63 protein-coding genes and 4 riboswitches (2 of these 67 running past the window's edge) are annotated in these 57,521 nt (G+C 41.7%); of the genes, 40 read left to right on the top strand and 23 right to left on the bottom strand.

Features of this window, described 5'->3' with window-relative positions:
* The 16 genes from AC2YHV_RS06905 to AC2YHV_RS06830 form a co-directional block, all read left to right on the top strand.
* Positions 1-212, top strand: the final stretch of a protein-coding gene (locus AC2YHV_RS06905) for an amidohydrolase (RefSeq protein ID WP_487372873.1). 1,414 nt of this gene lie to the left of the window's left edge; the window shows 212 of its 1,626 coding nt (coding positions 1,415-1,626); its start codon lies beyond the left edge, outside the window; it ends in the stop codon at positions 210-212.
* A gap of 297 nt (positions 213-509) precedes the next feature.
* The gene (locus AC2YHV_RS06900; protein WP_230135812.1) at positions 510-1,685 is read left to right on the top strand and encodes a M20 family metallopeptidase; all 1,176 of its coding nucleotides are present in this window, start codon (positions 510-512) and stop codon (positions 1,683-1,685) included.
* A 91-nt stretch (positions 1,686-1,776) separates the two neighbouring features.
* The gene (locus AC2YHV_RS06895) at positions 1,777-3,231 is read left to right on the top strand and encodes a YfcC family protein (protein WP_487372872.1); all 1,455 of its coding nucleotides are present in this window, start codon (positions 1,777-1,779) and stop codon (positions 3,229-3,231) included.
* A gap of 659 nt (positions 3,232-3,890) precedes the next feature.
* Positions 3,891-4,571: a DUF975 family protein gene (locus AC2YHV_RS06890; RefSeq protein ID WP_487372871.1), complete on the top strand. Its 681-nt coding sequence runs from the start codon at positions 3,891-3,893 to the stop codon at positions 4,569-4,571.
* Positions 4,572-4,963: 392 nt separating this feature from the next.
* Positions 4,964-5,155: a hypothetical protein gene (locus AC2YHV_RS06885; RefSeq protein WP_487372870.1), complete on the top strand. Its 192-nt coding sequence runs from the start codon at positions 4,964-4,966 to the stop codon at positions 5,153-5,155.
* Positions 5,156-5,891: 736 nt separating this feature from the next.
* Entirely contained in the window at positions 5,892-7,127 is a 1,236-nt protein-coding gene (locus AC2YHV_RS06880; RefSeq protein WP_487372982.1) for a cytochrome P450, read from the top strand.
* Positions 7,128-7,431: 304 nt separating this feature from the next.
* Positions 7,432-8,082, top strand: coding sequence for a phosphatase PAP2 family protein (locus AC2YHV_RS06875; RefSeq protein WP_487372869.1), 651 nt, complete (start codon positions 7,432-7,434; stop codon positions 8,080-8,082).
* Positions 8,083-8,164: 82 nt separating this feature from the next.
* Positions 8,165-8,776 (top strand): DedA family protein, encoded by a 612-nt coding sequence (locus AC2YHV_RS06870; protein ID WP_098937256.1) that lies wholly within the window; start codon positions 8,165-8,167, stop codon positions 8,774-8,776.
* A gap of 178 nt (positions 8,777-8,954) precedes the next feature.
* The gene (locus AC2YHV_RS06865) at positions 8,955-10,592 is read left to right on the top strand and encodes a spore germination protein (protein WP_487372868.1); all 1,638 of its coding nucleotides are present in this window, start codon (positions 8,955-8,957) and stop codon (positions 10,590-10,592) included.
* On the top strand, positions 10,582-11,808 hold the full coding sequence (locus AC2YHV_RS06860; RefSeq protein WP_487372867.1) for a Ger(x)C family spore germination protein: 1,227 nt from the start codon (positions 10,582-10,584) through the stop codon (positions 11,806-11,808). The genes AC2YHV_RS06865 and AC2YHV_RS06860 overlap by 11 nt, the downstream gene beginning before the upstream one ends.
* 21 nt (positions 11,809-11,829) lie before the next feature.
* Positions 11,830-12,948 carry a GerAB/ArcD/ProY family transporter gene (locus tag AC2YHV_RS06855; protein ID WP_487372866.1) on the top strand — a complete coding sequence of 373 codons (1,119 nt, stop codon included), beginning with the start codon at positions 11,830-11,832 and terminating at the stop codon, positions 12,946-12,948.
* A gap of 19 nt (positions 12,949-12,967) precedes the next feature.
* Positions 12,968-13,201: a YczF family membrane protein gene (locus AC2YHV_RS06850; RefSeq protein WP_057276811.1), complete on the top strand. Its 234-nt coding sequence runs from the start codon at positions 12,968-12,970 to the stop codon at positions 13,199-13,201.
* Between the two features lie 169 nt (positions 13,202-13,370).
* Positions 13,371-16,580: a DEAD/DEAH box helicase gene (locus AC2YHV_RS06845; protein ID WP_487372865.1), complete on the top strand. Its 3,210-nt coding sequence runs from the start codon at positions 13,371-13,373 to the stop codon at positions 16,578-16,580.
* Positions 16,581-17,002: 422 nt separating this feature from the next.
* Entirely contained in the window at positions 17,003-17,485 is a 483-nt protein-coding gene (locus AC2YHV_RS06840) for a DUF2975 domain-containing protein (RefSeq protein WP_106026076.1), read from the top strand.
* 10 nt (positions 17,486-17,495) lie between these two features.
* A complete protein-coding gene (locus AC2YHV_RS06835; protein WP_034309451.1) occupies positions 17,496-17,717 on the top strand; it encodes a helix-turn-helix domain-containing protein in 222 nt (73 codons plus the stop codon).
* Between the two features lie 55 nt (positions 17,718-17,772).
* Complete coding sequence (locus AC2YHV_RS06830) at positions 17,773-18,564, top strand: DUF817 domain-containing protein (protein ID WP_054400641.1); 792 nt, start codon at positions 17,773-17,775, stop codon at positions 18,562-18,564.
* A gap of 83 nt (positions 18,565-18,647) precedes the next feature.
* On the opposite strand, the gene AC2YHV_RS06825 is transcribed toward AC2YHV_RS06830, so the two are convergent.
* Both AC2YHV_RS06825 and AC2YHV_RS06820 read right to left on the bottom strand, forming a co-directional pair.
* Positions 18,648-18,962 carry a DMT family transporter gene (locus AC2YHV_RS06825; protein WP_063575406.1) on the bottom strand — a complete coding sequence of 105 codons (315 nt, stop codon included), beginning with the start codon at positions 18,960-18,962 and terminating at the stop codon, positions 18,648-18,650.
* Entirely contained in the window at positions 18,962-19,303 is a 342-nt protein-coding gene (locus AC2YHV_RS06820; protein WP_063594494.1) for a DMT family transporter, read from the bottom strand. The genes AC2YHV_RS06825 and AC2YHV_RS06820 overlap by 1 nt, the downstream gene beginning before the upstream one ends.
* A gap of 73 nt (positions 19,304-19,376) precedes the next feature.
* Positions 19,377-19,477, bottom strand: a riboswitch (guanidine-I (ykkC/yxkD leader).
* A 520-nt stretch (positions 19,478-19,997) separates the two neighbouring features.
* Here AC2YHV_RS06820 and AC2YHV_RS06815 point away from each other — a divergent pair.
* Complete coding sequence (locus AC2YHV_RS06815) at positions 19,998-20,123, top strand: sensor histidine kinase (protein WP_487372864.1); 126 nt, start codon at positions 19,998-20,000, stop codon at positions 20,121-20,123.
* A gap of 128 nt (positions 20,124-20,251) precedes the next feature.
* Here AC2YHV_RS06815 and AC2YHV_RS06810 read toward each other — a convergent pair whose 3' ends face one another.
* Positions 20,252-21,223 carry a DMT family transporter gene (locus AC2YHV_RS06810; protein ID WP_057276807.1) on the bottom strand — a complete coding sequence of 324 codons (972 nt, stop codon included), beginning with the start codon at positions 21,221-21,223 and terminating at the stop codon, positions 20,252-20,254.
* A 501-nt stretch (positions 21,224-21,724) separates the two neighbouring features.
* Here AC2YHV_RS06810 and abrB point away from each other — a divergent pair.
* The gene (abrB, locus tag AC2YHV_RS06805; RefSeq protein WP_053536026.1) at positions 21,725-22,009 is read left to right on the top strand and encodes a transition state genes transcriptional regulator AbrB; all 285 of its coding nucleotides are present in this window, start codon (positions 21,725-21,727) and stop codon (positions 22,007-22,009) included.
* Between the two features lie 59 nt (positions 22,010-22,068).
* On the opposite strand, the gene AC2YHV_RS06800 is transcribed toward abrB, so the two are convergent.
* The 4 genes from AC2YHV_RS06800 to AC2YHV_RS06785 all read right to left on the bottom strand — a co-directional run bounded on the left by AC2YHV_RS06800 (position 22,069) and on the right by AC2YHV_RS06785 (position 26,545).
* The gene (locus tag AC2YHV_RS06800; RefSeq protein WP_057276806.1) at positions 22,069-22,506 is read right to left on the bottom strand and encodes a GNAT family N-acetyltransferase; all 438 of its coding nucleotides are present in this window, start codon (positions 22,504-22,506) and stop codon (positions 22,069-22,071) included.
* Between the two features lie 329 nt (positions 22,507-22,835).
* Positions 22,836-23,981, bottom strand: a complete 1,146-nt coding sequence (locus AC2YHV_RS06795; RefSeq protein WP_487372863.1) for a Ger(x)C family spore germination protein — start codon at positions 23,979-23,981, stop codon at positions 22,836-22,838.
* Between the two features lie 4 nt (positions 23,982-23,985).
* Positions 23,986-25,470 carry a spore germination protein gene (locus AC2YHV_RS06790; RefSeq protein ID WP_487372862.1) on the bottom strand — a complete coding sequence of 495 codons (1,485 nt, stop codon included), beginning with the start codon at positions 25,468-25,470 and terminating at the stop codon, positions 23,986-23,988.
* Positions 25,445-26,545: an endospore germination permease gene (locus tag AC2YHV_RS06785; protein WP_487372861.1), complete on the bottom strand. Its 1,101-nt coding sequence runs from the start codon at positions 26,543-26,545 to the stop codon at positions 25,445-25,447. The genes AC2YHV_RS06790 and AC2YHV_RS06785 overlap by 26 nt, the downstream gene beginning before the upstream one ends.
* A gap of 233 nt (positions 26,546-26,778) precedes the next feature.
* Here AC2YHV_RS06785 and AC2YHV_RS06780 point away from each other — a divergent pair, with 233 nt between their 5' ends.
* From AC2YHV_RS06780 to AC2YHV_RS06745, 8 genes are all read left to right on the top strand, one after another.
* Positions 26,779-27,297 carry a YfiT family bacillithiol transferase gene (locus AC2YHV_RS06780; RefSeq protein ID WP_487372860.1) on the top strand — a complete coding sequence of 173 codons (519 nt, stop codon included), beginning with the start codon at positions 26,779-26,781 and terminating at the stop codon, positions 27,295-27,297.
* 33 nt (positions 27,298-27,330) lie between these two features.
* On the top strand, positions 27,331-27,843 hold the full coding sequence (locus AC2YHV_RS06775) for a GNAT family N-acetyltransferase (protein ID WP_487372981.1): 513 nt from the start codon (positions 27,331-27,333) through the stop codon (positions 27,841-27,843).
* A 22-nt stretch (positions 27,844-27,865) separates the two neighbouring features.
* On the top strand, positions 27,866-28,351 hold the full coding sequence (locus AC2YHV_RS06770; RefSeq protein ID WP_487372859.1) for an SRPBCC family protein: 486 nt from the start codon (positions 27,866-27,868) through the stop codon (positions 28,349-28,351).
* A gap of 627 nt (positions 28,352-28,978) precedes the next feature.
* On the top strand, positions 28,979-30,229 hold the full coding sequence (locus AC2YHV_RS06765; RefSeq protein WP_427549351.1) for an MFS transporter: 1,251 nt from the start codon (positions 28,979-28,981) through the stop codon (positions 30,227-30,229).
* A 99-nt stretch (positions 30,230-30,328) separates the two neighbouring features.
* On the top strand, positions 30,329-30,526 hold the full coding sequence (locus tag AC2YHV_RS06760) for a hypothetical protein (protein WP_487372858.1): 198 nt from the start codon (positions 30,329-30,331) through the stop codon (positions 30,524-30,526).
* Between the two features lie 448 nt (positions 30,527-30,974).
* Positions 30,975-31,424, top strand: a complete 450-nt coding sequence (locus AC2YHV_RS06755) for a methyl-accepting chemotaxis protein (RefSeq protein ID WP_487372857.1) — start codon at positions 30,975-30,977, stop codon at positions 31,422-31,424.
* A gap of 34 nt (positions 31,425-31,458) precedes the next feature.
* On the top strand, positions 31,459-31,632 hold the full coding sequence (locus tag AC2YHV_RS06750) for a hypothetical protein (RefSeq protein ID WP_156500257.1): 174 nt from the start codon (positions 31,459-31,461) through the stop codon (positions 31,630-31,632).
* A gap of 816 nt (positions 31,633-32,448) precedes the next feature.
* Positions 32,449-33,651 (top strand): C40 family peptidase, encoded by a 1,203-nt coding sequence (locus tag AC2YHV_RS06745; protein WP_487372856.1) that lies wholly within the window; start codon positions 32,449-32,451, stop codon positions 33,649-33,651.
* A 5-nt stretch (positions 33,652-33,656) separates the two neighbouring features.
* On the opposite strand, the gene AC2YHV_RS06740 is transcribed toward AC2YHV_RS06745, so the two are convergent.
* From AC2YHV_RS06740 to pgsB, 6 genes are all read right to left on the bottom strand, one after another.
* Positions 33,657-34,286, bottom strand: a complete 630-nt coding sequence (locus AC2YHV_RS06740) for a poly-gamma-glutamate hydrolase family protein (RefSeq protein WP_487372855.1) — start codon at positions 34,284-34,286, stop codon at positions 33,657-33,659.
* A gap of 311 nt (positions 34,287-34,597) precedes the next feature.
* Positions 34,598-34,747, bottom strand: coding sequence for a CapE family protein (locus tag AC2YHV_RS06735; protein ID WP_156319646.1), 150 nt, complete (start codon positions 34,745-34,747; stop codon positions 34,598-34,600).
* Positions 34,748-34,816: 69 nt separating this feature from the next.
* Positions 34,817-36,400 carry a gamma-glutamyltransferase family protein gene (locus AC2YHV_RS06730; protein ID WP_487372854.1) on the bottom strand — a complete coding sequence of 528 codons (1,584 nt, stop codon included), beginning with the start codon at positions 36,398-36,400 and terminating at the stop codon, positions 34,817-34,819.
* A gap of 74 nt (positions 36,401-36,474) precedes the next feature.
* Positions 36,475-37,758 carry a CapA family protein gene (locus AC2YHV_RS06725; protein ID WP_487372853.1) on the bottom strand — a complete coding sequence of 428 codons (1,284 nt, stop codon included), beginning with the start codon at positions 37,756-37,758 and terminating at the stop codon, positions 36,475-36,477.
* 10 nt (positions 37,759-37,768) lie between these two features.
* On the bottom strand, positions 37,769-38,218 hold the full coding sequence (gene pgsC, locus AC2YHV_RS06720) for a poly-gamma-glutamate biosynthesis protein PgsC (protein ID WP_034309410.1): 450 nt from the start codon (positions 38,216-38,218) through the stop codon (positions 37,769-37,771).
* A 15-nt stretch (positions 38,219-38,233) separates the two neighbouring features.
* Positions 38,234-39,415: a poly-gamma-glutamate synthase PgsB gene (pgsB, locus tag AC2YHV_RS06715; RefSeq protein WP_034309408.1), complete on the bottom strand. Its 1,182-nt coding sequence runs from the start codon at positions 39,413-39,415 to the stop codon at positions 38,234-38,236.
* 168 nt (positions 39,416-39,583) lie between these two features.
* On the opposite strand from pgsB, the gene AC2YHV_RS06710 reads away from it, so the two are divergent.
* Positions 39,584-39,727, top strand: a complete 144-nt coding sequence (locus AC2YHV_RS06710) for a hypothetical protein (protein WP_430755847.1) — start codon at positions 39,584-39,586, stop codon at positions 39,725-39,727.
* Positions 39,728-40,198: 471 nt separating this feature from the next.
* Here the strand turns inward: AC2YHV_RS06710 and AC2YHV_RS06705 are convergent, their stop codons facing one another.
* Entirely contained in the window at positions 40,199-40,414 is a 216-nt protein-coding gene (locus AC2YHV_RS06705; protein ID WP_057276792.1) for a hypothetical protein, read from the bottom strand.
* A 631-nt stretch (positions 40,415-41,045) separates the two neighbouring features.
* A riboswitch (PreQ1 riboswitch) is annotated at positions 41,046-41,088 on the top strand.
* A gap of 55 nt (positions 41,089-41,143) precedes the next feature.
* Here AC2YHV_RS06705 and queC point away from each other — a divergent pair.
* Genes queC through queE form a run of 3 tightly spaced genes read left to right on the top strand, consistent with a single transcriptional unit; the run spans position 41,144 to position 43,000 of the window.
* Complete coding sequence (gene queC, locus AC2YHV_RS06700; protein ID WP_034309401.1) at positions 41,144-41,809, top strand: 7-cyano-7-deazaguanine synthase QueC; 666 nt, start codon at positions 41,144-41,146, stop codon at positions 41,807-41,809.
* Positions 41,809-42,279, top strand: coding sequence for a 6-carboxytetrahydropterin synthase QueD (gene queD, locus AC2YHV_RS06695; protein ID WP_034309398.1), 471 nt, complete (start codon positions 41,809-41,811; stop codon positions 42,277-42,279). Before queC ends, queD begins: the two co-directional genes overlap by 1 nt.
* A complete protein-coding gene (gene queE, locus AC2YHV_RS06690) occupies positions 42,272-43,000 on the top strand; it encodes a 7-carboxy-7-deazaguanine synthase QueE (RefSeq protein ID WP_063575422.1) in 729 nt (242 codons plus the stop codon). The genes queD and queE overlap by 8 nt, the downstream gene beginning before the upstream one ends.
* Positions 43,001-43,044: 44 nt before the next feature.
* Here the strand turns inward: queE and AC2YHV_RS06685 are convergent, their stop codons facing one another.
* The 4 genes from AC2YHV_RS06685 to AC2YHV_RS06670 form a co-directional block, all read right to left on the bottom strand.
* Positions 43,045-43,392, bottom strand: coding sequence for a DUF4260 domain-containing protein (locus AC2YHV_RS06685; RefSeq protein WP_487372852.1), 348 nt, complete (start codon positions 43,390-43,392; stop codon positions 43,045-43,047).
* Positions 43,393-43,443: 51 nt separating this feature from the next.
* Positions 43,444-44,013 carry a TetR/AcrR family transcriptional regulator gene (locus AC2YHV_RS06680; protein ID WP_487372851.1) on the bottom strand — a complete coding sequence of 190 codons (570 nt, stop codon included), beginning with the start codon at positions 44,011-44,013 and terminating at the stop codon, positions 43,444-43,446.
* A 175-nt stretch (positions 44,014-44,188) separates the two neighbouring features.
* Positions 44,189-44,629, bottom strand: a complete 441-nt coding sequence (locus tag AC2YHV_RS06675) for an SRPBCC family protein (RefSeq protein WP_403187517.1) — start codon at positions 44,627-44,629, stop codon at positions 44,189-44,191.
* Between the two features lie 43 nt (positions 44,630-44,672).
* Positions 44,673-45,167 (bottom strand): SRPBCC family protein, encoded by a 495-nt coding sequence (locus AC2YHV_RS06670; protein WP_487372850.1) that lies wholly within the window; start codon positions 45,165-45,167, stop codon positions 44,673-44,675.
* A 221-nt stretch (positions 45,168-45,388) separates the two neighbouring features.
* Positions 45,389-45,431, top strand: a riboswitch (PreQ1 riboswitch).
* Positions 45,432-45,481: 50 nt separating this feature from the next.
* Here AC2YHV_RS06670 and AC2YHV_RS06665 point away from each other — a divergent pair.
* From AC2YHV_RS06665 to AC2YHV_RS06655, 3 genes are all read left to right on the top strand, one after another.
* Positions 45,482-46,024, top strand: coding sequence for a VUT family protein (locus tag AC2YHV_RS06665; protein ID WP_262870535.1), 543 nt, complete (start codon positions 45,482-45,484; stop codon positions 46,022-46,024).
* 21 nt (positions 46,025-46,045) lie between these two features.
* Positions 46,046-46,192, top strand: coding sequence for a hypothetical protein (locus AC2YHV_RS06660; RefSeq protein ID WP_153246159.1), 147 nt, complete (start codon positions 46,046-46,048; stop codon positions 46,190-46,192).
* Between the two features lie 200 nt (positions 46,193-46,392).
* Positions 46,393-46,674 (top strand): hypothetical protein, encoded by a 282-nt coding sequence (locus tag AC2YHV_RS06655; protein WP_487372849.1) that lies wholly within the window; start codon positions 46,393-46,395, stop codon positions 46,672-46,674.
* Here AC2YHV_RS06655 and AC2YHV_RS06650 read toward each other — a convergent pair.
* Complete coding sequence (locus tag AC2YHV_RS06650) at positions 46,660-46,980, bottom strand: PadR family transcriptional regulator (RefSeq protein ID WP_034309385.1); 321 nt, start codon at positions 46,978-46,980, stop codon at positions 46,660-46,662. The two genes, AC2YHV_RS06655 and AC2YHV_RS06650, sit on opposite strands and share 15 nt — an antisense overlap.
* Positions 46,981-47,290: 310 nt before the next feature.
* On the opposite strand from AC2YHV_RS06650, the gene AC2YHV_RS06645 reads away from it, so the two are divergent.
* The gene (locus AC2YHV_RS06645; RefSeq protein WP_034309382.1) at positions 47,291-48,037 is read left to right on the top strand and encodes an alpha/beta hydrolase; all 747 of its coding nucleotides are present in this window, start codon (positions 47,291-47,293) and stop codon (positions 48,035-48,037) included.
* Positions 48,038-48,139: 102 nt separating this feature from the next.
* Here the strand turns inward: AC2YHV_RS06645 and AC2YHV_RS06640 are convergent, their stop codons facing one another.
* Positions 48,140-48,844 (bottom strand): DUF421 domain-containing protein, encoded by a 705-nt coding sequence (locus AC2YHV_RS06640; protein ID WP_487372848.1) that lies wholly within the window; start codon positions 48,842-48,844, stop codon positions 48,140-48,142.
* Between the two features lie 213 nt (positions 48,845-49,057).
* Positions 49,058-49,158, top strand: a riboswitch (purine riboswitch).
* Positions 49,159-49,334: 176 nt separating this feature from the next.
* On the opposite strand from AC2YHV_RS06640, the gene AC2YHV_RS06635 reads away from it, so the two are divergent.
* The gene (locus tag AC2YHV_RS06635) at positions 49,335-50,528 is read left to right on the top strand and encodes a nucleoside transporter C-terminal domain-containing protein (protein WP_063575427.1); all 1,194 of its coding nucleotides are present in this window, start codon (positions 49,335-49,337) and stop codon (positions 50,526-50,528) included.
* A 55-nt stretch (positions 50,529-50,583) separates the two neighbouring features.
* Here AC2YHV_RS06635 and AC2YHV_RS06630 read toward each other — a convergent pair whose 3' ends face one another.
* The 3 genes from AC2YHV_RS06630 to AC2YHV_RS06620 all read right to left on the bottom strand — a co-directional run bounded on the left by AC2YHV_RS06630 (position 50,584) and on the right by AC2YHV_RS06620 (position 52,867).
* Positions 50,584-51,735 (bottom strand): CAP domain-containing protein, encoded by a 1,152-nt coding sequence (locus tag AC2YHV_RS06630; RefSeq protein WP_487372847.1) that lies wholly within the window; start codon positions 51,733-51,735, stop codon positions 50,584-50,586.
* Positions 51,736-51,765: 30 nt separating this feature from the next.
* Positions 51,766-52,071, bottom strand: coding sequence for a hypothetical protein (locus AC2YHV_RS06625; RefSeq protein WP_057276783.1), 306 nt, complete (start codon positions 52,069-52,071; stop codon positions 51,766-51,768).
* A 424-nt stretch (positions 52,072-52,495) separates the two neighbouring features.
* On the bottom strand, positions 52,496-52,867 hold the full coding sequence (locus AC2YHV_RS06620; protein WP_063575430.1) for a winged helix-turn-helix transcriptional regulator: 372 nt from the start codon (positions 52,865-52,867) through the stop codon (positions 52,496-52,498).
* A 188-nt stretch (positions 52,868-53,055) separates the two neighbouring features.
* Here AC2YHV_RS06620 and AC2YHV_RS06615 point away from each other — a divergent pair, with 188 nt between their 5' ends.
* From AC2YHV_RS06615 to AC2YHV_RS06595, 5 genes are all read left to right on the top strand, one after another.
* Positions 53,056-54,261, top strand: a complete 1,206-nt coding sequence (locus AC2YHV_RS06615) for an MFS transporter (RefSeq protein ID WP_400448558.1) — start codon at positions 53,056-53,058, stop codon at positions 54,259-54,261.
* A gap of 179 nt (positions 54,262-54,440) precedes the next feature.
* On the top strand, positions 54,441-55,283 hold the full coding sequence (locus AC2YHV_RS06610) for an aldo/keto reductase (protein WP_048681988.1): 843 nt from the start codon (positions 54,441-54,443) through the stop codon (positions 55,281-55,283).
* 411 nt (positions 55,284-55,694) lie between these two features.
* Entirely contained in the window at positions 55,695-56,723 is a 1,029-nt protein-coding gene (locus AC2YHV_RS06605; protein WP_048682014.1) for an NADH:flavin oxidoreductase/NADH oxidase, read from the top strand.
* A 157-nt stretch (positions 56,724-56,880) separates the two neighbouring features.
* Entirely contained in the window at positions 56,881-57,192 is a 312-nt protein-coding gene (locus tag AC2YHV_RS06600; RefSeq protein WP_034309364.1) for a rhodanese-like domain-containing protein, read from the top strand.
* Positions 57,193-57,459: 267 nt separating this feature from the next.
* Positions 57,460-57,521, top strand: partial view of a tartrate dehydrogenase gene (locus AC2YHV_RS06595; RefSeq protein WP_487372846.1) — the 5' end (the start) only. It continues 1,021 nt past the right edge of the window; 62 of the gene's 1,083 nt are visible here — the first part of the coding sequence; its start codon is at positions 57,460-57,462; the stop codon falls past the right edge of the window.

Raw genomic sequence — 57,521 nt, 5'->3', positions numbered from 1 at the left:
CCACCGCGATTACACTTTACACACGGGCCGCTCAGGAGATAACGAGAATCCCGGATGTCGGGCAGCTCACTCCGGGCTATCATGCAGACTTCATTGTGCTTGACCAAGATATTTTGGCGATCAGGCCGGAGGTAATCGATAGGATTACAGTGGAAGAAACCTATATGGGTGGTACTTTGGTTTATCAAAAAGAAACGGCGATAAATAAATAGAAGATATAGGGACGAAAAGGGGAAGATTTCCTTTTCGTCCCTTTCAATTTCTTGGTGCGGATGTTCCATGATAGTAAAAAAAATTTTACGCTAGAGGGTAAAAAAATTTACACTTCCATGCGAGGAAGCCTTGGAAGCAATGTTGCCGTTTGCGAGTATAAGGAGCAAACGGCTAGCAGAAATCCTATTTTTCAAGGAGCGGGAAACTTAATTTACAGAAAATTAATAATTGGCACACAACTTGCTGGTTTAATAGATAGTTAGATTTTATAGTTCATATTTGAGGAGGAAATGGTCATGCAAAGTTTGAAGTTATATCCGGAAATAAAAGGTGTAAGAGAAGATGTGATTGCTTGGCGGCGTCATCTTCACCAGCATCCGGAATTATCTTATCAAGAAGAGAAGACATCGCAATTCGTATACGAAACCCTTTTGACATTTGGAAACTTGGAAGTTACACGTCCGACAAAATACAGTGTGATGGCCCGCTTGATTGGCTCCCAACCGGGGAAAACATTGGGCATCCGTGCAGATATGGATGCGCTGCCGATTGAGGAAGAGAATTCTTTCGATTTTAAATCCCGCACACCAGGAGTCATGCATGCTTGCGGTCATGATGGTCATACGGCGATGCTTCTTGGTACGGCGAAAATCCTTTCCGGAATGAAAGATAGCCTGAAAGGTGAAGTCCGCTTCTTTTTTCAGCATGCCGAAGAGTATTTTCCTGGGGGAGCGCAGGAAATGGTCGATGCAGGCGTTATGGAAGGTGTGGATATCGTGATTGGTGCACACCTCATGTCCACCTTTGAAGTCGGGAAAGTTGGCATCGTGTATGGACCGATGATGGCCGCGCCGGATGGTTTCTTTCTGACCATTAAAGGAAAGGGCGGCCATGGTTCTGCTCCCCATGAAACGATTGACAGCATCGCGATTGGTGCCCAGGTCGTTACGAATCTACAATATATCGTGTCCCGCAATACAGATCCGCTGGACAACTTGGTTCTTTCCATCGGAAAGTTCGTTGGAGGGGAAGCGGCCAATGTCATTGCAAACTCCGTAGAGATTAGCGGGACGGTCCGAAGTTTTGATTTGAAACTCCGTGAATCCACGCCAGTTCTTATGGAAAGGGTCATCAAAGGAATTACGGAAGCACATGGCGCCTCGTATGAGTTTAAATATCTAACCGGTTATCGACCAGTCATAAACGACGATGAAGTAACCAAGGTTATAGAAGAAACAGTGCGTGAGATCTATGGGGAAGAAGCTGTTGATCTTCAAGGGCCGAAGATGGGTGCTGAGGATTTTTCGGCTTTCCAACAGAAAGCACCGAGCAATTACTTCTTAATTGGAGCTGGTAATAAGGAAAAGGGGATTATTTATCCTCACCATCATCCTCGTTTTACTTTTGATGAAGACGCCATGGAATATGGTGTAAACATTTTCATAAATGCTGTATGTAAGATTTTAGTATAGAATACCTTGGGTAAAATTAGCTGCTTGTAACGTACAAAATTGAATGCATATCGATGAAATAAAAAACTGGAATGGGGAAAAGGGGCAAGAGATGGGGATACGTAACGAAAATGTCACATTAAATGAAATCAACGGAGGAGACAAGCCTAAAGCAGGAAAGAAGTGGCTGAAGCTCCCACATGTCTATGTTATTTTAGTTACCATGCTTTTGGTTTGCTATGCTGCAACATTGTTTGTGCCGAAAGGTCAATTTGAAAGAGTGGAAGGACCGACTGGAGCGCCAATTTTGGTGCCGGGGACGTTTAAATTTGTCGATGCTCCCAATTTGACTCCTTTCGATTTAATGTTTTCGATACCTACTGGGATGGTTCAGGCAGGTGAAATCATCTTTGGTGGTTTAATGATCGGGGCACTGTTCAGTGTTATTGAACGCACAGGACTTCTAACCTTGGGCATTCAAAGAATTAATCGGACATTTCAAAACAGAAGTATATGGGTCATCCCCGCATTGATGATTCCTATGGCTACTTTTACGGCATTTACAGGGGCCATGGAGATGGGGCTTATGTATGCACCAATCATGATCCCGTTAATGTTGAACCTAGGCTATGATCGGTTCTCAGCCACTGCGATGGTGCTTGTTAGTACGGCTGCTGGGTTCAGTGTTGCACTTACTTCCCCTGCCACAGTCGGGCTTTCCCAGACATTAATGGAGTTGCCACTATACTCCGGAATTGGTTTTCGGGCAATATTTATGGTGATTACCGTATTAATCGGGATTTGGTATGTTTGGCGTTATGCGCGAAAGATTGAGCAAAATGCCTCGCTCGGATACTTATATGGAGATGGTTTGGATGCTCTATATATTAATAGTGATGAGCAAACTGAAGAAAAAGCTTCAAAAAGGCAGATCTTTGCCATTCTCTTTTTGCTCGCTGGCATAGGTGTTATGATATATGGTTTGCTGAACTGGGGCTGGTATTTCACTCAAATTGGCGGTTGGTATGCATTTATGGGGATTGTTCTCGGCTTAATTTATGGGCTCAATCCAAGTACTATTGCTGAAGTATTTAATGAAGGATTTAAAAAAGTGCTCCCAGGTGTATTGATTATCGGACTATCAAGGGCCATTTCAGTCATTCTTGAGAATGGGAATATTTTGGATACGATTGTAAATGGAATTAGCGTAGTGGTGAGTTCCATGCCAAGTCAGATAGCTGCTCTAGTGATGATGGTCTTTCAAGCTCTATTTAACTTCTTCGTTGGATCTGGAAGTGGACAAGCTATGATTACCATGCCTATTATGAGCGGGCTGTCCGATTTACTCGGAGTCACTAGGCAGACAGCGATTCTGGCATTTCAGTATGGTGACGGCTTTACAAACATCCTTTACCCTAGCGGTTTGTTTATGGCCATATTGGCCATTGCTCAAGTGCCTTATACAAAATGGGTTCGCTTCATTGCTCCACTACTGCTAATTTGGTATGGAGTAGCAGCAATTTCCCTAATTATTGCCCAATCTATAGGGTGGGGGGCTAATTTATAATTAAAGGTTTTAGATGGGCAAAATACTGTTTGATAGATAGGGAATGGAATTTTTGCTGAATTCTTAAAATTAAATAGTATGGAAGTTCAAAAGGGGGAATTCCCCTTTTTTGTTTTTTGATATGTCTATCGGTAAGAAAAGTTGCGATTGACGAGTAGACTATTGAGGGTTTTTCCAAGCATTGGAAAACATTTCAGAAGTCCTCGAACAACTTCCAAAAGTAAAGTACCGTGATCGATTAATCCATTTGTCCGTCCCATGATGGATGCCATTAAGTTGTTTAAACGCATGTTTATCTGATGAGTTCGCATGTAGTGAGCAATGCTTCCTTTGAACACCTTAAGGCCTGCCGGAGCAGAGGATTTCATAAGGCTTAAGTAATAGAGGGAATATTGTTATATTTCCTTTCATAAACTCTTATGGAACAAACAAGCCAATACGAAGGCAAGAAAGGAGTGGATCATGGTTGCTCGAAACCGGTTGACTCTATCCGTGTGCGCTTTCTAGGAATTTAAGCCCGCGACTAGAAGCTAGTATGTTAAATACAAATTGAGATTTTGACATCAAATAAGTGGCGTTTTTTCTGAATTGATCCAAATTCACAATAAAAAGGAAACATTCAGAATTCCGCCGTTTAAAAGAGGGGAGTTAATCAGAGTATGAGAATCTCAGAATTAAAGAGGAAAGCCCTTCAGTCGTTGGGAGGTAAATGGGGAGTAACTGTTTCGCTTATGTTGCTGTTGTTCTTGATCAACCTCATTTTTCCTTTAATTGTCGAAGTGATCGGAAGCGGTGGTTTTTCAGAATGGCTTATGCAGGAAGACACACCGTTATGGTCCAATATCTTCAGCATGGTCTTTTCCATTGCCTTAATCCCGCTTACCATTTCAACCACTTGGTTCTACCTGAATTTAGTTAGGGAAGGGAATCCTGGCATTCCAGAAGTGTTCGCTATCTATAAAGATGGTAAAACCTCTTTCAAGCTTATTGGGGCATCCATCCTACAAGCAATTTTCATTTTTTTATGGTCATTATTATTAATCATTCCGGGTATCATCAAGGCCATCGCTTATTCGCAGCAGTTTTTCCTATTGAAGGATCATCCTGAATACACGGTGCTTGAAGCCATTACAGAGAGCAGAAAAAGAATGAAGGGCTTGAAATGGAAGTATTTCCTTATGCACCTAAGCTTCATCGGGTGGGGCATCCTTTGCATGTTCACGCTGGGAATTGGTTTACTATGGTTGATTCCTTATGCAGGAACAACAACGGCTGCATTCTATGAAGAATTGATTGTACCTCAAGAAGATATTGACGATGATCAACAAATAGAGGGATAAAAGATAAACCGATAGCATTTGGCTATCGGTTTAAATTTATAGACAAAAGTGGTTTTACCTAAAATTTCAAAACATAGTTGATTGGAATGGAAGGTGCGAGACTCCTGCGGGAAAAGCGCGTCGAGGGGAGACCCCGCAGGCGCAAGGCGCCGAGGAGGCTCCCGGACCGCCCGCGGAAAGCGAGTGCCTGGAGTGGAAATCGACGTTCGAGGTTTTATAAACCCTCATAAAAACTGAAACAAACTTGATTTTCATCGATTTTGTCTAAAGTCTGCAATCGGTAGCAAAAGGCTCTCGGTTTTTTATTCCCGATTCTCCTTAAAAAGGTTAAATTGTTCATTTTGCCTGGTGTATAATAGAATATTGAGAATGCCATTTAGGGGGATTACATAGTGAGTGGGTATAATAATGGGTATAATATTGCGGATCTGGTATACCAATTGCTTTGCCTTTTATTTCTAATCCTGATCATCGTTGGGACCGTATCCCTTTTCCGTTCCATCAAGCACCGTAAAACCAGACTGGATATCATGGAAAAGAAAATGGATGATTTGCATGAACTGATTAAAAGGGGAAAAAATTGACGGCGGCATCGTGCAGGCGTTCAAGCTGCAGGTAAACTCGAAGAAAAGCGAGTTTGCCTGCAGTTTTTTTATTTAAACAGCTTGATTTCAGAAATAATATTTAATCCTATATAAAAGTGTGAAAAAGTCTAGCCTTATTTTAAATCATGGTTATCACCTGTGATAGCTTGATGGGCATTCGGCAGGAAACCATTCCGAACCCTATGTTGTCGCAGTTTTTATTAATTGAAAAACGTTCCAGTTGATTTGAACGGAAGGTAAGAGTCTCCTGCGGGAAAAGCGTGTCCAAGGGAGACCCCACAGGCGCCAAGAGCGCCGAGGAGGCTCCCGGACCGCCCGCGGAAAGCAACGTGATCAACCAACTCCGGCAATTATAAAATAATTTATACTGAAATAACTTAGTGGAAAGCACTGTCTCCAAATTTGAAAAAAGGGTAGTAGATTTTAGCATCAATTGAGAGACATAAAAAAATAGAAAAAGAAAGGGAATTGTAAAAAATAAGCAGTTTTACATAGGGGTGTCGGGATTGTGGGGCAAATTTCATGTAAGGCCGCTGGTATGGAAGATGCATGGTTTGTTGCGGCTTTTTACCTCATAATGGAATAGATGTGTATTTAAGGATTTGCTGAAAAAGTCTATCAGGAATGCTCGGCCCTATAACAAATCGACGGAGTTGGAGAATGCTTCACATTCGGTCCTTTTGTTAGGTACTTTTGAGAAGTGGGAGGAGTCGGTATCATGAAAGAAGTTATTGCAGTAAAAGAAATTACTAGGTTTAAAACAAGGACGGAGGAATTTAGCCCGTACGCTTGGTGTAAAAGGATGTTAGAAAATGACCCTGTGAGTTATCACGAAGGAACGGATACGTGGAATGTTTTTAAATATGAAGACGTGAAGCGGGTTCTCAGTGATTATAAACATTTTTCAAGTGTTCGGAAACGGACCACGATATCGGTTGGAACGGATAGTGAGGAAGGTTCTGTGCCTGATAAAATCCAAATCACTGAAGCGGATCCACCTGATCATAGAAAACGCCGTTCACTGCTGGCAGCAGCATTCACACCTAGAAGTCTTCAAAACTGGGAACCTCGCATTCAGGAAATTGCATATGAATTGATTGGACAAATGGATGAGGAAACGGAAATCGATATTGTGGCATCATTGGCGAGTCCGCTTCCGATCATTGTCATGGCCGATTTGATGGGCGTTCCCTCGAAAGATCGTTTATTGTTTAAGAAATGGGTGGATACCTTATTTCTTCCTTTTGATAGAGAAAAACAAGAAGAAGTAGATAAATTGAAGCAAGTGGCAGCAAAAGAATACTATCAGTATTTGTATCCGATTGTTGTGCAAAAACGATTGAACCCGGCGGATGATATCATCTCAGATTTATTGAAGTCAGAAGTGGATGGGGAAATGTTTACGGATGATGAGGTTGTCCGGACGACCATGCTGATTTTAGGTGCAGGAGTCGAGACAACCAGTCATTTATTGGCCAATAGCTTTTATTCGCTGCTATATGATGACAAAGAAGTTTATCAAGAGTTACATGAACACCTGGATTTAGTTCCGCAGGCGGTCGAAGAAATGCTCCGTTTCCGATTCAATCTTATTAAATTGGATCGCACTGTAAAGGAAGATAACGATCTATTGGGAGTGGAATTGAAAGAAGGGGATAATGTGGTTGTTTGGATGAGTGCAGCTAATATGGACGAAGAGATGTTTGAAGACCCCTTCACACTTAATATCCACCGCCCTAATAATAAGAAACATCTCACATTCGGTAATGGTCCTCATTTCTGCCTCGGAGCACCGCTTGCCAGGCTGGAAGCGAAGATTGCGCTTACTGCATTCCTGAAGAAATTCAAGCATATTGAAGCGGTGCCATCGTTCCAGTTAGAAGAGAATCTTACCGATTCAGCGACAGGGCAAACTTTGACCTCACTACCGCTTAAGGCAAGCCGCATGTAAAAAACGAAAAACCTTGTGCCCTAACCTGCATAAGGTTTTTTTCTTTTTGCATGTTGAATGGTATGCGTTAAATATGTTCCTGCCGCTCCTTGAAACGTTCGGCAGGAAATCTTATAGTAACCTGAAGTTGAGGTGACAATGACGAATAGAGTAGTATGATAAAGTAGAAAATTTTGTGCCCAGGCATGTTCCCCGAATTAGGTTGGCGGGCGATGAAGCAATTACCCCCACCATGCAATGAAGAAGATATGATAAAATAGAAATTTCCAGATGAAACAGTTTTAATAAGTGAAAGGATGTTATCATGAAATTAAAGCAGCAATTAACCATTGCCTTTATAATAAGTGTACTTTCTTTAATCGGGTTCAGTTTCATGGCATTTACAATAAGTGCAAATGAATACCTGAAATTTGATGAAGATGTGATTTCCTTGGTGCAGGGAATTGAGTCCCCTCTGCTGACGGACATCATGAAGTTCTTTACTTACATAGGTTCAACCGCTTCACTGATCATCCTTTCCTTGGTCATTTTGTTTTTCTTATATAGGGTTTTGAAGCATCGTTTGGAACTAGTCTTATTCACTGCAGTCATCGTGGGTTCACCTCTTCTCAATTTGATGGTTAAGCTATTCTTTCAACGCCCCCGACCCGATTTACATCGACTCATCGATATAGGGGGATACAGTTTCCCGAGTGGACATGCCATGAATGCATTTTCTTTATACGGTATTCTTACATTTCTGCTATGGCGTCACATTACGGCTAGGTGGGCAAGGATTCTCTTGATTCTTTTCAGCATGATGATGATCCTCTCGATCGGTATTAGCCGAATATACTTGGGGGTCCATTATCCTAGTGATATCATTGCCGGGTATTTGGCGGGCGGTTGTTGGATTGCGATTTCCATCTGGTTTTTCCAAAGGTATCAAGACCGGCGGAAGAACAAAGATCGTTAATAAAGGAGCAAGGTTATTGCAAGATAAGCAGCCGGCAGGTAACAAGCCAGCTGTTGATTCAAGAAAGTTAGGAGCGTATTAAATGGAAAACTGGATTACGGAATTCATGAATGATTTTGGGTATATGGGAATCTTTCTATTAATAGCATTGGAGAATATTTTCCCGCCGATCCCGTCTGAGGTCATTCTTACTTTTGGCGGTTACATGACGACTAAAGCGGATATGACGATTATCGGTGTCGTTATCGCTTCGACTCTAGGGTCTGTGGCAGGGGCAGTCGTCCTTTATGGAATTGGTTTACTTCTTGATGTGAAGGTCATTGAAAGGTTCGTGGAAAGATGGGGCCATATTCTTCGGTTAACGGTATCGGACGTCCATAAGGCGAATTCATGGTTTGACAAATACGGGTCATGGACCGTGTTTTTCTGCAGGCTGGTTCCGCTGATCAGAAGTTTGATCTCGATTCCAGCAGGGATGTCCCATATGAGCTTTTGGCTCTTCCTGCTTTACACAACATCCGGAACATTAATTTGGAACATCATCTTGGTGAATATCGGGGCAGCTGTTGGCTCTTCGTGGGAAGATATTGTAGGATACATGGACATTTATTCAAACATCGTATATGCGATACTGGCCTTGCTATTCATCGCTTTCGTTATTTTGATTTTTAGAAGGAATAAAGGCAAAGTATAATCTCAGTTTAGTTGATTGGGCCGTTATCATCGGCGTTCATTCCCTAACCGAATATGACCATTAAAGGCTGTCATTGCGACAGCCTTTTTCTTATTAAAGGAAGAAAACTGAACCCAGAATAAAGGGGGAGTGCTTTGGACAAAATGAATGAAACGAAAAAGGAATGAGGTTCGGTGCTATGGCTTCTTTTTTCAAACAAAAGAGACAAGTGAAGCAACGTGAAAAGAAAAAGGAAGATGAAAGTCAATCCAAAAGCAAAACGCCTGATTATATTGAAAGTTCCCTTTCTGCCAATCTGGAAATCGTGAAGAAAAAGACGGGAAAAAGTCCCGACATCATTATCCGAACGTTGAAAATCGGACTAAACCCGGAGATAAAAACAACTATTTTGTATGTGCAGGGTCTAATTGATAATCCTAGCGTTACGGACTTTATAATTGAATCAATCATGAAAAATCCCCACCTGTCAAAAAACATACTTCCACTGGAAGCAATGGAAATTATCTCTGAGGACGTGGTTTCCCTCGGTGGTGTAGATAGGGTCACGGACTGGGAAAAGCTATTTTTGACATTATTATCAGGGGATACCATCATTTTTATTGATGAAGTAAACGTCGCCCTGGTTGCCAGTACAAGAGGAGGAGAGAAGCGCTCGATTCAGGAGCCAAGCACGCATTTGACTGTCCGGGGATCTAGGGAAGGGTTTACGGAATCGAATGGAACGAACATCGCCATGTTACGCCGCATCATCAATACCCCGGATTTATGGATAGAGTCGATGAAAATAGGCACGGTGACAAAAACGGACGTTTCCATCATGTATATAAATGGAATTGTCAAGGAAGGAATTGTCGAGGAGGTCAAGAAGCGCTTAAATCGAATTAACATCGATAGCATTCTTGAATCAGGATATATTGAACAATTGATAGAAGACCAGGTCATGACCCCATTCCCAACCCTTAACCATACAGAAAGACCGGATATGGTCGCAGGAAACCTGCTGGAAGGAAGAGTGGCGATATTCGTAAATGGAACGCCTTTTGTCTTGATCGCCCCGGCATTGTTCGTACAATTTTTCCAATCTGTCGAAGACTACTATAATCGCTTCGACATTGCTTCAGCGACACGTTTTTTACGGATCATCGTTTTCATCATCTCGATAGTCGGGCCGGCTGTCTATGTTGCAGCCACGACTTTTCATCAGGAAATGATCCCAACGAAGCTGCTGGTCATTGTAGCGGCCCAAAGGGAAACGGTTCCTTTGCCTGCCGTCGTTGAAGCGCTTCTTATGGAAATGACCTTTGAAATATTACGGGAAGCAAGTCTTCGGATGCCAAAGGCCGTTGGTTCGACGATGTCCATTGTCGGGGCATTGGTCATCGGGCAAGCGGCCGTCCAGGCTGGTATCGTATCGCCGGCAATGGTCATCATCGTCTCGATCACGGCGATTGCCAGTTTTGCAACGCCTTCTTATGCCATAGCGATTTCTGCCCGCATTGTGCGGTTCGGATTCATCATTTGTGCCGGCATGTTAGGCTTTTATGGGATGATTTTAGCCTTTATCATCCTTATTGTCCATTTATGCAGCCTGCGTTCACTTGGAGTTCCTTATATGACACCGCTCGCCCCTCTGAATCCAAAAGGGCTGGGCGACACATTCTTCAGAAGACCTATATGGGCATTCAAGGAAAGGCCGCAATATTTGACCAATGAAAATAATCTGATCAGGGAAGGCAATAACCAAAGACCGCTGCCTCCTGAATCGCGTGGAATGAAAACATCTGACGGGAAAAAGGGTGAAGGCAATGAATCGTAAAAGATTAGTTCTGCTCTTGATGATGTTGATCGCCGCCACATTCACCACAGGCTGTTGGGATAAAACAGAGTTAAATGAAATGGCCATCGTTTCGGCGGTCGGACTCGATAGAAATAAAGAAGGGAAGTTAGTGGGAACTTTCCAAATCATTAATCCGGGGAATGTTGCCGGAGCTCTTCAGGGCGGCGGCGGATCGAATCCACCCATATCCATTTATAGGGCCACGGGAAATAATGTGCTTGAATTGGATGGTAACGCTTCAATGAAAATCTCCCGAGATATGTATTTTGCCCATGCCAACCTGGTTGTCATCGGTGAGGAACTAGCAAAAGAAGAGGGCCTTAACGATATTTTCGATGCATTTGAGCGCTCACCGGAATTCAGGGCAACTACGAGGATCGTGATTGCCCGGGGTGTGAAAGCAAGGGATATTGTCGAAACGTTAACCGCAATCGATAAGGTATCAGCCGAGAAAGTCATTAGGACGATTGAAACCACTGAAAAAACCCAGGGGAAAAGTATTAGCATCAATCTCCAAGAGGTGATCAAGAATCTGCTTAGTACCGGAAAAGAACCGATAATAAGCGGTTTTACCGTGAGAGGAAACACGGGTAAAGAGGATAAAATGGAGAATACCATGTCCTCGGATATTGAGGCGAACCCTAATGCAGCAGGGATAGGTGTTTTTAAAGATGGCAAATTGATTGACTGGCTGGATGGTGATAAGGCAATAGGATCAATGTGGGTATTGGATAGAATCGAAAATGTCCATTTATACCTTGATTGGGAGGGTAAAAAAAACGCAGTCACCTATTCAGTCATTCGCCAAAAAACCAACATCGGGGTAAAATTGGTAAACGGGAAACCGAAAATATCGATAAAGGTCCGTGCAGAGGGAGATATCAGGGAAGCGAATGTTCCTTTGAATCTAACCGATATGCATGTTCTGATAGATATTGAAAGGAAGTTAGCGAAAGACTTGAAGAAGGAGATGGAAGACGCAATCGTTCGGGCACAAAAAAATAAATCCGATATTTTTGGCTTTGGGGAGCTCATGCACGAATCCCATCCGAAAGAATGGAAGAAACTAGAGAAAAACTGGGACGACGAAACTTTTCCTAAACTGGAAGTTGATGTGCAGGTAGAAACTTTCATTCGCCGTACCGGATTACGTAATAAGCCATTTCTTTCAAATTTACAAAAGAAAGATCAATAATGGAAAGGAAGTGGCATTCTCATGGAAAAGGCAAATATCAGCGGGTACCAGCTGTTCGTCCTTATTTTCCTGTTTGAAATGGGCAGTGCACTTTTGGTTCCGCTTGCAGGTGAAGCCAAGCAAGCTGCCTGGCTGGTCATCCTTATTGCGATGATCGGGGGATTTATATTATTTTTCATTTATTATGGCCTTTTTCAATACTACCCTGATCAGCTGTTAACGGAATTTGTACGAAAAATATTGGGGAATTTCCTAGGCAGGATCGTAGCTTTTCTATATATCCTTTATTTCATCTATCTTTCTGCAAGGGTGCTGAGGGATTTCGGAGATACGCTGCTTACTTTTGCCTATCCTCATATTCCGTTATTTGTCGCGAACGCTGCATTCATTTTAGTCGTGGTGTATACGGTCCGTAAGGGGATAGAAGTAGTGTCAAGGACGGGGGAATTATTCTTTGTCTTGGAGAATTTACTTTTAATGACCTTCTTTCTTCTGATTATTGCTTCAGGCATGATCCATTTAAACAACTTAAAACCCATTTTTGAAATAAGCGGGACAGAGATGGTGAAAATGGCTTTCACTAAAACCGTATTCTTTCCATTTGGTGAAATCATAGCGTTTTTAATGATTTTTCCTTATTTAAATGAACATAAGCGATTGAAAAAAATTGGAATATGGAGCTTGGCTACAAGCGGTATTTTTCTCGCGGTAATAATGGCTGTGAATGTTTCTGTACTTGGTGTGGACCTTATGACGCGTTCGCAATACCCTCTTCTTACCCTCATTCAGTCCATAGAGGTCGCTGGCTTTCTTGAACGTCTCGATGTGTACTTCTTGTTTTTGTTGATGATTGGCGGGTTCATCAAGATATGTGTATTTACTTATGTAGCGGTAACGGGTACGGCGAATGTTTTCAATGTTAAACAGCCCTCCAGACTTGCATACCCTGTTGGCATTGTCATTTTATTGATTTCGATTATTATTTCAAGCAGCTATACGGAACATATCCATGAAGGGATGAAGGCGGTACCAAATTACATCCATCTGCCATTTCAGGTGATCATTCCATTGCTTCTCTTGATCATTGCCTTTTTTAAGAATCGAAAAAAAGGAAAGACAAGCACCAAAAAAAGTTCCTGAAAGGCGGAGTTGATCAAAAATGAAATTCTTCGGTATTACGCTTTTGCTTCTGTTCCCTTTAGTGGTCATATCTTTAGGTATGGATATTCTAATGGGATTTGATCTGGATAATTCGATCAAGCATGCCTTTAACCCATTTTTGGTGAAGGACCCCGCTGAACTTATCCTTTTTTTCATTCTTCTTGCATTCCTTGTATTCAGCTTCTTTTATCGAAAAAAAAAGAAAAAGAACAAGGGCAAAGGACAGCAATGAAGTTGCAATTCCCGTTGCTGAAATAGAGATGAACTCCGAATGGGGGAGTTTGTCTTTTTGCTTTTTTATAACCTTGTAAACCGATTTCATAGTATGATGATAAAATGAGCTTATTTAACAGCGGAATGTAAAATCATTCAACCAAAAACCCCGGGAGGAGGACGGCAATTTGGATATCAAATTGAATCGAAAAATCATAAAAGACATGTGCGGGGCCGTCTCCTTTAAAAGAGGGGAAGCTTTTCATCGTGCCAATAAAGTGACATTTGAAAGCTATCATCATGATGGTTGTGAAGCATCGGTTAGAGGCAAGGAAGACTTCCATGTCATGATTGAAGTGGATGCAGTCGGCGGATTTCAAACGAAATGCAGCTGTCCTGCGCTAGCTTCCTTCCATAGGGATTGCCAGCATATTGCAGCCGTCCTGCTGTCGGTTTACGACCATAAGCGAGATGGAACGATTCCTGAAGGGATACGTGCAACCGGTCCTGATGCAACAGCCCATAAGGAGTTGTCAGAAGGCTTGCTTACCCTTTTCAATAATCAGCCTGTACGCAAAAGCGGTCATCAGCGCCATTTTGAAAATAGAATGATGCTTGAAGCGGAGTTTACGTGTAAACCAGTATGGATGGGAATGGAACAATATATGTTAGGACTGGAAATGAAAATCGGTTCTCTCAATGTGTCGAATGTCCGGGATTTCCTGAAGCGAGTTAAAGCAGGAAAGCCTGCCCAAGTGTCCCCTTCATTTATATATGACCCGGTGCTGCATTGTTTTCAGAATGAAAATGATTTAGTGCTTCAGGAGCTCATTACAGTGATATCGGATGAAAAAGTCTATGTGGACGCCCTGACGGATAAATCCGAATATACATTGGACCATCACTTATTACTTCTGCCTCCATCTTCTTTTCGAAGGCTTGTCCCCATCCTTGAAGCGGCGCCAATGGTGAAGCTTGCCTATGGCGGCCTTACATTCAATGGCTTTCGTGTAACAAACGGACCGCTTCCTTTACAGTTTGACTTTACTGAAAGCGAGGACAAAGGTTATCAACTGATTATTAAAAGGCTGCACGAGATGATCGTCATGAATGCATACACATTGGTCCTATTTGAGGGGAAATTGGTTCAGCTCGAAAATGAGGATTTCAAACGCCTTTCAGAGTTAAAGCAAATGATGGAGGATTCGGGGATGAATCAAATTCCAATCCATCATGACCAGCTGGAATTATTCCTGGACAAAGTGGTACCAGGCTTGAAAAGACTCGGTGAAGTCCATATAGCAAGATCCATCACCGAATTGTTTTTGAAGACACCGCTGGTTGCAAAGCTATACTTGGACCGAGTGAAAAACAGGCTGCTTGCCGGGCTGGAATTCCATTATGAAAATATCGTGATCAACCCTTTGGAAAAACAAGAATCCAAGGTTATGAGGGATGTTGAGAAAGAGGCGGAGATAATAAAGCTGATGGAGGATAGCCAGTTTGCCAAGACGGACGGAGGCTATTTCTTGCATAACGAAGAATTGGAGTATGAGTTCTTGTACCATATCGTTCCTAAACTCCAGAAGCTGGTGCAAATCTATGCCACTACCGCTGTAAGGAACCGTATTTCCCGTGGAAATGCTGCACCGCGCATTAGGTTGAAAATTAAAAAAGAGCGTACTAATTGGCTCGAATTCAAATTTGAAATGGATGATATCCCAGATAAACAAATACGTGAGGTCTTAGCCGCGCTTGAAGAAAAAAGGAAATACTATCGTTTAAGGAATGGATCGCTGCTTTCCCTTGAAACAAGGGAATACGAGGAAATCAATCGTTTTCTGAATGCACTGCCCGTACAGGATGAAGACCTGGAAAGCACACTGAACATGCCCCTCATAAAAGGGCTCCAGCTCCTTGACTCCGTTAATGACAGCCAGACATTCACGATGGAAGAGTCATTCCGGCAGTTTTTGGATAACATCAGGAATCCCGGCGCCTTGGAGTTCACTGTGCCAAAGAGTCTGGACCCGATTTTGCGCGAGTATCAAAAAAACGGCTACAAATGGATGAAAATCCTTGCACAATACGGTTTTGGCGGGATTCTTGCTGATGATATGGGTCTGGGAAAAACATTGCAAAGCATCACGTTCATTTTATCCGAGCTCCCTGACATCCGTAAGAAAAGGGTTCCGGTGCTTATTGTCTGCCCATCATCATTGACTTACAATTGGCTGAGTGAATTCACTAAATTCGCTCCTGATATACAAGCCGTCGTCGTGGATGGAGACAAGACGGAAAGGTCGAAGCTGCTTAAAGAAATGAAGGACGTGGATGTAGTGATCACTTCTTATCCATTGCTTCGGAAAGACATCAATTCGTTTGAAAAAGAGGACTTCCATACGGTGTTTTTCGATGAGGCACAGGCCTTCAAGAACCCGGTGACACAAACGGCACGAGCGGCCAAGAAGATAAAAGCGGCACATCGCTTCGCGTTGACTGGTACGCCCATCGAGAATTCACTGGAAGAGCTCTGGTCCCTTTTCCACGTCGTATTCCCTGAACTATTCATGGGGTTAAAGGAGTATAGCAACCTCTCCAGGAAGCAGATTTCCCGCAGGATCCGTCCATTTTTGCTGCGGAGAATGAAAGAGGACGTACTAGGGGAATTACCGGAAAAAATCGAGTCGCTGGAATCGATGGAACTGCTTCCCGATCAGAAGAAACTGTACGGGGCTTATCTGGCCAAGCTGCGGCATGATACGCTGAAACACCTGGACAAGGACACCCTTCGCAAAAATCGGATCAGGATCCTTGCTGGCTTGACCCGGCTTCGGCAAATATGCTGTCACCCCGCCTTGTTTGTGGACGGATATAAAGGCAGTTCAGCAAAATATGAGCAGCTGATGCGAATTGTCGAAGATTCGAAGCATTCTGGAAGACGGGTGCTGATTTTCTCGCAATTTACAAAAATGCTTACAATCATCGGCAGGGATTTGGCCATGGAAGGACAACCCTTTTTCTACCTGGATGGACAAACCCCATCAAAGGAACGTGTGGAAATCTGCAATCGGTTTAATGCAGGAGAACGGGATATATTCCTCATTTCGTTGAAAGCTGGCGGTACGGGTCTCAATCTGACGGGTGCCGATACAGTCATACTATATGACCTTTGGTGGAATCCGGCAGTTGAAGAACAAGCCGCGGACCGTGCCCATCGAATGGGGCAGAAAAATGAGGTTCAAGTCATCAAGCTTATTGCCCGTGGGACAATCGAAGAAAAAATGAATGAACTCCAAGAGAAAAAGAGACATCTTATTGAAGAAATCATCGACCCTGGAGACAAGTCGTCTTCTGCACTTACAGAAGAGGATATCAGGGAAATACTGATGATATAAGGGTTTAGCCGAAGGTAATAAATAAATAGTTCAGTTATGGAGCATTCCTTTGTAAAGAGGAATGCTTTTTTATTTTTAAGGCACTTTTCGTAAAGAGTGTAGTTTTTAAAACGAAACGATTTAAGGTTGATTGGAGCGGAAGTGCGAGACTCCTGCGGGAGCAGCGGGACAGGTGAGCCCACACAGGCGTTTACGCCGAGGAGGCTCACCGCCCGCACCAAGGAAAGCGAGCATCTGGAGGGGAAATCAACCACAACTCACTACCTGGTAAATAGCAATAAAGTATGTGAAAACAGCCATTTTTAAAAAGAATATGATATTTCATTAACAATAATAATATAATAAAAAACAACAATGTTTTATTGTTAATCGATAAAACGTATGTTAAATTAAATGGACAATAAATAAGTGAGGTGCTTTTTATGAAACTAGGAACAACACTCTTTTTAAAGATGGCTGTTATTCTTATTGGAATTCCAGTTCTTGCTTTGTGCATCTTCTTGGTGCCTGGGATAGCGAATTTTGCAGCAGAATTATATCCGGATATGGCTTATTTGAAATATCTCGTTTTAATCGATTTGTATGCATCGGCGATACCTTTTTACTTTGCCCTATATCAAGCCTTTAAACTTTTAAGCTATATTGATAAGAACAAAGCTTTCTCGGAATTATCTGTAAGAGCTTTAAAGATTATAAAAAATTGTGCAATCACAATAAGTGGCTTGTATGTGGCAGGCATGCCGCTCTTTTATCTCATCGCGGAAATGGACGACGCCCCAGGTATCATAGTAATCGGAATGGTCGTCATTTTTGCTTCAATGGTGATTGCAGTCTTTGCTGCTGTTCTTCAAAGGCTTTTACAAGAAGCCATCGATATAAAATCAGAAAATGACTTAATAGTCTGAGGTGATTAACTTGGCAATTATAATCAATATTGATGTGATGTTGGCTAAAAGGAAAATGAGTGTTACAGAACTTTCCGAGAGGGTTGGAATAACGATGGCTAATCTTTCCATATTGAAAAATGGCAAGGCAAAAGCGATTCGATTAACAACCTTAGATGCGATTTGTAAGGCTTTAGAATGTCAACCCGGGGATATTTTAGAATACCGAAATGATGAAGGCACTCAAGATTAGGATTTATAAAGGGGAGTTACTCATGAATGTAGATAAAAAAATGGAGGCACCAATCATGAGGGCACTAAAACAACTCGTTCGTTTTGGTTGGGAGCAGGCCCTATCATGCTTGTTTCCTGCCGTTATTTTTGCCTCTTTGGCTATTACAAAATTCATCCCGCTTCCCTTTCTGCCGCGGTATGACTGGCTGCTCATCATCTGCCTTATCATGCAGTGGTGGATGCTGCGTTCCGGGCTTGAAACACGGGATGAACTAAAGGTCATCACCTTGTTCCACCTTATTGGTCTTGCCCTTGAACTTTTCAAGGTACATATGGGCTCCTGGACTTATCCAGAGGAAGGATATTTCAAGATTTTTGGAGTGCCTCTTTATAGCGGATTCATGTACGCTAGTGTAGCGAGTTATCTTTGCCAGGCGTGGAGGAGGTTAAAGGTTGAACTGATCAAGTGGCCGCCGTTTTTTGTCGTTGTATCCCTTGCGCTTGCGATTTATTTGAATTTTTTCACCCACCATTATTGGATGGATGTTCGTTGGTGGCTATCTGGACTTGTCATCATCGTCTTTTGGCGAGCATGGGTCACATACGAAGTTGGTGGAACCCGTTATCGTATGCCAATCGCATTTTCTTTTGTGCTCATCGGATTTTTCATATGGATAGCCGAAAATATCGCAACGTTCTTTGGAGCTTGGGAATATCCTAACCAAACCGATGCATGGAGTCTCGTACATCTAGGGAAGGTAAGCTCATGGCTCTTACTGGTGATTGTCAGCTTTCTTATAGTAGCGACGCTAAAACAGGTTAAGGGGAAAGATTCCGCTGTGATGGATGAGGGTCAATTTTTATAAGATGAATTATTCAAGTTAGATAAAAATAAATATAGACGACACATTGTGTCGTCTTTGATTTTTTCTATGCTTTTATGTCATTCCTATGAAACAAGTTTTAATCCCACTGCTGCGCCAAGGACCATGGCTATAAAAACGACCCTGCGCCAATCTTTGGATTCCCCGTATAAGAGCATCCCGATTATCGCTCCGCCTGATGCACCGATTCCTGTCCAGATAGCGTAAGCCGTTCCCATCGGCAAGGTTTTCATGGCATAAGCAAGAAACAGGAAACTTGCTCCAAATCCGATGAATAACAGCAGTAAGGATTGCCGATTTCTGTCCTTGTGCAATTTATTGATCATCGCAACCCCAAACATCTCAAAAAGCCCCGCTAAGATTAAAGAGACCCAAGCCATTATGATTCATCCCCTTTCTCAGCCTTATCATCCGTCACTAGCTTCAAGCCGATCACCCCTGATAATAAGAGGAGGATCAATAGTGTTTTGCTCAGCTTGAAGGATTCTCCAAAGAAAAGGATTTCGGAAAAAACGGTCCCGGCAGTCCCCATACCGACAAAAACGGCATATACCGTTCCGACAGGAAGCTTCCTGCCAGCCATTATCATCAAGTAAAAACTGATGATGATCGAAATGACCGTTCCAGTCCAAGTCCAAAAGTCATCTGCATGTTTTAAGCCAATCACCCAAAATACTTCAAAAAAAGCTGCAATGAATACTTTAATCCAGTTTGTGCTCATGTAATAACGCACCTCCGATTTTATTCTTTACCAAAAAAACAAAAAAAGCCCAAGAGATAACTGTTAAAACAGTTTCTCCCAGGCTTTTATCCTTCCGTGACACAGCATGCTGTGAGTTTTCTCTCGGACCAGACCAGCAATGAGACGCACTGCGGAACCCTAGAAAACCTTTGACATATACAATTACCTTTCATTATACATACTTTTTGAACTTACTCAAGGTAAAAGTTTTGCCAAATTCCAGGCCGATTTTTCCCTAATATCCGCATATGTCCCGTAACGTTTGCAGCTTTCATCTGAATACAGCGAGGCCATTTCGAACTTTCCGGACTATATTCAAATTTGAAAAAAGCCAGTTTGCCTATAGTTTTTTTATTTGGCTCTTTTCGTAAAGATTGTTGTTTTTAAAACGAAACTATTTAAGGTTGATTGGAGCGGAAGTGCGAGACTCCTGCGGGAGCAGCGGGACAGGTGAGACCCCACAGGCGTTTACGCCGAGGAGGCTCACCGCCCGCCCCGCGGAAAGCGAGCATCTGGAGGGGAAATCAACCACAACCCACTACCTGGTAAATAGCAACAAAGTATGTGAAAACAGCCTTTTATTTAAATAACGCAACATAAGGTACGAGACCCTGGGGGCGAGCGCCTGGAGTGGAAATCAACAAATAATGAAGGGATAGATATGGTAGTGTAAATGGCTAAACAAGATGTTGAGAGGATGTTTGATAGGTTTTATACAGGTGATACTGCAAGAAATAAAAAAGGAACGGGACTAGGGTTATCCATTGCGCAAAGTTTAATGAAAAAAAATGAATGGTGAGCTTTTTGCCACTCTGAAAAATCATCAATTCATCATGACCTGTCAATGGAATAAAAGAACGTAGTCTGCTTCAGTTTTCAGCTCAAAAAAGCCCCGAAATCTTATCCGGGGCTTTTTTGGCTTGCTATTTAGGCATTCACTGTCCGTTTAGGGGATGGACCTTCTTTTTTATGTGATACATAGCTATGCAGGATCATTCCCATGATGACGATAAAGATGCCGAACCACGATAACGGAGAAGGAATCGGTAAAGATAGGAATAGTAATTCGCCAGCCAGGGCAAAAAGGACCTCCATCGATTGTGTTGCTTCAACTGAAGCTAATTTCTGCATATTTCCGCGTACCAAATCGGTCGCCATGAAAAAAAGGACCGTGGCGATGACTCCAGAAAATAGTGCCACCAAAAGGGATTGGAAACTCTGCATCTTCGTCGGCGCACCTACTGTAAAGAAACCGTACAAGGAAAGCAAAAGCCAGAATGGAAGACTCGCCAAAGTCATTCCCAAAACCCGCTGATAAGCATCCAGACGCCCTTCGGATACTTCCATCATTTTGCGATTTCCCAAAGGGTAGGCAAAGGAGGCGATGACGATCGGGATCACTCCCAGCCAAAGATCGGCCATTGAAATGTGTTTGGTATGTTCCAGCTGCATCAGGATGATCCCAAGCAGAATGATCATGGACATGAGGAGGCCTTTCACAGAAACCCTTCCTCTTTGCCTTTCAATCCCATCTTTCGTTTGGACATTTTCAAAAAACAGCGGCGCAAGCAGCGCACCCGAAATGATCGTGATTTGCCAGGTGCCGGCGATCAGCCAGCCAGGTGAGTAGGCGGACGCAAAGCATAAAGGAGCATAAAATAACCCAAATCCGACAAAACTCCAAAGCAGCCAAGGACCCGGCTTTTCTCTCATCACTTGTAAAAGGGGACGCAGGTTTTTTCTGCTCCATACGATACACAACAGAAAGGGCACCATGAAGAAATAACGCAGCGAAGCACTCCAAATCCAACTTCCGCCAGACAGCTCCATGGCCTGATTCAAAACAAACGTAAATGCAAAAAAGAAAGCAGAACAAATACCTAATATAATCGGACGCAATTGACTCACCTCAATCTGTTTTATGAGTCAGTAAGACTCTGGAAGGATGGCAATCGTTTCGGCTTTCTGAAAAAAATTCAGATATATCCACTGTTTCAAAAGCGGAATGAATTTTCGGAATATTATAAGCGATCAATTTAAATTTTCCTTCAAAAGCAAAAGAAAATCAACAGGATTCTTTTAAGCTAGTGAAATTCATTCTTTGTGATTCGACATGAAATGAAAAGAAAGCTTTTTGGAATTAAATGAAGGCGTTTCCACTTGTGAGTTTAAAATAGAAATATATACCAAATGAAGAAGCGGTAAACGTTGTCGTGACGCGTGTTATGAAGGAATTGCTAATATTTTATATAAAAATCATATAGAGGCAGATAGTATAAGAAGATACGAGAATTGACGAATATGGTAGGTAGTGGTATCTTAATAGAAGTGCAAATAATGTCGAATGGTGACGAAATATATAAATGCAACATTCGCAAGAAAGTTAGTGGGGTAAATTAAATGAAATCTACAGGTATTGTACGTAAAGTTGACGAATTAGGGCGGGTAGTCATTCCAATTGAACTGCGCCGAACATTAGGAATTAATGAGAAAGACGCTCTGGAGATTTATGTAGAACAAGAGCGCATCATCCTTCAAAAATATAAACCAAACATGACTTGTCAGGTAACAGGTGAAGTTTCCGATGACAATATGAAACTTGCTGACGGTAAATTAATACTTAGCCCAGAAGGTGCCGAACTTCTAATTAAAGAAATTCAAGCCAGCATGGAAACTGCTAAATAATTAATATACTAGATAAATAGCATCCAAGTGTAGGGAGGTATTCCCTACACTTTTTTTAATTAAATGGTGAAATAATAAAAATGGTTCGATTCACGGGCGAAACCAATCTTTTCATAAAGTCTCTGTGCTTTCACATTATCCTGGCCAGTCTCCAGTGAAACCCCTTTAGCACCTGTTTCACGTGCAAAACCGATGGCCGCGTTCAATAACTCCTCGCCAAATCCCTTTTTACGGGCGGACTCCTTCACGAATAAATCATTCAATATCCATGACCGCATCATACTCACAGACGAAAAAGAAGGATACAACTGTACAAAACCAATTGGATTTCCTTCATCAAACGCCATAAAAACCACAGACTCCCCTTTTGTCAGCCTTTCCCTTAAAAACTCCCTTGCACAACCAGGATCAGAGGTTTGCTCATAAAACACCCTGTATAAATCAAAAAGTTCCGTCAGTGATTCCAGCTCATGTAATGTAGCCTTCTGTATGCTCATAAATGGCCCCCTAAATGTTAGAATACTCTAAATTTACCATTTAACCATGCTATCCGCCAAATTCCGGACCGCATTTTCCAGCCCCCTAAATCAGGATGGAGCTCAAAAAGGCACCATCCTGATTTTTTCGGCTATAAACCCAAGGTGAGCAGCAAACTTATGAAATATCAGCGTTTACTCGTGAGTTTAGTCGATTTACTCGTGAGTTTGGAGCAAATACTCGTGAAAATGGAACAAATACTCGTGAATTAAGCCGATTTACTCGTGAATTCAACATTATCCAATAATATTTAATACTATAAATTCCAAACCGAATCCTCAAATCTTCATTATTCCAGTGGTTTAGCTTCTAAGCCACCTGTGTTAAGGATATGTACCTTTACGTTTATATCATGTATTGAATCCTTATTTAAATAATCCTTAGGCTCTTTTAAATGATTCTTTTGCCAGTATTTTATCTCTTTGATATAAAGGGTTTTGCCTAGGTTTAAAGGGTCCGCGTTCTTTTGGAGCCCTGTTTTAAACGTTGATAGGATTTCCTTTTTTATTTGGCTTTCGAATTTACGTTTTATTTTGTCGATATCGATTTGGGTATCAAGCCCCAGTATTTTGCCGGAAACGTCAATTTCAATATCGAATTTGTACTTGCCATCCTTTAGAACAGGTTTCACTTTATGAGCCGGATGGGAAAAAGAGGCATAGATATCTTGCTTATTCATTGTGATGTTCACTGGAGTTTTGTTGGTCCTTTTAGTGAGCCAGCGTAAACCGCTCAGTTCCTTTTCAGAGAACCAGGGCTGGGACACTTTATAGTAAATGATAAATGCACCATCCATATAGAGGCTTTTTCGCTTTTTATCTTTTTCCTTCCAAACTTTATCGTTCCAGGAAATGGAGGGTAATATGGTGGTAGATGCTTTTTCCCGCTGGTCAGAGTAATACCTTTGAACTGTAATGGGTTGGATGAATGATATAATCCGGTATACATCATCCGGAAAATATAATGTCGTGTATAAAGGTGATAAATTAAAAAAGCCGTTAATGGAGAAAAGCTCATCCATGGAATTTTTTGTGGCAAAGATATTGGATGAGTATCTGAGTAATTGGTTTCTGTATATATAATCCACTATTTCTGTGCTTTGCCGGTTCAAAACATTTTCACTGATTACAAATGTGGATACATGCCCTAAATAGAGGGACTGTTGAGTATTGCTCATTAGTTTATTAAGGGCGATCGAAATCGACGGTCCTTTTTGTTTCCCTACATATACGGGAGGGGCTTGCGTCGGCTTTGCCTCCGTTTTAGCTACCGCAGCGAAGTCTACAAGTTGCGTATAGACTATGTATTCCCCATCTTTGAAATCTATCCCGATGGCCGTTATATAATGGAAGTCCTGGATCGTTTTTTCATCCCAACAGCCTGAAAGAAATAGGAGTAATTGTAGGGTCAACCAAATTTTACAGATGCGGAACATTGCCTTACTGCCCCTTTCTGGTTTTATCATTAGCGGCCAAGGATCGTTTGCTCATGGAATTCCATGGCGACTTTAGGAATGAATCCAGGAGTTTTGTGATTCTTGGCGGGTTCATTCCGCCAATATATGAAACACCGAATGAATCAAGCCTGGATAGTAACGTGACAATGGAAAGGAAACCGATTATCAAGCCGTAGATTCCATAAATGCAGCTTAGTAACAGTACAAACATTCGCAGAACGGTAACGGCACCAGTTAAAGACTGGTTTACAAGTGTATAAGATGCAACAGAGGTTACGGCAGTGACGACAAGCATGGTTTGTGAAGTCAGTCCTGCCCTTATCGCCGCATCACCGACAATTAGGCCTCCTACAACCGCAACTGTCTGCCCAACCGCTTTAGGTAACCTGACCCCGGATTCACGGAATAATTCAAATAAAATGAGCATGAGAATGAATTCCATCGTGGCAGATAAGGGAAGCCCCAGCCTTGAAAGGGTTATGGTGGCTAGTAACGGGAACGGCACCTGTTCAATATTGAAAGCGGAAATGGAAATCCAAAACCCCGGCAATAAAACGGTAATGCCAAGCCCCATAAAGCGAAGAAGTCTCTCAAGGCTTACAAATAGATAAGGAAGATTCGAATCTTCTGCGGTTTTTATTTGCAATAGTAAGGTAGAAGGGGCCACGATTACCGTTGGCATGCCATCCACGATTAGAATGAATCTTCCTTGATTGAGTGCTTCAACTACAAAATCAGGGCGACTCGTATAATGAGTGAGTGGAAATATACTATATTTACTGTTAGTGATCAATTCCTCCAATTGTTGGCTGCTCACCAAAATATCAATATCAAGGGAGTTGATTTTCGATCTTACGTTTTTAACAAGTTCTTTATTGATGATGTCATCCATGTACATTAGTGCGACTTTCGTTTGACTGCGCCTGCCAACGATAAACTCTTCATAGGCAAGCGATTTTGTTTTTAGCCGCTTTCTGATTAAAGCTGTATTCATGGATAAATCTTCGACAAACCCATCTCTTGGACCTCTTACCGAGACCTCGAAGGAAGACTCCTCGGGCTGCCGGTTCGGCACGTTGGACAATTCGATTGAAAATAACTCTTGGACTGAGGGTATGAATAATAAGGCATGCCCGGAGAAAATCAGCTGCTGGACGTTATTGAATTCACTATCGATGGTTACTTTCCTGAGGTCTATCAAGGGTTTTAGCTTGTTGATTGATTCTTCGGCATCGATGCTCTCATCCAATTCCATCATTTTGTTTAACTTTTCCAAAATTCCTTCGTTCAGTAAACTTATGTCGGCCATACCCGAGCAGTAAAAAATAAGGACAGTAATGGGTCTTTCGGTTTCTCCGATATAAATCATTTCAAACTTGATATCTGAGCTTGAACTGAATAACTCCCGAAATGTTTCCTCCCTTAATTCTAAGAGGGGTGGCTCATTTTTGGATCGTTTCATTCGCATGTCGTTTCCCCTCCTTAGATCTGATGAAAGTGCCGATAAACAAAAAGGCGGACAACAGTAACAGGAAATAAAAAGCGCCAGGATAGTAGAATGTTTGGCTTACATGCAAGAACTTGAAATTACTGAATGGTACGATGGAGATGACGACCATCAGAAAACCTACAGCGAAAAGAATTCCAAGCTTCACATGATTAGTTTTTCCTTTAAAGACTTCCATTATTAAGAATAACGCCATTGAAACACGGATATAGGCACCAGCAAGCCATTGGTAAATGGAAAAGAAGTCTGTATGTTCAATATATTTACCAATTGTCAGCAAACGCCATTGTTCATAGGCGGGGTACCTCATGACTTCGGCTAAGCTCGGCCCGAATTCAGCGAGTGCTGCTGTTAATGGACCAAGAAGTAAAAACACTAGTCCAAGGCATAAGAATACTAATACCTTTATCTTGAGCTTATCCGAAAGTTTCTCTTGAAAAAAAACGATTAAAATCAGTTCGGCAAGGCCATAACCAGAATATTGAAGGGTTTTTATGCCATGAAAATAGCCATTCTCGAAAAGGGGAAGGAGGTGGCTATAGTCTTTTGTCGGTATATTTCCGGTCGTAACGAAAATGCCAAGAATGACGACTATTGGCAATAATACAGACGAGCAAATGGCGATGGAGCGCATACCAGAATGGGCAAGAAAAATGCATAGCAGCGTAAACGGAATGATAATCGCTAAACTTGGGGTTTCAAAAAGAAAGCTTGTCGTGATCCAATCAATCGTTTCCTTTGTAGTGGCCAAAACAAGACTGATCAGATAAATCACGATAAAGAATAAAGCGATATTTTTAATGTGTTTTCCAAATCTATTTTCAAGCCAATCCGTCAGGGATTGATTATTCATATTCTTGATTATTCTCGATAATATATAGGCCCAAATCGGGATCAATCCAATAGTTAGGATAGAAAAAAACCAAGCATCCCTTCCGCCGGTGGATAGGAGGAAAGGGATCAAAATAACGTGATTAAGAAGGCCGATTGATAAAAAGAAGATGCTAAGGGTTTGTATCGAACTGATTTTCTTCAAGGTGATCCTATCCCCATTTCCATTGTTTAAAGATGGATTGATGCACATGCCATTCATTTGTTTATGGTTGCTAAATATGGAAATAGTATTCGTGCTAATGTTGTGGAATAAATTTCCTGAAGTTTTGTGATGAGTAGTAGAGCAAAGCAAAGTATGCCGGAAAAAGGATTTGTCTTAATCGATAAAGAATATATATAGATGCTATTTTTATTGAACATCAAGGGGGAATGAAGATGGATTTAAGATACCCGGTCGGGAAGTTTCAGTTTGACGGGGAAATTACTTGTGGTATAGCCGAGGGGTGGCTCAAAGAGATTGAAGCTTTGCCTCGGATGCTGCGTGAAGCGGTAGGTAACATGGATGATGAACAGCTTGATACGGCTTATCGGCCTGGAGGATGGACGGTCCGCCAGGTGGTGCATCATGTTGCCGATAGTCATATGAATGCGTATATTCGCTTCAAATTGGCCCTTACGGAAGAAAGTCCTGTCATTAAACCGTACGAGGAGGGGCAATGGGCTGAGCTGCCTGATTATGATTTGCCGATTGAAGTATCTCTATCACTGCTGGAAAGTATACATATCCGAATGTGTAAACTTTTATCGGACCTTCATGCTGATGACCTGAGCCGGACCTTCATCCATCCTGATTCAGGAAAGGTGACTGTCGGTGAAAATATAGGCATTTATGCTTGGCACGGACGACATCATCTGGCTCATATTACTTCTTTATCAAAGCGCCAGAGATGGTGAATATATTATATCTTCTAAAAGTTTGTGATTACTTTGGATGCCGATGTGAAAATCGAACAATTAACATCAATTGGATACCATCTTAATGAACTCTCCGACCTTTTGGTTCAGGTGGTGGATGATGGTGCGTCCATCGGTTTTTTACCACCCATGAAACAGTCTGAGGCCGTTGATTACTGGGGTAGTGCCATGAAACGTGATGTGATTCTGTTGGTCGCTAAGTTACAGGGTAAGATTGTCGGGAGTGTACAGTTACATTTATGTTCAAAGCAAAATGGCGGCCATCGAGCGGAAATCGCAAAATTAATGACACATACTGGTTATAGAAGAAATGGCATAGGACGTTCACTCATGCTAGAGGCTGAGAAGAAGGCCAAGCAGGAAGGGCGGACATTATTGGTCCTTGATACGAGGGAAGGAGATCCTTCAAATCTCCTGTATACCTCATTGGGATATATTCAGGCAGGCAGGATTCCTGATTATGCGAAATCGGCAAATGGTGAATTCCAACCGACCATTTTTTATTATAAAAATAATCTCGGGTAACAAATTGAATGGGGGAATCCAAGTGCAAGCTGTAATCGAAAAAGAAGGTAATGGAATTATCGCAAGATTCGATCGCCTGCTCAATCATCCGGTTGAAAAGGTATGGGGTGCTTTAACGGAGAATGATAAGGTGGAAAAGTGGATGTCCAACCTGGAAATGAAGGACCTCCGAAAAGATGGGACGATAAAATTCAATTTCAATGATGGGTCAGGGAAATTTTTCGATATGAAGATAAGGGACTTCCGGGAATCTGCCGTTTTAGATTTTGAATGGGGGGACGGCTGGGTTCGTTTCGAGGTATCCCCTGAAAAGGATGGATGCTCATTGGTATTGAAAGAATCCATTACGCCAGTTAATGATCATACATCAAAAGATTTGGCAGGCTGGCATATTTGCCTTGATATGTTTAGTGATTTACTTGATGGACACCATCAGGACTTCCCAATGGATGAATGGGAAAAATGGCATAAGGAATATATGGCCGCCGTCAAACGAATGGATGGATAATGGATGTGTGACATGCAGCAGGATACATAAGGAAACGGAACGATGAATTTCGGCCAAAGCCGATGTAATGCTTTTGCCATGAAGGAAGTTTCTTGTTGATATTCCAGTTGGCTCCATGTTAAGATGACTTTAACTTTTGAGAAATGGAGGTTTTCCTTGTGACATTTATCAGACTGCGTTTCCAATCTTTGAACCGTTAATTGAATACGTTCAAGAGCTCTGCCGTCCGCAGGGTAAATGGGAATGGTCTGTCTATTTTTAAGGAAACCTTCATTTTACGCATTTAAGAAAAAAGAGACGATTTCAACTCTTTTTTGTGTCCAGCTGAAGCCGGGGCAACCTTTGTGATCAAAGGTTTTCACGATTTCAGTTGACTATAAAATGGAAGAATTATAGGGAGAATTACTTTACCTATCCAAAGGTCATTTTGGATAAGTGTAAGATTCTCCAATGTATTGACCAAACCGAAGGCCAGTGGGAGATTGATTTTTTATCGTTAAAATACTCATCCTCTCAGGTTTCTTTAGATAGGTTCTGATCCATTTACTCTAAACACAGGCAAATAGCCTGTGTTTTTTTTAGGGCATCAAGAAAAAAATATTGAAAATAGAATGAGGTGTTTAAGAGATGAAATCATTAAATGATCAAGAAAAGGACAATTGGAAAAAGAATATCACTCTTTTTCTAGGCAGTCAGACGATATCCCTCTTTGGTTCGTCCTTGGTCCAGTATGCCATCATGTGGTATATCACGTTGAATACACAGTCGGGTGTCATGATGACGATATCCATCGTTTGTGGTTTCGTGCCCACCTTCATACTTTCCCCAATCGCGGGGGTATGGGCAGATCGCTATAATCGGAAGATACTGATCATTCTTTCGGATTCTTTGATTGCCATTTCGACACTCGTATTGGCCATCTTGTTTTTAATCGGCTACGATGAGCTTTGGCTGCTTTTCGTCATGTCTGCTGTACGCGCGATAGGAACTGGGATCCAGACTCCGGCAGTAGGGGCCATTCTCCCGCAACTTGTTCCAGAGGATAAGCTTACGAAGGTGAACGGGACAAATGGAAGCATTCAAGCGCTAGTGATGCTCGTTTCCCCCATGGTGAGCGGCGCGCTGCTTACGATGGCTTCAATCGAAACCATTTTCTTCATTGATGTGATTACAGCTGCAATTGCCATCTTCACATTGCTGGCCTTTTTGAAAATCCCAGCACATGCGAAGGCATTACAAAAGCAAACAACCAGCTATTTCACCGATTTGCAAGAAGGCTTCAGTTATATCAGGAATCACGACTTTCTTAAGAAGTTCTTTATGTTTTTCGCATTTTTCTTCGTGCTTGCCGCACCAGTTGCATTCCTAACACCGCTTCAGGTCACACGCTCTTTCGGGAATGATGTATGGCGGTTGACTGCGATAGAAATCACCTTTGCCATCGGTATGATGCTAGGCGGTATTTTCATGGCTTCCTGGGGAGGCTTTAAAAACAAGATCCATACTATGACACTTGCAAGCCTTATAATTGGTGCCTGTACTTTCGCTCTTGGAATCATCCCCGTTTTTTGGATCTACTTGATCATCATGGGGGTAGTGGGATTGGCGATGCCCATTTTTAATACGCCGTCCATGGTCTTGTTACAGGAGAAGATCGAGGGTGATCTTCTTGGGAGGGTATTTGGTGTTTTAGGAATGATCTCGACTTCCATGATGCCCCTGGGAATGCTTGTATTCGGACCGATATCCGACCTCATTAAAATAGAATGGCTCCTTATAGGAACGGGTATATTGCTGTTCATTCAAGGTTTTTTCCTACTGGGCAGCAAAGTGTTGATCGAAGCCGGTAAACCCATCCCAAAAGATGCCTCCGAGTAATGGGGAAAGGAACGACATGTCAGGCTGAAGGGTTTTTCCGCATGCCGGATATTTATTCTTGTAGAAAGATGATACATGAAAGTCATAAAGGAGGAAAAGATGGGTTTTTTGGGAAATTTATTTAATTGGATGGTAGTTATCGGAATGATTCTGCTTATAGGACGATTGATTACGATGGCGTTCTTATTTCTGGAAATTTCATTTACGACCTTTTTTAAGGACTACAGTCTCATTTCGATCATCATTTTAATAATAGGTGCAATTGGTCAGCAATTCACCAAGACGGGTAAAAAGTAAAATGAGTTATCACCTTTCCTTCATGAAAAGAATCAGCTTCGAATTCACTAGACCGAGATATTCTAATGTCGGTCTAGTTTTTTATTTAAAAAATGCTCCAGTTGATTTCAGAAATCCGCTCCCTTACCGCCGACAGTCTGCCAAGCCTCCTCGACGCAAGCGTATGCGGTGTCTCGTCTAGCCAGTTATTCGGCAGGAGTGTCGCAGATTTCTTCAATCGATTAAGGATTATAGTAAAGAAACATGAAGAATAAACTAGTTTAATAAACTAGTTTACTTTTAAAATCTTGGTTCGGGCGAGAGCAATTCGAAACTTCCTTTTCCGAAAAATTGATGGAACGCCGGACTGTAGACGAATTGGAGAAGAAGAGCCAGTTTCCCTACAATGTTTCTTAAAAAAGAAGTTCCAGTGATTGGAACGTAAGGTACGAGACTCCTGCGGGAAACCGTGGCCAAGGGAAGACCCCGCAGGCGAGCGCCGAGGAGGCTCACGGACCGCCCGCGGAAAGCGAGTGCCTGGAGTGGAAATCATTACACATACCCCTTTTCGGAAATCGCTCCCTTACCGCCGACTGCCTGCCAAGCCTTCACAGCATGCACTAGTGGGGTCCCGGCCCTTGTAAAGCGAGTGTCTGGAGGCAACGTTTCACATTTTACAATGGGCATTGTTTTTCAGGTCACGAATGCCATATCGAAAATATCGGAACAAACCAATTTATTATCTTTGAATGCATCTTTAGAAGCTGCAAGGGCAGGTGAGTCCGGCAAAGATTTTGCTGTCGTGGCGAATGAAGTAAGGAGCTTGGCTGATGGTTCAAAAGAAGCTACAAAAAACATTCAAGGAATCATCCAAAGCATTCTGTCAGATACAGAGGAATTGCTAAAAAACGACCAATGAAACGAACCAAATCAGCAAGGATCAGAAAAATGCCGTGAGCACGGTAAGTGAAGCCATGAAAGAGCTGGAAGATTCCGTAGGGAAAATATCCAATTCGATACAGGAGCAAGCTGCTTCTTCCAATGAACTTGCTCAATATACACAGCAGCTTACACAGTTAATAAATGATTTGGAGCAGACGTTAGGGGAATTCCAGATAGAGAAGTAGGGAATAACAAGTGTTGCAAAATGGGAGGCCATTACAGTGGTTTCCTTTTTTGTTAGATTGCCATTACATCATTCTAAAGAGGTGAATCGCTGGGACATCTCTTTATGGTGAACATATTCAATGAAAGTACAAAAGTACAATTTAGAGGATCGGGTCAAGTGTCCATGCTTTTTTTACAAAGGGGAATAATATATAGGAATCGGACAAGTCGGCACGGATATTAAAAGCTTGCACAAATTTATATGCGATAGATTCATAGTAAAGAGAGGGAAATGCCATTTAGCTTTCCCTTTATTTACTTCTGCTAGATGATGGGTGATACCAATGGATTTTGGGTTCCTGATCAAAAACCCGTCGCCTTCATTATCAATTTCCGTTTGTTATCATGCAAAACCTCAAATACGTTTCCCCTCCAAAACTATATCTTCCATTTTTATCAAAGTGTTCACTCCTATATCGTCATCCTCATCATAAATAGGGCAAGCCGTATATAAAACGACTTTATCATGACCGGGATTTCTCTAATCTACCTTTATCCATACTGCCAAGATAAACAAAATCCTTTAGGAATTCTTCGATTTCCAACTTTTATCGATGAGGTATAGGAATAAAGGTTTGCTTTTATGGTGTTCAATTGAATCTGACTGTTTGTTTTTAGGGAAAGAAGGCTGAAAGTTTCATTTATTTTACCGATAATATAATTGCCGTAGACATTAAGGCTCATCTGATTAAGTGGATGATAGGATAGAAGGTTCATATGGATTTACTTGAACATCATAAATATAAAAATATTTTAGCGTATAAAGGAAGGTTAAAATGTTTAATGGAAAAATAAGCTGGATGATACTGACATTGGTATTCATGGTTAGTTTCACTTTCTTACCTGGTTTAAAGGCCGAGGCTGCAGATCCTGTGCATACTGTAAGCTCTGGCGAAACGGTGGAATCGATTGCCAAGACATATGATATATCGGCAGAGCAATTGATGAAGACGAATGGTTTACCGGATGATAAGTTATTTGCGGGCCAAAAGTTGACGATCATTCAAACGGAGTATACCCCTTCCATCTATCAATGGTCGGAGAGAGGGAAAAAAATTGCGAAATATGCGAGATCTTTCATAGGGTTTAAAAAGACAGCTGGAGAGGAGAAGCCTGAAAAAGGGTTCGATTCGAGCGGATTGATCCATTGGGTGCTTTCCCGGCAAAATGTGCCGGTCGACCGTTTGACAGTAGATGGTTTTTATAAGCAAGGGATGGATACAGCCACTCCGAAAACTGGGGATATAATATTCTTTCTGGAAAAAGACAGCTTAAAAGTCGTGACTGCGGGTATTTATGTCGGCGAAAACCAATTTGTCAATTCTGGATATGGTGCAGAAACGGTTCAGGTGAGATCCACCACAGAAGATTACTTTGCAAAATACCAAGTGGCTTACAAAACATACACGCCTAAAGGAGAGCATATCGTCCAAATGGGAGAAACGCTTAATAGTATATCGGAGCGTTACAGCATTTCCATGAGTGCAATCAAAAGCCGCAACGCTTTAAATACCGATGAGTTGATGCAGGGGCAGTACCTTCAACTATACAGCAACCCGCTATTTCCGTTTTATGTAAACCAGGAGGCATCATATGATAAAGCATATGATGTCATCAAGTATGCATACACGTTACGCGGATTCACCTATGTTTTCGGGGGAGAAGATCCAATGACCGGAATGGATTGCAGCGGCTTCATTTATTGGGTCATGAAGGAGCAGGGCCTTTCTGTAAAACGAGATTCGGCAGAGGATTACTTTTCATTGGTGCCCAAAATCGATAATCCGAAGGCCGGGGATTTAGTATTTTTTAGGGACACGGGAACAAGGGTGGGTGTGACCCATGTAGGAATTTATCTGGGTGATGGCCGTTTTCTCAATTCAACGGAAAACACCGGCGTTCATATCTCCAACCTTTCGTCAGGTTATTTTGCCGAGAAATTCGAAAGCTTCGGTCAAGCCGAAAGCCTCATCGACTAAGAAGGTCATTCAACCTGTTTATATTCAAGAGTGGCTTTTTCAATGGCAGTAACGAACCGTTTAAGAAGATTACAGTGATTGACCCTGTTCTTACTGGTAAAGTCATCACCTTTGAAAAAGCTTTTTCTGAGCTTTGTGGAAAGTTCCAATTGTACGCCTGCGCCCGTTTTGGATGTGTTGGTGATGTTGTTTCCATTCATGCCTGAAAGGTGCTGCGGTGCATTTTCAGTTTGAAATCCAGCTTCGTTGAGGCATTGCTGAATAAGGTTCTTATATGGTTCGTTCCTTCCGCCAATGTAAACCAGCCCATTATGTACGTCGTAGTGGCCATGGATCGAAAGGGTGGTCTGAGCGTTCGCTGCCATTGAAACGCCGCTCGGTTCATTGAATAAGCGGGATGGTATATGGAGGACCTGGTTGCCCCTTGGCTTTAGGCCTTCGAATAGGTAGGTGCTTGCACCAAGTCTCTCTCCAAGTGCGGCTGCAACTTCACTCGTACCTGGTTCGATATTCCCGCCATGGATGGCTAGAACTGCAATATCAGGATTCCTGTGATGAACGATGATGCGGTAATCAAGGTATTCTTGTTCATTTTCCTGCAATTCAAAAAAATCGCTATAGCTATTTTCAATCATGGTAATCCTCCGTATCTGTAATGTATCTAATCTTCCATACCCATTGACTGCAAAAATAAAGGCTCTTTTCGTAAAGATTGTTGTTTTTAAAACGAAACTATCTAAGGTTGATTGGAGCGGAAGTGCGAGACTCCTGCGGGAGCGGCGGGACAGGTGAGACCCCACAGGCGTTTACGCCGAGGAGGCTCACCGCCCGCACCAAGGAAAGCGAGCATCTGGAGGGGAAATCAACCACACCTCACTACTTGGTAAATAGCAACAAAGTATGTGAAAACAGCCAAAATAAAAAAAGCGGGGATGCCCCAGCTTTTTCATTTTTCGACTGTCGTATATAGTTCTATTTTCTTTTGCTCGTCGGGTGTTAATGTTTCTGTCCGTTTAAACGTATTCATTGTCACAAGCAGGGCTGCTACAAGAAGGACAGGTATTACCCAGCTTGTTATTTTTTTTACGATATTCATATTCAAAATCCCCTTATACAACGCTAAAATTTATATGATATTTAGAAAAGGAGGGGCTGGATTGCCTGTTTATTGCTGAGCTTTCCAGCTTCCGTTTCTTCTTTTATCTCCAGCTCCGGATATTTGTCCATTTTTCTCGTTTTTAACGAGTCCTTGAACCCCGCCGTAATACATGGGGGAAATCTTCTGAATGACTTCGTATCCGGAATCTTCCAAGTCGGATACAGTTTCATCCGAATGCCTGGATTCTGTATAAATCTTCTTTCCATCAAAGACGAACCGATTACGATCGACGATATCCTGCAATGAGCCTTCACTTTCTGTATAAGAATAAAGAACCTGCATCAATACTTGCGGAATCCTATCACCGCCTGGTGAGCCGATCCCGATCGATTCCCGCCCAGGTTTCTTGAGAATGGTCGGAGCGGTGAAAGTTCTTGACCGTTTATATGCCTTTTGTGAGTTCAAGCCGGACCTGAAATTTTTCAGTTGATCGTTAAGGAAAAATCCATTTGTATAATCCCCAGATCCGAAAAAGTTACTGAGCGTATTCGTTGTGGAAACGACAGTGCCGTTTTTGTCCATTACCACAAAGTGTGTCGTACTTTCATGTTCTTCGGAACCATTCGATTCTTTATCTTCCCATTTTTCACTTTTGATCTTATTTTTAAGACTATCCAAGTGAATGGGGGAGAGCAATTTTTCCGCCTTGGAGTGACTTATTCCATCTCCAACATTGACGGCCCGATCTTGATAAGCAGTATCCGTAATGCCCGCCAAGACTTTCATATAAGCTGATTTGCTTGAAGAATCACCTAGGTTCATTTCCTCGGCTAGCTTTAACATTTCAAGAACGGTAATTCCTGAAAAGGGCGGAGGTGCGGTAAAAACATCATAACCGGCAAATGTTCCTTGGACCGGTTTCCGTTCTTTCACCTCATAGCGCTTTAAATCCATCAAGTCGATATCTGATTCCCTTTTAATATCCCGCGCAATTTCGCCTTTATAAAAACCATCAGGACCTTCATGCTGGATCTCCTTCAGTGTTTCAGCAAGTCTTTCCTGGACAAGGGTTTTGCCTGGTTCAATGGCATCACCATCAGGATAAAAAAGTGAAGTCGCATCGGAAGATATCCTTGGCTGAGCCGCTTCTAAGCGTGATGATAACGATTCGTTGACTTCAAATCCTTCTTCAGCCAAATCTATAGCCGGCTGAAGAAGGTCTGCCATTGGTACGCTCCCATACTTATCACTGATGACCTGCATGCCGGCCACTAAGCCAGGAATCCCTGTATCGTGTCTTGAACTTGGGTCTTCTGGAGAGGATTCACGATAATCGATAAATTCGGGTTCGCCGGATTCCGGGGCAATCAGCATACCGCCGCCGCCGCCCACGCCAGATCCATAAGGTTCGACTACACCTAATACATACGATACCGCAATGGCGGCATCAGCCGCATTTCCGCCGTTTTCCAATATATCCATCCCGACATCTATTGCGATTGGATTTGAAGAACTGACCCCGTATGATTGTTCCGTTTTACTCTTTATCGGATCATTCGTGTCAGAAATAGGGGGTGTCTTCGAACATCCAGCAATATATATGAGCAAGCTTAGGGATATGAGCACTTTTCCCGTCATACGGTTAATCATCGGTTGTTCCCCCTTTTCGTTGAGATTCTAAGTTGTGTGTCTTCATTCTTCAAATAGTAGTGATAAAGCGTTCCTTACTGAATGGGTTGTATTCCCGGTTGTTTAGCTTGTACGGCCTTTTTCTCTTGTGCTGCTTTTTTCTCTAGTGCAGCTTTCTTTTCCATTGCTGCCTTTTCCTCTTGTTCACGCTGTGCCTTATGATCGATTACCTTCTTGTGATCCAAGGTAATCTCGATGCGATCCTCTTTTTTAGACCACTGGACTTTTTCACTCGTTTCCTTCGTCAACTGTCGGTAAACACGTGATTTGTCAACGGAAGAGGTAGCTGGCCTTGGTGTTGCTTCTTCAATTTGCAGCGGTACGACATCGATTGTAGCTTTTCCGTCATTCGCTAAATGGTATTGAACCATGGCTGAATCCTTTGTGCGTGTCCAGCCTTGATCGAATATGAAATTTCCTAGACTATAGAAAATGATACCATCTTTATAAACATCGAACGATTGAAGCACGTGGGGGTGATGGCCGATGATGATGTCAGCGCCCGCATCGATGATAGCTTTAGCCAAGTCTTTTTGTCGATCGGTTGTTGATGTTGAATACTCTTGTCCCCAGTGCATATTCACCACAACCAAGTCTGCGTTGCCTTGCTTGGCATCCCTTGCTTTGCCGATCATTTCAAATAATAAATCGGGATTGGAGTTCAATAGTCCGGCTTTATTACTTTTTGATACGGCATCCTTACCGTAAACGTCTGTGAAGCCAAGTGTTGCGACACGAACGCCATTAACATCCGCATAGTCGATGCTGTTTTTTGCTTCCGCAGTGTTCGATCCAACACCGACATAGTGCATATCCGCACTTTTGAATTCATCAATCGTGTCAAGGAGTCCTTGTTCTTCATAGTCCATCATATGGTTATTTGCCAATGACACCACAGAGAAGCCAGCATCTTTAACGGCCGCCACACCGCTAGTATTGGAGTTTAACCGGATGGGCGTATCGGCTCCCTTGTAGTTAGATACTTCTTCTTTTAAAGCGGTATGTTCATAATTCCCACTGACATAATCCGAATTGGCAAAATAGGGTTTCATATACCGGAAGAGGTATTCATACCCGTGCTTTTCCGTCACTTCTTCAACATAACGTCCCATCATCACATCACCGACCATTGTCATCGTCAATGGTTGATCGGATTTTGTTGCGACTGTTTTCACTTCCTCAGCCCGTCCCATCCAAGTGGTAATGACTAAAGCGATTAGTAATATAGGTAGTATGATTCCAGTGTATTTAAGATTCTTTTTCTTCGTGCGTTTAATAAAGATAAGTGTTTTTTCTTTTGCATTTAAAGTCCGTTTCATTTTTTGCACCTCAGAATAGGTAGTACACGTTCATTAAACCGAATGTTATGCCGGATAATAAAAGCGTGCTGCCAAGTGTCAATGGCATTCCTTGTCTTTGTATGGTATTCGCTATCAATCCAGGTACGATTATACCGATTCCCCGAAACTCGAATATTTCAAAGGGCATGACGGGGTAGACTAAGTCCAATAGGAGTTTCAAGCAAATCCCGGTCACCATCATGGCGGCGAATTTTCTTCTTCCATATAAAATCACCCATCTTGAAAGGCCGTGGGTGACGATTAAATAAGTTACGACACTAATGATCAAAATGGTCAGCATGATTTCCCATTGATCAAATACTAATGCCAAATAACCTGGCACGATAAGTCCTGCGGGTACGACACCCGTCTTTTCTGAAAATATAAGGCTAAGCGTTACTCCCAGTACTAGGGCTACATATAAATCCGATCCAAACATTAAGGTTCCTCCTACTTAACTTGCTTTTTGCTTTGTTTTAGATTTCATGAATGCTTCAATTAATGGTTCCGCTGCACCGTGAATATTCCCGACACCGTAGACGATGCGATTTTTCATCAATGGGCGGAGACGGGCCACGATTTCTTCAGTTGACCAGTTTTCTAAATCCCAATATTCTTTAGTATCCAATTTACCTTGCTCGAATACCTTCGTGATTGGTGATGTAGTTTCACCAATGGCAATGACGATTTCGGATTTTATGTACGGCAATACATCTCTAGCAAACTGCTCGGTACGGTCCACACGGTCTGCACGGCAGTTCATGATGACGATAGGAGGTTCTGTGCTGTATCCGAACGTATTGACACGTTCCCATATGTTCAGCGTCGATGCCGCGTCGTTTGCAGCAAAGCCATTGACAAAGAAAGTTGGTTGGATGCGATCTCCGAATTTGGTGATCCGCATGGCCCCTGGATCTGGATGTGCATTCAGCATGCCGCGGAAAGCCGTTTTTTCATCAATTCCCAAAGCTTCCGCAACGGCCAAGGCCAGTGATGCGTTATCTGGAAATACCATATAGTCGAATTCGCGTAAGAAATCCTCGGAAATTCTTGAATTATCTGCAACGATCACTTTTGTGTTGCGTTCTTTGGCGATTTGTTTGAAAAAGTCCAAATATTCACTTTCAATGGTTATTAAGTGACCATTATGGGGAATGGTAGCAGTGAAGGCTTCAGCAACCTCATCCATAGTCGGTCCCATGACATCCATATGGTCTTCCAATACATTCACGATGACCCCGATGTTTGCCTGGATCATTTTGTTTTGGAAGATTAGTTGATAGTCAGGCTGTACGGCCATGCACTCACAAACCAGTGCTTCCGTGCCTAAGTCGGCAACTTCTTTAACTACACGCCGTTGTTCTCCTATGTTGGGTCCTTCCGGGCGGCGTACAATCGGTTTTTCCTTGTCGGTAAACCAATAGATCATTCTTGCTGATGTTCCGGTTGTTTTACCTACTGTTTTGTATTTTGCTTCCTGGATCACACCTGTAATTAGACGCGTTACAGTCGATTTCCCTCGAATCCCATTCACATTCACACGTACCGGGATGGAGTCGAGACGCTTCTGATGGCGTTTTTGTTCAAAAATGCCATAGCCAAGCAAAAAGATCGCACAAATAAATATTGGTGCCATTTTTTTTAACCTCTCTTTTTTTCAAATATTTGAATTACTGAATACACACTACATGATTTTAAACTTAATAGGCAAGAGCCAATTATTCTATCGTAATATAGTTATCAACAGCTTTTTCAAATATATGTATATTAGTGTGTAATAGTATCTAATGGGATGAATTATTTTATGAGTACAAAGATATGGCTGGAAATCGAGGGAATCGAGGTTTCATTTACACTAAATTATGGAAAGTTTAATAAAGCCCCATTTCAGTCAGAATCAACATGGTTTTATGAGCATTTGAACCTAATTCATAATGGCTATATTTGAATAATATTTTTTTAAAAAAGTGAGGTTTATTACAGTTTGTTAATTGTTTATACCCATTGTTTGACATAAACGTTATAATTTTTATGCATTTGTCATTCAATGTGAAATTTTGCATCTAACGACTCAATTAGTTGAACTCTTTTGAATATGGCCAAAGATGAGTAAAAGAACACATCTCTTTTTTTTAGTATTTTCCTCGGGAATACCCATGGGTCTATAATTGACCTTTTACCTAAAAAATGAAATGAACTAAAGTTAACCCATTTCTTTTAAAAAATACCTAGTTTCTTCTATAGATATAGTGTTTATATAAGAATGAAAAATAAAAAAAGCCCAGAAGCATATCTGGGCTTTCGGCTTATATATTGTAAATGAATGGAATGGTCACGGACCTCCATAAATCATGGATAGATTTACCTTTTGTGGGTCTTGAGTTACAGCATGGGTAGCTGATAATGGAAGGAATCCAGGTTAACTTGATTTCTTTCTCTCAGAAATCTCAAGGGTGGAGTCCTTTTTACCGCCATCAATCACATAAAATCTAGGAGCTAATCTCCTTTTTTTACGTTGATTGTCAGGATTCATCTTCATATAATTTTCGTATTCTTTGCGAAAGAATTCTTCGGTTTCCCGTTGCAATGCTTTTCTTTCGTTAAAATCTGCGATGAATTTGAAAAAACGTTTCATATGAATTCCTCCTTATGGGGTTAAAAGGTCTTAGTTTAATAGTAACATATCGTTGGTGAAGTTTAACCTTTTTTTGCAATTTTGGAGTGGAAATTATGTTTTTGTGTGAATAAAGTTGTGAATGGTTTGATTCGAGAAAAAGCATGTAATGAATCCTTGCTGAGTAAGTGACCGTGCATGGTATTGAAAGGGAATGTCGGGATTTGCAGAAAGCGGGTATTGGAAGCAATGATTATTTGAGTTAAAATATTCCTTATATTCATTATACACTAAATATTCTGAAAACAAAGGAAAATATTCACTTCCAGCCGCTTTTGATAGATTTGCTTTTTTAATGGTTCATTATTGTGTATAGTTATATATTCCCCGAATTTATGAAAATGAAACTTCCCATATGTGGGAGGGAAAAAAGCAATTTCCCGCATACGGGCTTTAATGCTTTTCAAATTATTGGACCCCTTTATCGATATTTTATTCACTCTTTTTTATCGGATTTTTAATGTGATTTTTAAGTAATGAAAAGTTAACCAAATTTGCCATCAGGTCTAATGTTCACTTTACATAAACATCTTGATTTCTTATCATTTTCAAGTTACTATTGACTTGGAAAAATATAATATTCCGCGTTAAGGCGGAAGAGGTTCTAGCTACCCTCTCAAAAAAACTAAGGAGAAACAGTGCTCTATTCTTAGGGTGCTGTTTTTTTCCGTAAAAAGGAGTTTTATAGAAATGAAGAAGAAAGAAAAGGCAGTGGTTGTGTTTAGCGGAGGGCAGGACAGTACGACGTGCCTGTTTTGGGCATTGGAGAGATTTGAGGAAGTGGAAGCGGTGACGTTCGATTATAATCAGCGGCATAGCTTGGAAATCGAATGCGCTCAAAACATTGCCAAGGAATTGGGCGTGAACCACCATATCCTTGACATGTCGCTGCTGAACCAACTGGCACCGAATGCATTGACAAGAAGTGATATCGCAGTGGCGGACGGAGAAGAAGGGGAGCTGCCGTCGACGTTCGTGCCAGGGAGGAATTTGCTGTTCCTTTCGTTTGCCGGAGTGCTGGCGAGTCAGATTGGCGCTAAACATATTGTCACAGGAGTCTGTGAAACGGATTTCAGCGGATATCCTGACTGCCGCGATGTATTCATTAAATCGTTGAATGTGACCTTGAACTTATCGATGGACCAGTCATTCGTGATTGATACGCCGCTAATGTGGCTTAATAAAGAGGAAACATGGGAGCTTGCTGACCAGCTTGGCGCGTTCGACTTTGTCCGCGAAAAGACCCTGACTTGCTATAACGGAATCATCTCCGATGGCTGTGGAGATTGTCCGGCATGCAATCTGCGGAAAAAAGGGCTGGATGACTATGTAAGCAGACGGAAGGTGCTTTCATGATGTATGGTTTTAAGATAGTGGATAAACTCCAAAAAATAGATGAAGATATTCAGCGCAGCCAATTGAAGTATACAAACAAGAGGGTTCTCGTAAGTAAGGAATTCACCTTTGACGCGGCGCACCACCTGCATGACTATGAAGGGAAATGCAAGAACCTTCATGGCCACACGTATAAAGTCATTTTCGGATTGAGCGGGTATACGGATTCACGCGGGTTGATGATAGATTTTGGGGACATCAAGGATATCTGGAAAAATGAAATCGAAATCCACCTGGATCATCGTTATTTGAATGAAACCCTGCCGCTCATGAATACAACAGCTGAAAATATGGTTGTCTGGATTTATGAAAAAATGGCCGAAGCCCTTTCATTAAAAGAATATGAGGGTGCTAGAGTCGAATTTGTTCGACTTTACGAAACGCCGACAAGCTATGCCGAAGCCAGACGGGAGTGGATGGAAAGTGAGTAAACTCCCGGTAATGGAAATCTTCGGGCCGACCATCCAAGGAGAGGGAATGGTCATTGGTCAAAAAACCATGTTCGTTCGGACGGCCGGCTGCGATTATTCATGTTCCTGGTGTGATTCCGCTTTTACTTGGGATGGCACAGGTAAGGAAGATACTGTTCAGATGACTGCCGATGAAATATGGGATGAGCTGAAGCGAATTGGGGGTTCCGGTTTTTCCTTCGTGACGATATCTGGGGGAAACCCGGCCCTGCTGAAAAACCTAAACGGCTTGATAGCGATCTTACACGAAAATAAAATGAAAATAGGGGTCGAAACACAAGGGAGCCGATGGCAGGATTGGTTTCTCGATATTGATGAACTGACTATCTCACCTAAGCCGCCGAGCTCTGGAATGGACACGGACTTTACCGTGCTTGACCAAATCATCTCGAATCTTGCCAATCGAAACCCAGAAAACCATGTTTCATTGAAGATCGTCGTCTTTAACGAGGAAGATTATCAATATGCCAAACATGTACATGGGCGTTACCCGGATATTCCTTTTTATCTGCAGGTCGGCAATGACGACAGCAGGACGGCGGATGATCGTCAATTGATCAGCGGCCTATTGAAGAAGTACGAAGAGTTAATTGATAAAGTGATAGCGGATGATGAATTGAATGATGTGAAAGTCCTGCCCCAGCTGCATACCTATATATGGGGTAACAAGCGGGGTGTGTAAAGTAAAGGCAGTGTGATGTTTAATCACACTGCCTTTTAAGCTTGTTACAACCTTTGCATGTGTGTAGCTTTGAAGGATGATGTGTATTTAAGGCCATATCCAAATAAGCGATCCATTCCAATATGTGCGGTCCAAATTAAACCAATCATCACCCATGCATCCGACTTTAGGAATATGGCTAACAAAATCATGAGGATGGACACGATATAAGTATGGAATGCGTTATAAACCTTTGCTCCAATCCGGTCATTGATTAGATAGGCCAGCATGGAAACATCAGGGGACAAAATCAACAAAAGGAAAATCCACCAGCTGAATTTATATAACGAATAGATGTAAATCACCGCTAAAAGGACCATAAGTCCTTCAATATGAAGGAATCTCTTCACCATTTCATAACCTCCAAAGTTTAATTGACCATTGGTCAATGATGTTCGAAAAAATTATATGATGTTCTTGGTGATATTTTTTACATGAAAATAGGCTAAACCTTTTACATCTAGATAAGATAGTTCAGAATTAATGTAAAAAGTTATGAATCCGTGAAGAGAAAGAAAAATCGACCAAATGGATGCAGGATTCAGTTTGTTGTCCGTTAGATCCGTCAAGGACTGGATTAGCTTTTCGTATGTTTTATTAGAATCGAATTGGAGTAACTGCTGAATTTCTTTTTCCTTCGATAAAAACATGATGGAATAATGATTCTGTTGGGTTAAACCGAACTCCAAGAAGCACAATAAAATCTTTTCCATTTTTACGGAAGGGTCATTTTCTGACAGGATGATATCATCGATTGAAGAATTTAAAACGGAAAAATCCGTTTTCACCAAACTATAAAATATTTCCGCCTTGTTTTTAAAATGATAATAAATGGCTCCATGACTGCAATCCAATGATTTAGCCAATTGCCTCATCGAGACATTCGAATACCCTAACGCTGCAAAAAGGTTTCTAGCTTCATTCAACACCATGTCCCTGGATAATTCTTGACCTGCCGATTTCCTTGGCGACATTTTATCACCTCCTTATTAATTGACCACTGGTTAATTAGGATGATAGCTCACGGATTTTTAAATGTCAATTATTAGGTTGAACTATAAAGTACTGTTTTTAAGTGGAACTTTGCCATTTGTTTCACCAGTGTTGCAAAGGATAAACCCCCAGTTTATTGAGGGTTTATGCAATTTATTAAAAAACTAATGATGCTCTCAAAGTAGTGACGCCATTTTCTAAATAACCCTTTAAACAGGTTAATGTATATACCCAACCTTCTTTTTGTCCGATCATTTTGTTTATTATTTCAGGGTCATCTTCACTCAATCCTGATTCGTTCACTTCAATGATCGTACTCGTTTTATCCAACTCTTTTAGTGTAATGGCAACAATCGTTTCTTGATCATTCCCGCCCCATGCAAACACGATTTTCTTATTTTCCTCTACTTCCAATACATGAATGACCACTTCAGCATCGTATTCGTTGTATCTCAATGTAGGCGTCCGGCCTTTTTCCCATCTTTCCGAACTCGATGAGAACCAGAAATTCCCGATTTTTTCAGGATTCACTATGGCTTCAAACACTTCATTCGTTGGCTTGACGATCTTGAATTTCGTGATTATTTGAGTATCCATAACTAACCCAACTCTCTTTCAAGGGTGTTTTTATAGTCTCCGTTTAACTATCCCAGTCTACTGATATGGGCGGCAGGGTCCGTCCAGTTTCAAGCAAGCTCTTCAGGTTACTTAAAAGGGCTGGCCATCCATTATTCAAGCCTTCAAAGGTATTGTCATCATAGACGAAATCTGTCTCCAATAGCTCCTCATGCCTAAGAGTTAACTTCACAGTCGAATCGTCCATTTTCTGTAATTCAAAAGTGACCCGTGTAGGCTGCTCACGAGGTGTTTCGTCTCCTGCCATGATCCATGTAAACGAGAGCAGGTGCAACGGCTCGCATTTAAGTACATGCCCATGATCAGTAATCCGCCCATCATCCAGCAAATATTGAACGGCCGACCCTTCTTGCCAGTCAGACTGTACTTGTAATCCGAAGTGGTATTTCTCCGTGACTTCACCACTCGTCAAGGCTTCCCAAAGCTTCTCTGGTGTGGTTGCGATATAAATAGGATAGACAAACGTAGTTTTTTTCATCATTCTTTTTCTCCTCGCCAAATAAAGTACATGACTCTATCTTTGATTTTCGGCTTTTGTATACAGCCGGTCAAGCAGTTTTATGCGACAGAAATCGGCAAAAGGGGGAAACAGGGACATTGAAATAAATGGCTAAATCAATCGGTAACCGCGAAAACATACTAAAATCGACGGTATGGAAACTTCTTGATTTCCAACCGCTTTCAAGCTACGATGAATAAGGAAAATGATAATCCGCCCGGGCGGAAGAGGTTCTAGCTACCCTCTCAAAAAAACTAAGGAGAACAGGGCTCTTTCTTAGGGTGCTGTTTTTTCTGTATAAGGAGAATCAAGAAATGTTAAGAATTTTATTGTATTTAGTATCCATCATCACGGCGAATGTGGTTACAGCAGCTTTTGCGCCATTACATTTTGGCATGTTCATCATCCCGATGGGGACATTGCTCATCGGGGGAACCTTCATCTTCCGAGATCTGGTCCAGAATAAATTCGGCCGCGTAAAGACCTATATATGCATCGTCACTGCACTTATTTTATCTGCATGTGTATCATTTTTATTAGGAGATACGTTACTGATTGTGTTTGCTTCCGCTTTATCCTTCGTGGTCGCAGAAACAGCGGATACGGAAATTTATACCCGTTTAAAGCTCCCGATGAGTTGGAGGGTGTTTTACAGCGGGATCGTTGGAGGATTTTTCGATTCGGTGATATTTGTCGTGATTGGCCTAAGTCCTCTGGGTGCCAATATATTGCCATGGGAAGCGGTACCCGCTGCGGTCATCGGCCAAATCATCGTTAAAACGATCATTCAGTCCATTGGTGCCATATTGTTGGGACGAATCAACGTAGAACTGGAGAAACGTGTAGTCTCCAGTTAATTGCTAGGAGGGATGCACTTGATGGATGGAACCAAAAAAGAAGAAGAAAAATGCTATTGCCTCGAGGCCTTTCGTGAAAAATATGGCCCGCATGTACAAGGGGAATGCATGAAGCTCTCCTGCGCCAATTATCGCAAGCATAAAGGAATAGACAAAAAAAGGACCTGATTAGGTCCTTTTTTGCGTGATTGAAGTGACTCACGAGTAAACAGTGCGAATTCACGAGTAAACAGTCCAAATTCACGAGTAAAAGAGCAAAACTCACGAGTAAAAGAGCAAAACTCACGAGTAAAAGTGCAAAATTCACGAGTAAACAGTCCAAACTCACGAGTAAAAGTGCGAAACTCACGAGTAAACGTGCGAACTAAGTGTGCAGTACGAATTCACGAGTAAAAGTACGAAACTCACGAGTAAAAGAGCAAAACTCACGAGTAAACAGCGAATTCACGAGTAAAAAAGCAAAACTCACGAGTAAAAGTACGAAATTCACGAGTAAAAGTGCGAAATTCACGAGTAAACAGTCCGAATTCACGAGTAAACAGCGCAAACTAAGTGTTCCGCATGAATTCACGAGTAAAACAGCAAAAAAAGCTTCCTGGGCCGTTCCATTAAGTGCAGGAAGCTTTTTATTTGGTTTAGAATTGTTCTGAGCTTTTTCGAACTAATTTTTCCAGGAAGAAAAAGCATTCGCGTTTCCGCTCAAGTTCGGTTTGCCCATTTTCGGTGACATGATAATATTTCCTGCGGCCTGATTCGGACTCTTTCCAATGTCCTTTTATGAATTCTTTTTTTTCTAATCGTTTAAGGGCAGGGTAGAGGGTGCCTTCACTTATTTCATAGTTGCCCTTGCTCATTTGCTTCAGGATTTTCGTTATTTCATAGCCGTAAAGCTTTTTTTGCGATAGAAGTGAAAGCAAAAGGAGGTCAATGCTTCCCTTCATTAATTCTTTATCCATATAAAATCTCCTCCTTTTCATTTTTAAAGTGTAATACGTTGTACATCGTATCACAAGGTGCATTTTACTTTTCTTAAAAAAAATGGTTAAATGACGATTGCTAAATAAATTTAATCATAGTAAAATGTGCTTCGGAACGGATGAGTTGTGAAGAGTGTGGTAAGGATACTATATATATGATTTAATTGTTTTAATGAAAATACGGAATAGGATAGAAGAATCACTACTCAAGGGGTATTAATTGATTTTTTTTCGAAAATCATTTAGATTCTATTTATCAACAAGTGCAAAGAAAGAAGGTCCTAGATAGATGAAAGTGAAAGCACCTGAGTCATTCACATATATAGGTGGAAAGAGAGCAGTTCTTCTGCTTCACGGGTTTACCGGAAGTACAGGAGATATGAAGAAATTAGGGAAGTACTTAAATGATCTCGACTATACTTGCCACGGACCTCTTTATAGCGGGCACGGAGTATCAGCCGAGGAACTTGCTAAAACTGGTCCAAAGGAATGGTGGGGAGATGTAGTTAATGGCTATAATTTCCTAAAAGAAGAAGGCTATGAGGAAATTGCAGTTGTAGGAATTTCTTTAGGGGGAGTGTTCTCATTAAAAGTGGGAATTGAATTGCCTGTAAAAGGGGTAGTTTCAATGTGCGCTCCGACGCAAGGAAAAAGTATCGATCGACAAAAGAACCGCTTGCTCAATTATGCACAGGCGTATAAGAAGTTTGAGGGCAAAGATGCAGACCAAATTGCTGCAGAAGTGAAGCTGCTTGAAGAAGAGCCAATGCCTCAACTAAAAGATGTGTTGAACATTATAAATGAGACAGGTGAAAATTTAGATTTAATCACATCTCCAACTCTTGTTCTGCAAGGGCGTTTGGATGATCCCGACTATACGGAGAGTGCTACAGCGATTTTCAATGAAGTCGATACACAGCATAAACACTTGATTTGGTATGAAAAGTCTGGCCATATTATCACATTGGGCAAGGAACGTGAACAGGTGTATGAAGATGTGTATAAGTTCTTGAATACACTGAATTGGTCGGAGTAATAAGCGATATATTTGATCCCCTTTAAGTTGAACGTGTAAAAAGCTTACAGTCGTAAGTAGGCTTTACACTATACTTGAGGGGATTTTATTTTGGCTGCAAATCTATTTGTAGAAAAAGACCTTTAAGGTATCGTTATTATCAAGAGTTGCCAATAAAATATCGTTCATGTCGGCATTATATGTTATTTTGATTCTGTTTTTCAGCCATGCTTCTTCTTTACCGCCCCGGTTCAATTCTTTAGAATCAATCTTTCCCTCTTTAATAATCGTTTTAGGAAAAGTGAAGGCGAGTGTTTCCAGGTGCATATCTGCTGGGGTTACTGCTTCATATTGGGGATCTAAAAACAATGAAATGGTACCGTCCGGTTCCCATAGCGCGAGGGATACTTTTTGAATATCTTCTACTTTTTCCTTTCTTAATTCCGATAATAAAACATCGATGGAGATTCTGGCCCTTGCTAAGCTTTTATAAATGATTTGTCCATTTTCGATAAGAGGAAAGGGGTCTGAGTCAAAAAACCTTCGGAGTTTTCCCCACTTAAGGCCTGCAAACACACTAATTATATATAAAATGACAAATACACTGGTTGTTATCATTGAGCCCTTCAAACCTAACTGTTCATCAGATAAAGGGTGGGCAAGAATGTTTCCAATAATTAAAGCCATTATGAAATCAAGTAATCTTAACTGCGAAATGGACCGTTGCCCCATCAATTTAACCGAAAGAAGCAAGAAGAAGAAGGAAATGATGGCTCTTAAAATCCACTGGATTGCAGTAAGAGTTTCCTGGCTACTGAAAAAATCCACAAAAATTCACGTCCTTATTTCCAATAAAGGAGAAGTAATGGGCCTCTTTAGAGTGGGCGGTTTATAGTTTTAGTCGGCTCCTTCATAAGTATTACCCACATTGGCCCTTCGGAGACTTTATAGACTGTTTTCGAAAAATTTATATTAATATAACAACTTTAAAACGTATTGTAATTAAAAATAAACTGATTTAAAATGATATCTTTCCTGAGAAATTTATTTAAAAAATATCCTTGTATAATATCAGTGACAATGGTCTGATAGTTTCTACCTGGCAGCCGTAATGCCGGACTACAAGGAAGTATGAAAATAGAAGAGATGAACAGGTTAATGTTGGTTCGCTTGAAAAAAGCTTGATCCTAAAAAACATGCTTCGATGAAAGCTCTTACTTTTTCACACTTTCTTGCTGCGGCTGAAGGTGTAAAAAGGTGAGGGCTTTTTATATAAAAAAAACGAATGGGAAATGATATAGCTAAAGGGGATGAAAGCATGTATTTCTTATTGAATATACTAGGTGTTTTAGTTGTTATGGGCATCGTTTACCTTTGTTCACCTAATAAAAGGAACGTTAAGTGGAAAGCCATTCTTACCTTGCTGGTTCTTGAATTGCTTATCACTTGGTTCATGTTATCGACAAAAATAGGGGCATGGGTCATCAATCTGATCGCTTCATTCTTCACCTGGTTGATTGGATGTGCGAATGAAGGGATTTCTTTTGTCTTTCCTTCGCTTATGGCAAATGAACAAGTGGATTTCTTTTTCAGCGCATTGATGCCGATTATCTTCATTATCACGTTTTTTGATGTTTTATCGTATTTCGGTATACTTACGTGGATCATTGATAAAGTGGGATGGCTCATTTCAAAAGTATCCGGTTTGCCGAAACTTGAGAGTTTCTTTTCGATTCAAATGATGTTCCTCGGAAATACCGAGGCACTTGCCGTAATCCGCCTTCAACTTAGTGCGATTAAGGATCAGCGTCTTTTGACATTTGGAATCATGAGCATGAGCAGCATCAGCGGTTCAATCATTGGAGCCTACTTGTCCATGGTACCGGCAACCTATGTTTTTGTAGCGATACCTTTGAACTGCTTAAATGCCTTGCTGATAGCTAATATGCTGAATCCCGTCGATGTCAGTAAAGAAGAAGACGTCGTTTATGTACCTTCTAAAGAGGAACGTAAAGATTTCTTTTCCACCATTTCCAACAGTATGTTGGTTGGGGCCAAAATGGTCTTCGTCATCATGGCAATGGTTATCGGCTATGTGGCGTTGACGGCTAGCGTAAACGGCATTTTCGGCTTCTTCGTGGATGGATTGACCATTCAAAAGATTTTCTCTGTCATTTTTAGTCCATTTGCATTCCTGTTAGGATTAACTGGACATGATGCCATGTATGTCGCTCAATTGATGGGAATCAAGCTTGCCACGAATGAGTTCGTTGCCTTGCTCGATTTAAAGGATAAAGTCAGTACACTGCCTCCGCATACAGTAGCCGTGGCTGTCACTTATTTGACGTCTTTTGCCAACTTCAGTACAGTGGGCATGATCTACGGAACATTCAATTCCATCCTCAATGATGAGAAATCGAACATTATCGGAAGGAATGTTTGGAAGCTGTTGGTTAGCGGGATGGCTGTTTCCCTGTTAAGTGCCATGGTCGTTGGATTATTCGTTTGGTGATTTAAAACGGGCATCTGAAAAAAGCTGTGCAGGATTTTCCATGCACAGCTTTTTCTTATTTCGTCAAATAGTTCTCTGTATAATATGGTTTATTTTCCTCATCGAAGGCAACTCCGACACCGAGGGATTCAAAATCTTTCTGTAATTTGTTTTCCCTGTGTCCAATGGAATTCATTAGGCCTTCATGGGCAAAGATACTGCTATTTTGACCGGCAGCCAGGTTTTCCCCCGCCATTCGGAAATTGATTTTGTCATCTTCCATCCGGTCAAAAGGGGATTCCCCTTCAAGGTTTGTATGGTTGAAGTATTGATTCACGGCCATATCTGCACTATGATCCTGGGCGGTGACCTTCACTCGTTTATCCCATGTTAGCACGGAGAGATCATGATTGACCCGTGATGCATTGGTCAAATCGAATAATTGATATTCAAAGCCCTTCTTTAATTCGGGGCCGGCTTCTGCAAAATAGCCGCTCTTTTGCTTTTCGAGTTTTGCGTCGATGATTTGGATTGCCGTGACTGTATTTTTCTCATGTTTGTCATAAAAAATGGTCACATAGCTATTATCCATTTCGAACATATCGTATTCGCCGCCGTCACTTCGAATCTGGTAATAGACGTTTCCTTTAAGCAGTTTTGTTACTGGCTCCGCCATTTTCCCCGTCACGGTTTCTTTGGGTGTACCGCGTTTAATGCCTTCCTTTGAGGAAATCAAATCTTGGTTCGTATATAAACCAACAACTTTATTGTTGTTATCGTAGGCAACCATGAAGAAGTTTTGATAATTTTCGTGATAGGCAAACCAGTCCACGCCATATTCATTCCGCGTATTCCGCTTAGCTTTACCAGCCATTTTTTCTACATCATCCTTCGTGTCGCCAATTTCGATATTACGGACTGAAAAGGATGCATCAGCAGGTGCTTCCAGTGCCGGTTTTTTCACTTTTTCCGTTTCCTGAGATTCTTTTTCAGAAGCGGTATCCAATGTTTCCGACAGCGAGCCAATCAGGCTGCTGACTCCAGTACTCAGTTTTTCCAAGGCTGTCGTAACCTCGGGCCCGTTTATAAATGAACGAACATCTGATGCAAAGGCACTGACCCCCGCTTTGAATCCAGATTCCTGAATATCTTTACCATATCCATACCATAATCCAGAGAGTAGGAGTATGAGGACCACAATATTAAACAATTTACGCAAATCGTTCACTCCTGCTCTATCCAGGATATAGAATCCCGATTAATGAAAGACCGTCTGCAGCATACTTAAAACAGGTGGGACACCTAACAAAAATAGTGAACACATAATGAGTGTTTGCGAGACCATTTTTGGAAGCTTTTCCTTCCCTTTTCCTGAATACCAGCCACTGAACTGAAGTTTATTTCTATACCAGACGAATAATAAAAGCAGTATCGCAATCGAGCCTAGCCAGCCATACTGAGTCACTCCCAAGTTTATATATGTGCCGTTTACAATGCTCGAAATGATTGTTCCGGCTATCCCGAATATTAATATGATGCGTAACAATTCTAATAAGACTTTCATATGTCACTCCTTGGTTTCCCTATTATACTTCGTCGATTACAAAATAAAAAATTTAAATGTTTGTATTTACATATTATACCAAAAATAGAGAGGGGAATAAAACAGGTAGCTCTTTCGAAGGTGAAGTTTTCATTATTAGTTAGGCTGTTTTCACATACTCTGTTGCTATTTACCAGGTAGTGAGGTGTGGTTGATTTCCCCTCCAGATGCTCGCTTTCCTTGGTGCGGGCGGTGAGCCTCCTCGGCGTAAACGCCTGTGGGGGCTCACCTGTCCCGCTGCTTCCGCAGGAGTCTCGCACTTCCGCTCCAATCAACCTTAAATAGTTTCGTTTTAAAAAACAACAATCTTTACGAAAAGAGCCATTAGTTAAGTCTTTATAAACAAAAAAAGATTAGCCATTGCGCTAATCTTTTTCATTTGGGATTACTTTAATTGATCATTCAAGACACTTTCCTCGAGAACGGAAAACTTATCACCATACACCTTTGTTATGTGGTTTTCCCCCCATGTACATAGTGCGGATAGGATACTTTCCAGGCTTTTTCCATACTCACTAAGTTCATATTCCACTTTTGGAGGGACTTGGTTGTAAACGATCCGGTTGATGACTTCGTCCTTTTCCAACTCCCTCAACTGTTGGGTCAACATTTTTTGGGTGATGTTCGGCATAAGGCGCTTCAATTCACTAGTCCGCTTTTTCCCGTGGGTCAGATGGCAGAGGATCACGCATTTCCATTTTCCGCCCATTACTTCAAGTGTCGCTTCAACGGATATATTGTATTTCTTTTTTTGCATGATTTGCATACTCTCCTTATTTTATAGGTACTAAAAGGTGCCTATATCACTTTAAAGTACGTACTGTTTTTTATTTGTATTATATCTCATAATAACATTTGCACACCGAATTCCACTGTACCATTTATAAAAAAAGTTGCTCAGGCAATTTCAATGATAGTACAAAATGACAAGAAGGAGAAGAGGATATGATTTCAAATAAAAATAGAAGTACATGGGCATTGCTGGCTTTGGCGATCAGTGCCTTTGCGATTGGAACAACTGAGTTCATCAGCGTGGGATTATTACCACTCATTTCTAAGGATTTACACATTACAGTGACGACGGCGGGACTGACGGTGTCCTTATACGCCTTGGGGGTCATGTTCGGGGCACCTATCCTGACATCACTGACATCGAATATGTCGCGTAAAACTTTATTGCTTTGGATAATGGTCGTGTTCATTATCGGAAATGCATTAGCGGCTTCTGCGACCACAGTCGGTGTATTATTGATCGCGCGTGTCATTTCAGCGCTTGCACATGGTATCTTCATGTCAATCGGCGCTACGATTGCCGCTGATTTGGTCCCTGAAAACCGCAGGGCGAGTGCCATCGCCATCATGTTTACAGGTCTGACGGTGGCAACGGTGACCGGAGTTCCTTTTGGAACCTTCATCGGTCAGCAATTCGGCTGGAGATTCGCTTTCATCATCATTGTGGCAATCGGCTTGATCGCTTTCATCGGAAACGGCATTCTAGTCCCATCGGATTTAAGAAAAGCGGCACGGACCACTTTCCGTGACCAAATCAAATTGGTGACGAATGGGCGTTTGCTGCTAGTATTCATCATTACGGCGTTAGGGTATGGCGGTACATTCGTTGTCTTCACGTACCTGTCGCCATTACTTCAGGAAGTGACAGGGTTTAAAGAAGGAACTGTGGCCTTGATTTTGTTAATATATGGAGTAGCCATAGCAATAGGAAATACCCTTGGCGGGAAATTCGCCAATCGCAATCCTATTAATGCCCTATTCTATATGTTTCTTATTCAGGCCATTGTACTTGTGGTGTTGACTTTCACGGCACCGTTCAAGGTAGCTGGTTTAATTACGATCATTTTAATGGGATTGTTTGCATTCATGAATGTTCCGGGGCTTCAAGTGTATGTCGTCATGTTAGCGGAGCGTTTCGTGCCGAGTGCAGTGGACGTGGCGTCAGCCATCAATATTGCCGCCTTCAATGCGGGTATCGCCATTGGTGCCTACTTAGGAGGGGTGATAACGGATTCAATCGGATTGATCCATACAGCGTGGATAGGTGGAGTCATGGTGTTTGCAGCGGTGATTTTAACAGCTTGGAGCCGGGCCCTGGAAAGTAAAGACCGTACCAAGGGAACGGACAAAATAGCATAGGATTAAAAAAGTGATACATCTTAGAAAAAGTATGCTATGCGTATAGGGTATCAATGAAAAGTATCATTGCATCCCTTCAGTGAATGATGGAAGGTTCCCTGAAGGGATGTAATGATACTGATACTGATACTTAAAGCGCATTACAATCTATAAAAACAATCATTTGGAGGTAGAGTATTATGGTGAAAAACTTACAAGATACAACTACATTGCATAACGGCGTCAAAATGCCTTGGTTCGGATTGGGCGTATTTAAGGTGGAAGAAGGACCGGAGCTGGTAAATGCAGTTAAAGTGGCCATTAAACATGGTTATCGCAGCATCGATACGGCTGCTATATATGAAAATGAAGAAGGGGTCGGACAAGGGATTCGTGAGGGCTTAAAAGAAGCTGGAATCTCAAGGGAAGACTTATTCGTAACATCCAAAGTCTGGAATGCCGATTTAGGCTATGAATCGACAATTGCAGCTTACGAAAAAAGCTTACAGAAACTTGGCTTGGAGTACCTGGATTTATATCTTATCCATTGGCCAGTGGAAGGAAAATATAAAGAAGCTTGGAGAGCGTTAGAAACTCTATATAAAGAAGGAAAAGTGAAAGCGATCGGTGTGAGCAATTTCCAGATTCACCACCTAAAAGATTTGATGGAAGATGCAGAAGTGAAGCCGATGGTCAATCAAGTGGAATGCCATCCGCGTTTAACTCAAAAAGAAGTTCAGGCATTCTGTAAGGAACAAGGAATACAACTTGAAGCATGGTCTCCTTTGATGCAAGGTGAACTTCTTGATAATGAAGTTTTACAAGCTATTGCAACCAAGCATGGCAAATCTGTTGCACAAGTCATTTTACGCTGGGATTTACAAAATGGGATTGTAACAATTCCGAAATCAACTAAAGAACATCGTATTGTCGAAAACTCAACTGTATTCGATTTCGAATTGACCGAAGAGGAAATGAACCAAATTGATGGATTGAATCAGAATCACCGTGTTGGTCCAGATCCTGATAATTTCGACTTTTAATTATTAGGAAGGAGAGGGACGAGATATCCTTCTGAGTTTATAGACTAAAGAGGACATATCTTTTAACACAAAGTTGATTGGAATGTAAGGTGCGAGACTCCTGCGGGAAAAGCGAGTCAAAGGGAGACCCCGCAGGCGCTTGCGCCGAGGAGGCTCCCGGACCGCCCGCGGAAAGCGAGTGCCTGGAGTGAAAATCAACATTCATATTACACTCCCTTAAAAAAATGTAGGCAATCTTAATTATTCCAGTTTGTCCACAGTCGGGGAACGGGATATCCGTCTTTCTCTTTTTTTATGAATTTCGCACCGGAATTTACACTGAAAGCTTGGGAAATCCGATTAGTTGACACAGTATTACTGGGATGATATAAATGCATGTGCATGCATTATATAAAAAGGAGATGAAGAATGATGAATGATTTATTTTCACCTTATCGCATAAAAGAACTTGAACTTAAAAATAGGATCGTCATGCCGCCGATGTGCCAATACTCCGTCGAAGCGGAAGATGGTATACCAACGAACTGGCACCAGCAACATTATGTAAGCAGGGCAGTTGGCGGCACGGGGTTAATTATAGTGGAAATGACCGATGTGGAGCCTGATGGGCGCATTTCGAATCGCGATCTTGGATTATGGTCCGACGATCAAATTGGGGCTTTCTCCAACATCGTTAAGGAAGTTCATCAATACGGTGCAAAAATCGGGATACAAATTGCCCATGCAGGCCGTAAAGCGGAGGATGCGGAACCGCCGGTGGCACCTTCAGCCATTGCGTTTGATGAAACGTATAAAACACCAAGGGCTTTAGAAACGGAAGAAGTGAAGGAAATGGTCGATAAATTCCGGGCATCGGCCAGAAGGGCAGTTCAAGCAGGGTTTGACGTAATCGAATTACATGGTGCACACGGGTATTTAATCCACCAATTCACATCACCGCTTACGAATAAACGTGATGACGAATATGGAAGGGACCTGACTAAATTCGGAGTGGAAGTCATTAAAGCAGTGAAAAGCGAAATGCCTGCCGACATGCCTTTAATCATGCGCATTTCTGCAAAAGAATACGTTGAAGGCGGATATGGTATTGAGGAAAGCATTGCATTTTCACAAGTCTTTAAAGAAGCAGGCGTCGATATGTTCCATGTAAGCTCTGGAGGAGAAGGCCCGATTGGAGCAGACGGAAGACCTGGTACCCATGCCAGCTATCAAACTCCGTTGGCCAGGGAAATCAAAAAAGCTTTGGATATTCCGGTGATTGCTGTAGGTCGTTTAGATGATCCGATTCTAGCAAATTCAATCATTGGCAATGAAGAAGCAGATTTGGTCGCCATCGGCAGAGGAATGCTGCGAAACCCTTATTGGGCACTTGAAGCATCTAAAGCTTTGAATATAAAAACGGAGATTCCTAAACAATATCAACTGGGATTCAAGCATTGATACGGATTTTTAAAACGCCGGCGAATATTATATTCGCTGGCGTTTTTTCATTCAGTGCATGAGGGAATTTGCATATGCGAATCCATTACGTGATGTTTAACTGGAAATTTTGCTATAATGAAAAAGATAAATCAAACGATAATTCGAGGTGCTAATTATGGAAGAAATCAAAATCATTACAACGGAAGAAGTGGAAGCTAAGCTTGAGGCAGGAGAAGCGATGGAACTTGTCGATGTTCGTGAAGACGAAGAAGTGCAAGAGGGAATGATCGAAGGCGCGAAACATATTCGCATGAATGATATCCCGGCGAACCTTGACTATTTTGATAAAGAAAAAGAATATATCTTTATCTGCCGTTCAGGACGCCGCAGTGAAAATGTTTGCCATTATCTTCAGGAACAAGGATATAAAGTGGCAAACATGGTTGGCGGAATGCTTGAATGGGACGGCGAAGTCATCGTTAAGTGAAGCTCTTCAAAAAGGCCTGTTACTTTTGTAAGCGTAATCCAGGAATGTGACGGCTTATTTGAATGAAGAAAGAAAAAAGATCATGGTTTGTTCACAATGCCGTGAATATGCGGAAAGACGTGCATATTTGAAGTCGTGAAAACAAAGAGTCCTTTCATCATGAAAGGACTCTTTTTTCTATATGAACCTCACTTACGGGGATGCAAACGTTTTATGTTAAAATTAGGGTGCTGAAGTCAGAAAATATAGAAAAAGGAGAGTTGGAGAATGAAAGTTCATAAAATTGCGGTCATTGCGGGTGACGGAATTGGCCCTGAGGTGATTAATGA

The organism is Peribacillus sp. SRI_006 (assembly GCF_057586375.1).
Note: the sequence above shows the minus strand (reverse complement) of the source record. Positions and strands in the feature narration are given on the sequence as shown.

Coding starts and splice junctions, on each gene's coding strand:
- AC2YHV_RS06850 (WP_057276811.1), top strand. CDS start 12,968: ATGAAATTCTTCGGTATTACGCTTTTGCTTCTGTTCCCTTTAGTGGTC.
- AC2YHV_RS06740 (WP_487372855.1), bottom strand. CDS start 34,286: ATGATTGAAAATAGCTATAGCGATTTTTTTGAATTGCAGGAAAATGAA.
- AC2YHV_RS06605 (WP_048682014.1), top strand. CDS start 55,695: ATGAATGATTTATTTTCACCTTATCGCATAAAAGAACTTGAACTTAAA.
- AC2YHV_RS06860 (WP_487372867.1), top strand. CDS start 10,582: ATGAATCGTAAAAGATTAGTTCTGCTCTTGATGATGTTGATCGCCGCC.
- AC2YHV_RS06610 (WP_048681988.1), top strand. CDS start 54,441: ATGGTGAAAAACTTACAAGATACAACTACATTGCATAACGGCGTCAAA.
- AC2YHV_RS06745 (WP_487372856.1), top strand. CDS start 32,449: ATGTTTAATGGAAAAATAAGCTGGATGATACTGACATTGGTATTCATG.
- AC2YHV_RS06890 (WP_487372871.1), top strand. CDS start 3,891: ATGAGAATCTCAGAATTAAAGAGGAAAGCCCTTCAGTCGTTGGGAGGT.
- AC2YHV_RS06675 (WP_403187517.1), bottom strand. CDS start 44,629: ATGGATACTCAAATAATCACGAAATTCAAGATCGTCAAGCCAACGAAT.
- AC2YHV_RS06800 (WP_057276806.1), bottom strand. CDS start 22,506: ATGAGCATACAGAAGGCTACATTACATGAGCTGGAATCACTGACGGAA.
- AC2YHV_RS06625 (WP_057276783.1), bottom strand. CDS start 52,071: ATGAAAGTCTTATTAGAATTGTTACGCATCATATTAATATTCGGGATA.
- AC2YHV_RS06795 (WP_487372863.1), bottom strand. CDS start 23,981: ATGTTCCGCATCTGTAAAATTTGGTTGACCCTACAATTACTCCTATTT.
- AC2YHV_RS06865 (WP_487372868.1), top strand. CDS start 8,955: ATGGCTTCTTTTTTCAAACAAAAGAGACAAGTGAAGCAACGTGAAAAG.
- AC2YHV_RS06815 (WP_487372864.1), top strand. CDS start 19,998: ATGGCTAAACAAGATGTTGAGAGGATGTTTGATAGGTTTTATACAGGT.
- AC2YHV_RS06635 (WP_063575427.1), top strand. CDS start 49,335: ATGTATTTCTTATTGAATATACTAGGTGTTTTAGTTGTTATGGGCATC.
- AC2YHV_RS06685 (WP_487372852.1), bottom strand. CDS start 43,392: ATGGTGAAGAGATTCCTTCATATTGAAGGACTTATGGTCCTTTTAGCG.
- AC2YHV_RS06615 (WP_400448558.1), top strand. CDS start 53,056: ATGATTTCAAATAAAAATAGAAGTACATGGGCATTGCTGGCTTTGGCG.
- AC2YHV_RS06855 (WP_487372866.1), top strand. CDS start 11,830: ATGGAAAAGGCAAATATCAGCGGGTACCAGCTGTTCGTCCTTATTTTC.
- queD (WP_034309398.1), top strand. CDS start 41,809: ATGTATGGTTTTAAGATAGTGGATAAACTCCAAAAAATAGATGAAGAT.
- pgsC (WP_034309410.1), bottom strand. CDS start 38,218: ATGTTTGGATCGGATTTATATGTAGCCCTAGTACTGGGAGTAACGCTT.
- AC2YHV_RS06780 (WP_487372860.1), top strand. CDS start 26,779: ATGGATTTAAGATACCCGGTCGGGAAGTTTCAGTTTGACGGGGAAATT.
- AC2YHV_RS06660 (WP_153246159.1), top strand. CDS start 46,046: ATGGATGGAACCAAAAAAGAAGAAGAAAAATGCTATTGCCTCGAGGCC.
- AC2YHV_RS06665 (WP_262870535.1), top strand. CDS start 45,482: ATGTTAAGAATTTTATTGTATTTAGTATCCATCATCACGGCGAATGTG.
- AC2YHV_RS06680 (WP_487372851.1), bottom strand. CDS start 44,013: ATGTCGCCAAGGAAATCGGCAGGTCAAGAATTATCCAGGGACATGGTG.
- AC2YHV_RS06875 (WP_487372869.1), top strand. CDS start 7,432: ATGAAATTAAAGCAGCAATTAACCATTGCCTTTATAATAAGTGTACTT.
- AC2YHV_RS06645 (WP_034309382.1), top strand. CDS start 47,291: ATGAAAGTGAAAGCACCTGAGTCATTCACATATATAGGTGGAAAGAGA.
- AC2YHV_RS06620 (WP_063575430.1), bottom strand. CDS start 52,867: ATGCAAAAAAAGAAATACAATATATCCGTTGAAGCGACACTTGAAGTA.
- AC2YHV_RS06870 (WP_098937256.1), top strand. CDS start 8,165: ATGGAAAACTGGATTACGGAATTCATGAATGATTTTGGGTATATGGGA.
- AC2YHV_RS06735 (WP_156319646.1), bottom strand. CDS start 34,747: ATGAATATCGTAAAAAAAATAACAAGCTGGGTAATACCTGTCCTTCTT.
- AC2YHV_RS06650 (WP_034309385.1), bottom strand. CDS start 46,980: ATGGATAAAGAATTAATGAAGGGAAGCATTGACCTCCTTTTGCTTTCA.
- AC2YHV_RS06710 (WP_430755847.1), top strand. CDS start 39,584: ATGAGTACAAAGATATGGCTGGAAATCGAGGGAATCGAGGTTTCATTT.
- pgsB (WP_034309408.1), bottom strand. CDS start 39,415: ATGGCACCAATATTTATTTGTGCGATCTTTTTGCTTGGCTATGGCATT.
- AC2YHV_RS06840 (WP_106026076.1), top strand. CDS start 17,003: ATGAAACTAGGAACAACACTCTTTTTAAAGATGGCTGTTATTCTTATT.
- AC2YHV_RS06765 (WP_427549351.1), top strand. CDS start 28,979: ATGAAATCATTAAATGATCAAGAAAAGGACAATTGGAAAAAGAATATC.
- AC2YHV_RS06895 (WP_487372872.1), top strand. CDS start 1,777: ATGGGGATACGTAACGAAAATGTCACATTAAATGAAATCAACGGAGGA.
- AC2YHV_RS06600 (WP_034309364.1), top strand. CDS start 56,881: ATGGAAGAAATCAAAATCATTACAACGGAAGAAGTGGAAGCTAAGCTT.
- AC2YHV_RS06830 (WP_054400641.1), top strand. CDS start 17,773: ATGAGGGCACTAAAACAACTCGTTCGTTTTGGTTGGGAGCAGGCCCTA.
- abrB (WP_053536026.1), top strand. CDS start 21,725: ATGAAATCTACAGGTATTGTACGTAAAGTTGACGAATTAGGGCGGGTA.
- AC2YHV_RS06705 (WP_057276792.1), bottom strand. CDS start 40,414: ATGAAACGTTTTTTCAAATTCATCGCAGATTTTAACGAAAGAAAAGCA.
- AC2YHV_RS06790 (WP_487372862.1), bottom strand. CDS start 25,470: ATGCGAATGAAACGATCCAAAAATGAGCCACCCCTCTTAGAATTAAGG.
- AC2YHV_RS06825 (WP_063575406.1), bottom strand. CDS start 18,962: ATGGCTTGGGTCTCTTTAATCTTAGCGGGGCTTTTTGAGATGTTTGGG.
- AC2YHV_RS06730 (WP_487372854.1), bottom strand. CDS start 36,400: ATGATTAACCGTATGACGGGAAAAGTGCTCATATCCCTAAGCTTGCTC.
- AC2YHV_RS06900 (WP_230135812.1), top strand. CDS start 510: ATGCAAAGTTTGAAGTTATATCCGGAAATAAAAGGTGTAAGAGAAGAT.
- AC2YHV_RS06820 (WP_063594494.1), bottom strand. CDS start 19,303: ATGAGCACAAACTGGATTAAAGTATTCATTGCAGCTTTTTTTGAAGTA.
- AC2YHV_RS06760 (WP_487372858.1), top strand. CDS start 30,329: ATGGGTTTTTTGGGAAATTTATTTAATTGGATGGTAGTTATCGGAATG.
- queC (WP_034309401.1), top strand. CDS start 41,144: ATGAAGAAGAAAGAAAAGGCAGTGGTTGTGTTTAGCGGAGGGCAGGAC.
- AC2YHV_RS06725 (WP_487372853.1), bottom strand. CDS start 37,758: ATGAAACGGACTTTAAATGCAAAAGAAAAAACACTTATCTTTATTAAA.